50 protein-coding genes (2 of these 50 running past the window's edge) are annotated in these 57,671 nt (G+C 51.9%); 22 read left to right on the forward strand and 28 right to left on the reverse strand.

All coding sequences use genetic code 11. The features are described 5' to 3' along the window. The 3 genes from AC5JO6_RS19445 to AC5JO6_RS19455 all read left to right on the forward strand — a co-directional run. Positions 1-159: the 3' portion of a hypothetical protein gene (locus AC5JO6_RS19445; RefSeq protein WP_496082701.1), read on the forward strand. The gene continues 129 nt to the left of window position 1, outside the view; 159 of the gene's 288 nt are visible here — the last part of the coding sequence; its start codon lies off the left edge, out of view; it ends in the stop codon at positions 157-159. Positions 160-502: 343 nt separating this feature from the next. Next, the gene (locus AC5JO6_RS19450) at positions 503-2,173 is read left to right on the forward strand and encodes a diflavin flavoprotein (protein ID WP_496082813.1); all 1,671 of its coding nucleotides are present in this window, start codon (positions 503-505) and stop codon (positions 2,171-2,173) included. Between the two features lie 120 nt (positions 2,174-2,293). Then, complete coding sequence (locus AC5JO6_RS19455) at positions 2,294-2,470, forward strand: hypothetical protein (protein WP_496082702.1); 177 nt, start codon at positions 2,294-2,296, stop codon at positions 2,468-2,470. Between the two features lie 208 nt (positions 2,471-2,678). Here the strand turns inward: AC5JO6_RS19455 and AC5JO6_RS19460 are convergent, their stop codons facing one another. From AC5JO6_RS19460 to AC5JO6_RS19470, 3 genes are all read right to left on the reverse strand, one after another. Then, positions 2,679-3,566, reverse strand: a complete 888-nt coding sequence (locus AC5JO6_RS19460) for a hypothetical protein (RefSeq protein WP_496082703.1) — start codon at positions 3,564-3,566, stop codon at positions 2,679-2,681. Between the two features lie 54 nt (positions 3,567-3,620). Further along, on the reverse strand, positions 3,621-4,148 hold the full coding sequence (locus AC5JO6_RS19465; RefSeq protein WP_496082704.1) for a hypothetical protein: 528 nt from the start codon (positions 4,146-4,148) through the stop codon (positions 3,621-3,623). A gap of 365 nt (positions 4,149-4,513) precedes the next feature. Continuing rightward, positions 4,514-5,347 (reverse strand): carbonic anhydrase, encoded by an 834-nt coding sequence (locus AC5JO6_RS19470; protein ID WP_496082705.1) that lies wholly within the window; start codon positions 5,345-5,347, stop codon positions 4,514-4,516. A 441-nt stretch (positions 5,348-5,788) separates the two neighbouring features. Here AC5JO6_RS19470 and AC5JO6_RS19475 point away from each other — a divergent pair, with 441 nt between their 5' ends. After that, positions 5,789-6,319 (forward strand): peptidoglycan-binding domain-containing protein, encoded by a 531-nt coding sequence (locus AC5JO6_RS19475; RefSeq protein WP_496082706.1) that lies wholly within the window; start codon positions 5,789-5,791, stop codon positions 6,317-6,319. Between the two features lie 12 nt (positions 6,320-6,331). Further along, positions 6,332-7,153, forward strand: coding sequence for a transglutaminase family protein (locus tag AC5JO6_RS19480; RefSeq protein ID WP_496082707.1), 822 nt, complete (start codon positions 6,332-6,334; stop codon positions 7,151-7,153). Between the two features lie 303 nt (positions 7,154-7,456). Here the strand turns inward: AC5JO6_RS19480 and msrA are convergent, their stop codons facing one another. From msrA to AC5JO6_RS19495, 3 genes are all read right to left on the reverse strand, one after another. Beyond that, complete coding sequence (msrA, locus tag AC5JO6_RS19485; protein ID WP_496082708.1) at positions 7,457-8,113, reverse strand: peptide-methionine (S)-S-oxide reductase MsrA; 657 nt, start codon at positions 8,111-8,113, stop codon at positions 7,457-7,459. Between the two features lie 285 nt (positions 8,114-8,398). Continuing rightward, positions 8,399-9,253, reverse strand: a complete 855-nt coding sequence (locus AC5JO6_RS19490; RefSeq protein WP_496082709.1) for a helix-turn-helix domain-containing protein — start codon at positions 9,251-9,253, stop codon at positions 8,399-8,401. Next, positions 9,250-10,044 carry a pseudouridine synthase gene (locus AC5JO6_RS19495; protein ID WP_496082710.1) on the reverse strand — a complete coding sequence of 265 codons (795 nt, stop codon included), beginning with the start codon at positions 10,042-10,044 and terminating at the stop codon, positions 9,250-9,252. Before AC5JO6_RS19495 ends, AC5JO6_RS19490 begins: the two co-directional genes overlap by 4 nt. Before the next feature lie 336 nt (positions 10,045-10,380). Here AC5JO6_RS19495 and AC5JO6_RS19500 point away from each other — a divergent pair, with 336 nt between their 5' ends. Next, positions 10,381-12,810 carry a CHASE2 domain-containing protein gene (locus AC5JO6_RS19500; protein ID WP_496082711.1) on the forward strand — a complete coding sequence of 810 codons (2,430 nt, stop codon included), beginning with the start codon at positions 10,381-10,383 and terminating at the stop codon, positions 12,808-12,810. 165 nt (positions 12,811-12,975) lie between these two features. On the opposite strand, the gene AC5JO6_RS19505 is transcribed toward AC5JO6_RS19500, so the two are convergent. From AC5JO6_RS19505 to AC5JO6_RS19520, 4 genes are all read right to left on the reverse strand, one after another. Further along, entirely contained in the window at positions 12,976-13,566 is a 591-nt protein-coding gene (locus AC5JO6_RS19505) for a hypothetical protein (protein WP_496082712.1), read from the reverse strand. Between the two features lie 20 nt (positions 13,567-13,586). Then, positions 13,587-14,810 (reverse strand): type II secretion system F family protein, encoded by a 1,224-nt coding sequence (locus AC5JO6_RS19510; RefSeq protein ID WP_496082713.1) that lies wholly within the window; start codon positions 14,808-14,810, stop codon positions 13,587-13,589. 260 nt (positions 14,811-15,070) lie between these two features. Continuing rightward, the gene (locus AC5JO6_RS19515; RefSeq protein ID WP_496082714.1) at positions 15,071-16,183 is read right to left on the reverse strand and encodes a type IV pilus twitching motility protein PilT; all 1,113 of its coding nucleotides are present in this window, start codon (positions 16,181-16,183) and stop codon (positions 15,071-15,073) included. Positions 16,184-16,364: 181 nt separating this feature from the next. Further along, positions 16,365-18,365 (reverse strand): GspE/PulE family protein, encoded by a 2,001-nt coding sequence (locus AC5JO6_RS19520; RefSeq protein WP_496082715.1) that lies wholly within the window; start codon positions 18,363-18,365, stop codon positions 16,365-16,367. Between the two features lie 632 nt (positions 18,366-18,997). Here AC5JO6_RS19520 and grpE point away from each other — a divergent pair. The 6 genes from grpE (at position 18,998) to AC5JO6_RS19550 (ending at position 25,391) form a co-directional block, all read left to right on the forward strand. Next, the gene (gene grpE, locus AC5JO6_RS19525; RefSeq protein WP_496082716.1) at positions 18,998-19,750 is read left to right on the forward strand and encodes a nucleotide exchange factor GrpE; all 753 of its coding nucleotides are present in this window, start codon (positions 18,998-19,000) and stop codon (positions 19,748-19,750) included. Between the two features lie 154 nt (positions 19,751-19,904). Continuing rightward, the gene (dnaK, locus tag AC5JO6_RS19530) at positions 19,905-21,839 is read left to right on the forward strand and encodes a molecular chaperone DnaK (protein ID WP_496082717.1); all 1,935 of its coding nucleotides are present in this window, start codon (positions 19,905-19,907) and stop codon (positions 21,837-21,839) included. Positions 21,840-21,960: 121 nt separating this feature from the next. Beyond that, complete coding sequence (gene dnaJ, locus AC5JO6_RS19535) at positions 21,961-23,097, forward strand: molecular chaperone DnaJ (protein WP_496082718.1); 1,137 nt, start codon at positions 21,961-21,963, stop codon at positions 23,095-23,097. Next, the gene (locus AC5JO6_RS19540) at positions 23,094-23,363 is read left to right on the forward strand and encodes a sulfurtransferase TusA family protein (protein ID WP_496082719.1); all 270 of its coding nucleotides are present in this window, start codon (positions 23,094-23,096) and stop codon (positions 23,361-23,363) included. The genes dnaJ and AC5JO6_RS19540 overlap by 4 nt, the downstream gene beginning before the upstream one ends. A 55-nt stretch (positions 23,364-23,418) precedes the next feature. Continuing rightward, on the forward strand, positions 23,419-24,684 hold the full coding sequence (gene rsgA, locus AC5JO6_RS19545; RefSeq protein ID WP_496082720.1) for a small ribosomal subunit biogenesis GTPase RsgA: 1,266 nt from the start codon (positions 23,419-23,421) through the stop codon (positions 24,682-24,684). A gap of 275 nt (positions 24,685-24,959) precedes the next feature. Then, entirely contained in the window at positions 24,960-25,391 is a 432-nt protein-coding gene (locus AC5JO6_RS19550) for a peptide chain release factor 1 (protein ID WP_496082721.1), read from the forward strand. A 5-nt stretch (positions 25,392-25,396) separates the two neighbouring features. On the opposite strand, the gene AC5JO6_RS19555 is transcribed toward AC5JO6_RS19550, so the two are convergent. Continuing rightward, on the reverse strand, positions 25,397-25,672 hold the full coding sequence (locus AC5JO6_RS19555) for a hypothetical protein (RefSeq protein WP_496082722.1): 276 nt from the start codon (positions 25,670-25,672) through the stop codon (positions 25,397-25,399). A 77-nt stretch (positions 25,673-25,749) separates the two neighbouring features. Then, positions 25,750-26,967 (reverse strand): SpoIID/LytB domain-containing protein, encoded by a 1,218-nt coding sequence (locus tag AC5JO6_RS19560; RefSeq protein WP_496082723.1) that lies wholly within the window; start codon positions 26,965-26,967, stop codon positions 25,750-25,752. A 346-nt stretch (positions 26,968-27,313) separates the two neighbouring features. Between AC5JO6_RS19560 and AC5JO6_RS19565 the strand changes: the two genes are divergently transcribed. Further along, positions 27,314-28,267 carry a ribonuclease Z gene (locus AC5JO6_RS19565; RefSeq protein WP_496082724.1) on the forward strand — a complete coding sequence of 318 codons (954 nt, stop codon included), beginning with the start codon at positions 27,314-27,316 and terminating at the stop codon, positions 28,265-28,267. Between the two features lie 63 nt (positions 28,268-28,330). Here the strand turns inward: AC5JO6_RS19565 and AC5JO6_RS19570 are convergent, their stop codons facing one another. Together AC5JO6_RS19570 and cobU are read right to left on the reverse strand one after the other, a co-directional pair. Next, complete coding sequence (locus tag AC5JO6_RS19570; protein ID WP_496082725.1) at positions 28,331-28,756, reverse strand: hypothetical protein; 426 nt, start codon at positions 28,754-28,756, stop codon at positions 28,331-28,333. A 287-nt stretch (positions 28,757-29,043) separates the two neighbouring features. Continuing rightward, entirely contained in the window at positions 29,044-29,607 is a 564-nt protein-coding gene (cobU, locus tag AC5JO6_RS19575) for a bifunctional adenosylcobinamide kinase/adenosylcobinamide-phosphate guanylyltransferase (RefSeq protein ID WP_496082726.1), read from the reverse strand. A 405-nt stretch (positions 29,608-30,012) separates the two neighbouring features. On the opposite strand from cobU, the gene AC5JO6_RS19580 reads away from it, so the two are divergent. The 4 genes from AC5JO6_RS19580 (at position 30,013) to AC5JO6_RS19595 (ending at position 34,667) form a co-directional block, all read left to right on the forward strand. Then, positions 30,013-32,931, forward strand: coding sequence for a DUF4394 domain-containing protein (locus AC5JO6_RS19580; RefSeq protein ID WP_496082727.1), 2,919 nt, complete (start codon positions 30,013-30,015; stop codon positions 32,929-32,931). A 164-nt stretch (positions 32,932-33,095) separates the two neighbouring features. Beyond that, positions 33,096-33,416 carry a hypothetical protein gene (locus AC5JO6_RS19585; protein ID WP_496082728.1) on the forward strand — a complete coding sequence of 107 codons (321 nt, stop codon included), beginning with the start codon at positions 33,096-33,098 and terminating at the stop codon, positions 33,414-33,416. Then, positions 33,385-33,942 (forward strand): sigma-70 family RNA polymerase sigma factor, encoded by a 558-nt coding sequence (locus tag AC5JO6_RS19590; RefSeq protein WP_496082729.1) that lies wholly within the window; start codon positions 33,385-33,387, stop codon positions 33,940-33,942. Before AC5JO6_RS19585 ends, AC5JO6_RS19590 begins: the two co-directional genes overlap by 32 nt. Further along, the gene (locus AC5JO6_RS19595; RefSeq protein WP_496082730.1) at positions 33,939-34,667 is read left to right on the forward strand and encodes an anti-sigma factor; all 729 of its coding nucleotides are present in this window, start codon (positions 33,939-33,941) and stop codon (positions 34,665-34,667) included. The genes AC5JO6_RS19590 and AC5JO6_RS19595 overlap by 4 nt, the downstream gene beginning before the upstream one ends. Before the next feature lie 87 nt (positions 34,668-34,754). On the opposite strand, the gene AC5JO6_RS19600 is transcribed toward AC5JO6_RS19595, so the two are convergent. The 8 genes from AC5JO6_RS19600 to AC5JO6_RS19635 form a co-directional block, all read right to left on the reverse strand. Continuing rightward, positions 34,755-35,147, reverse strand: a complete 393-nt coding sequence (locus tag AC5JO6_RS19600) for a hypothetical protein (RefSeq protein ID WP_496082731.1) — start codon at positions 35,145-35,147, stop codon at positions 34,755-34,757. Positions 35,148-35,238: 91 nt separating this feature from the next. Further along, positions 35,239-36,453: a hypothetical protein gene (locus tag AC5JO6_RS19605; RefSeq protein WP_496082732.1), complete on the reverse strand. Its 1,215-nt coding sequence runs from the start codon at positions 36,451-36,453 to the stop codon at positions 35,239-35,241. Between the two features lie 270 nt (positions 36,454-36,723). Further along, positions 36,724-37,632, reverse strand: coding sequence for an AAA family ATPase (locus tag AC5JO6_RS19610; protein ID WP_496082733.1), 909 nt, complete (start codon positions 37,630-37,632; stop codon positions 36,724-36,726). Between the two features lie 272 nt (positions 37,633-37,904). After that, positions 37,905-38,888, reverse strand: a complete 984-nt coding sequence (locus AC5JO6_RS19615; protein ID WP_496082734.1) for an RNA polymerase sigma factor, RpoD/SigA family — start codon at positions 38,886-38,888, stop codon at positions 37,905-37,907. A gap of 792 nt (positions 38,889-39,680) precedes the next feature. Further along, positions 39,681-41,411: a helicase HerA domain-containing protein gene (locus AC5JO6_RS19620; RefSeq protein ID WP_496082735.1), complete on the reverse strand. Its 1,731-nt coding sequence runs from the start codon at positions 41,409-41,411 to the stop codon at positions 39,681-39,683. A 175-nt stretch (positions 41,412-41,586) separates the two neighbouring features. Next, positions 41,587-42,249, reverse strand: coding sequence for a phycobilisome degradation protein NblB (gene nblB, locus AC5JO6_RS19625; protein WP_496082736.1), 663 nt, complete (start codon positions 42,247-42,249; stop codon positions 41,587-41,589). Positions 42,250-42,456: 207 nt separating this feature from the next. Next, the gene (locus AC5JO6_RS19630) at positions 42,457-42,924 is read right to left on the reverse strand and encodes a CBS domain-containing protein (protein WP_496082737.1); all 468 of its coding nucleotides are present in this window, start codon (positions 42,922-42,924) and stop codon (positions 42,457-42,459) included. Between the two features lie 253 nt (positions 42,925-43,177). Then, entirely contained in the window at positions 43,178-46,399 is a 3,222-nt protein-coding gene (locus AC5JO6_RS19635) for a DUF1574 domain-containing protein (RefSeq protein ID WP_496082738.1), read from the reverse strand. 243 nt (positions 46,400-46,642) lie between these two features. On the opposite strand from AC5JO6_RS19635, the gene AC5JO6_RS19640 reads away from it, so the two are divergent. From AC5JO6_RS19640 to AC5JO6_RS19650, 3 genes are all read left to right on the forward strand, one after another. Next, entirely contained in the window at positions 46,643-46,882 is a 240-nt protein-coding gene (locus AC5JO6_RS19640) for a hypothetical protein (protein ID WP_496082739.1), read from the forward strand. Between the two features lie 185 nt (positions 46,883-47,067). Next, positions 47,068-50,082: a phosphoenolpyruvate carboxylase gene (ppc, locus tag AC5JO6_RS19645; RefSeq protein ID WP_496082814.1), complete on the forward strand. Its 3,015-nt coding sequence runs from the start codon at positions 47,068-47,070 to the stop codon at positions 50,080-50,082. 25 nt (positions 50,083-50,107) lie between these two features. After that, positions 50,108-50,866: a class I SAM-dependent methyltransferase gene (locus AC5JO6_RS19650; protein ID WP_496082740.1), complete on the forward strand. Its 759-nt coding sequence runs from the start codon at positions 50,108-50,110 to the stop codon at positions 50,864-50,866. Positions 50,867-51,042: 176 nt separating this feature from the next. Here the strand turns inward: AC5JO6_RS19650 and AC5JO6_RS19655 are convergent, their stop codons facing one another. The 5 genes from AC5JO6_RS19655 to AC5JO6_RS19675 all read right to left on the reverse strand — a co-directional run bounded on the left by AC5JO6_RS19655 (position 51,043) and on the right by AC5JO6_RS19675 (position 53,807). Further along, positions 51,043-51,552, reverse strand: a complete 510-nt coding sequence (locus AC5JO6_RS19655; protein ID WP_496082741.1) for a DUF456 domain-containing protein — start codon at positions 51,550-51,552, stop codon at positions 51,043-51,045. Positions 51,553-51,635: 83 nt separating this feature from the next. Continuing rightward, the gene (locus tag AC5JO6_RS19660) at positions 51,636-52,016 is read right to left on the reverse strand and encodes a clan AA aspartic protease (protein ID WP_496082742.1); all 381 of its coding nucleotides are present in this window, start codon (positions 52,014-52,016) and stop codon (positions 51,636-51,638) included. A 4-nt stretch (positions 52,017-52,020) separates the two neighbouring features. Beyond that, positions 52,021-52,287 carry a hypothetical protein gene (locus AC5JO6_RS19665; protein ID WP_496082743.1) on the reverse strand — a complete coding sequence of 89 codons (267 nt, stop codon included), beginning with the start codon at positions 52,285-52,287 and terminating at the stop codon, positions 52,021-52,023. A gap of 258 nt (positions 52,288-52,545) precedes the next feature. Continuing rightward, the gene (locus AC5JO6_RS19670) at positions 52,546-52,875 is read right to left on the reverse strand and encodes a hypothetical protein (protein WP_496082744.1); all 330 of its coding nucleotides are present in this window, start codon (positions 52,873-52,875) and stop codon (positions 52,546-52,548) included. 254 nt (positions 52,876-53,129) lie between these two features. After that, positions 53,130-53,807 carry a cofactor assembly of complex C subunit B gene (locus AC5JO6_RS19675; protein ID WP_496082745.1) on the reverse strand — a complete coding sequence of 226 codons (678 nt, stop codon included), beginning with the start codon at positions 53,805-53,807 and terminating at the stop codon, positions 53,130-53,132. A 142-nt stretch (positions 53,808-53,949) separates the two neighbouring features. On the opposite strand from AC5JO6_RS19675, the gene AC5JO6_RS19680 reads away from it, so the two are divergent. Next, positions 53,950-55,299 (forward strand): D-alanyl-D-alanine carboxypeptidase, encoded by a 1,350-nt coding sequence (locus AC5JO6_RS19680; protein ID WP_496082746.1) that lies wholly within the window; start codon positions 53,950-53,952, stop codon positions 55,297-55,299. A gap of 11 nt (positions 55,300-55,310) precedes the next feature. Here the strand turns inward: AC5JO6_RS19680 and AC5JO6_RS19685 are convergent, their stop codons facing one another. Further along, a complete protein-coding gene (locus tag AC5JO6_RS19685) occupies positions 55,311-57,008 on the reverse strand; it encodes a DUF1565 domain-containing protein (protein WP_496082747.1) in 1,698 nt (565 codons plus the stop codon). A gap of 454 nt (positions 57,009-57,462) precedes the next feature. On the opposite strand from AC5JO6_RS19685, the gene AC5JO6_RS19690 reads away from it, so the two are divergent. Beyond that, positions 57,463-57,671, forward strand: partial view of an alpha/beta hydrolase gene (locus tag AC5JO6_RS19690; protein ID WP_496082748.1) — the 5' portion only. It continues 340 nt past the right edge of the window; 209 of the gene's 549 nt are visible here — the first part of the coding sequence; its start codon is at positions 57,463-57,465; its stop codon lies off the right edge, out of view.

Below are 57,671 nucleotides of genomic sequence, written 5' to 3' on the forward strand. Positions count from 1 at the left end.
GAGCCACTTGTAATTTGTGCAACTGGTGGCTTTTTTGGAAATATTTATGAGTATCTTTCAAGTTACAAGGGACTTATTTTCTTTACCGAGTCAGAACAACCTCTAGACCTTCCCGAAGGAAGTGAGGAAATTTGGGCTGAGAGCATCTGGGTGCCGTAATTGGAGACTCAGCATGTTACTAGACTGCGCGATCGCCAATGTTTGAGCTAAATATCCCCACTAGAGTTTTTGAGTGATGCGTTAATGTTGCATCGTGGTCTAGCACATTATCAGCTCGTTTCCTTCATCCCCAACTTCTACCATGTCTTCGTCTAATCCGTTCTTCAAAGCCTTTTCTAACTTCTTTAAACCGTTTAATCCGTCCCCTGATGCCTTGCGGGAAACGGATGTGCATGAGGCGATCGCAGACGTAGAGACTGAAGCAGATGCCACGATTGACGCTGTGCCACCTGTTGTGTCTCGACCCCGCGATGTACAGGTAGCGGAAATTGGCGAGGGAACGATGGTGCTGCGATCGCGCACCTGGGATCGACTCAAATTTGAGGTGGAGTATGGGCGGCAAAAGGGCACGACAGCCAATGCCTATTTGATTCAGGCAGATAAAACGGCGCTGCTTGATCCGCCAGGCGAATCGTTTACGGAGATTTTTCTCGCTGCGTTGCAGCAACGCACGGATCTATCCCAACTCGACTATGTGATTGTGGGACATGTGAACCCCAACCGCATCGTCACGCTCAGGAAACTGCTCGCTTTGGCACCACAGGCAACGGTAATTTGCTCGAAACCAGCGGCGATCTCATTGCGTGCGGTTTGGGTAGAAGGCGACGCAGAGATCAAACCCATTCGCGGAGACGAGGTGCTTGATCTCGGTCAGGGACACGAACTTCGCTTTGTGTTTGTGCCCACACCCCGCTGGCATGATGCCCTTTGTACCTACGACCCTGCCACACGCATTCTGTTTACCGACAAATTTTTCGGTGCTCACATCTGCGATGAACCCGTACTGGATGAGAACTGGAAGCAGTTGGATGAGGATCGGCACTACTATTTTGATTGTTTACACGCCGCTCAAACTCGCCAGGTTGAGGCGGCATTAGATAAGTTTGCAACTTTTGCCAAGGTAAAACTCTATGCCCCCGGTCATGGACCAATGGTGCGCTACAGCCTTAGCCGTTTGACCTATGATTACCGCGAGTGGAGCCAACAGCAGCAAACAAAGGATCTGACGGTGGCGTTGCTCTATGCCTCTGCTTATGGCAATACGGCAGCGATCGGGCAGGCGATCGCCAAAGGCATTGCCCAAACAGGCGTAAATGTTGAGAGTGTGAACTGTGAGTTTGCCGACACTGCCGCGCTAACCAGCCTGATTGAGCAATGCGACGGGTTTATCATTGGCTCACCAACGCTGGGCGGTCATGCACCAACGCAAATTCAGACCGCTCTGGGTATTATTCTGTCTACGGCTCCAAGGACGCTTCTGGCTGGTGTGTTTGGCTCCTACGGCTGGAGTGGCGAAGCGGTTGATCAAATTGAAGAAAAGCTCAAAGACTCTGGTTATCGTCTGGGCTTTGACACACTGCGAATTAAGTTCAAGCCGACAGACGAGACGTTGCAACAGTGCGAAGCCGCAGGGACTGAGTTTGCTCAGAGCCTCCGCAAAGAAAAACGAATTCGGGCACCCTACCAAAATACGGCGGAGGTGCAAACCGATCGCACGGGACAGGCGGTTGGACGGGTGACAGGTTCGCTCTGCGTCCTCACCGCTAAACAAGACGATGCCCGACTAGGTTTCCTCACTTCCTGGGTTTCGCAGGCAAGCTTCAACCCGCCAGGGTTAACAATTGCGATCGCCAAAGCTCAGACTGCCGATCTGCTCTCGCGCACAGGCGAACCGTTTGTGCTCAATATTCTCAAGCAGGGCAAAAATCTCCGGCGACACTTTCTTAAACCACCCAGCCTGGGCGATGACCCGTTTGCGACGATCGCCACTGAGACGGCAACCAATGGCTGCCCCATACTCACCGAAGCGCTCGCTTATCTAGAATGCACTGTGCAGAACCGCATGGAATGCGGCGACCATTGGCTGCTCTATGCCGTGGTCGAGCAAGGCAAGGTATTGGACTCAGCGGGCGTAACTGCCGTTAACCACCGCAAATCAGCCCTTCAGCTTTAACGAGGAAAGGATCGCGTCAAGCGCCGACACGAAACATTCACCCAGTCGGGTGATGAGCGCAGGATGTTCTCTAAACATGCTTTGCCTTACTGTAAGGGAAGTGAGATCCGACGCATTGTGATGAAGTGGAAAATTGGACAGACGGTTGTGTGCGATCGTCACGGCACCAAGTTAGCCGACTGCTATATTCGTACGATCGACAGCAACGAGAACGCAATTATCTTTTGCCCGTCAACGAATACCGTTATTTGCGGACAGCGCCAAGCTTTAGAACAATTAGGCTGGCGCATAAAATAGCCAGAAGTAGAGACATTACAGCTAACGTCTCTACTCCGGGCGTTGCTGGATCTGGGTATGAAGCGCTTGGGTTGCCCTCACCCTAGCCCTCTCCCAAAGGGCGAGGGGACAAGCGTCTCTGCTCCCTTCTCCTTGGGGAGAAGGGTTGGGGATGAGGGCAATTCATACATGTATTCTGCAACGCCCTACTCCGAGTTGGCGATCGCGCTTAAATTTCCGCTACAGCACGCTCAATTAGACGACGAGCTAGCGTTTGGGTGCCTGTATGAGTATAGTAATTCACTGAGATGTCGAGAAACGCGCCCACGTAGTCGAGCTTATCTTTGGATACTTCAACAAACTTGGTGAGGTTGTCCAGCACATTATCTTGAGTCAGTCCACGGGACGAAACAAAGTCGCTCATCCAGCCCTTCACTGAATCAAAGCTCTGGTTGATGAACCCTAGCTTGCCAGCCGAGTCTCCACCTGGAATGAGGTCACTCACGCCTTTGAACGTCTGGTTGCTCTCCAGTTCTTTAGGCGATAGCCCTTGAATGGTGGATAGCCCTTTCAAAATAAAGTCAGGACCCAGCGGAATCAACCCATCGAAGCAAACTAAAGCTGCCATCCGCATTAAGGATTCGCCACCATAATCGCCCAGCGCTGCCAGGAAGTCGCCAATGCTGTCGCCTGGAATGCCATTGATCTGGCAGAAGGCGACCAACTCGACGACCAGCTTTACGGTTAAGTCAATGCTCTGCGCTTTCTCCGGCTTCGGAGTGAGATTGCCTAAAAAGCCGAGAAAGGAGATGTCCTGCCCCACTTTATTTGCCATGGCGGCGGCTCCCAGTGCGCCAGAGGCACTGTCTACCGTCTGGTAAAGCCAGAGAGCACGCTGATAGCCCTGAGTCTTGTCGTTGAACAGATAGACGGCGCGTTCACCGATTTGCTGCACCAACGCTTCATCCGTTTCACCAGTGACTTCACGAATGGTGTTGGTGAAGCCAGTCAGATTCTGCCACTGCCCTGGCACTGCGAAATCAAGCGATCGCAACGCCATGACGGTAACGCCACCAGTGGGTAGCCCATCAACCAATTCAAAAATGGATTTGCTCATAAGTTAAAAGTAGATTGCTTACAAAACAGTGCTTTGTGGGATGTTGATTACCGCTTATTTCTTCAGTCTTGCTAATCCAGCCAGATCAAACCGTTGCAGCCATGCCTGACGATCGGCTTTAGTAAAGGTTGGGTTACGCGATAACACTTTCACCTGATAGCGATCGGCAACCAGAACGGCGGTTTGCGTCGTACCCACATCGACGGCTGGGTAACTCGCAATTTTGGTCGTGCTCTTCTCAAACTTCTTTGTCGCGCTTATACCAGCCGTGACATCAGCCGTCGCATCCGAAATCGCCAGCATCGCCAGATCTTTGCCGCCCTTCTTCAGCTTCGCTTCGGCAAAGCCTTTTTTCTCTTGTGTGAAAACTCGCTCATACCCATCACCGGGCTTGGGAAAGAATTTATTAAAGCTGCTGCCCTGGGTTGCATTTTTAGCAACGGCAGGTTGAGCACCTTTCTGAGTACTTTCTTGCTGCGCTTGAGCGTATGGCGACGGCTCTTTAGCGCTACAGCCTGTGACCAAGAGCAATACGGACAACACGAGCGGCGCGATCGCCCTGCGCCAGTTGAAAACAGTCATGCCTCTCTCCTTGATTGTGCGATGTGTGATGAATGAAACTGGACTTCACCAAGTCTAAAACTACGCGATGTGCGACTTTCCTAAAATACCTGCCAAAACTGCCCTCACCCTAGCCCTCTCCCGATGGGAGAGGGAACCGGAACGGTCTGGAAGCCCTTCTCCCTGGGGAGAAGGGTGGGGATGAGGGCGAATTAGTTGCACATCGCGTTAAAACTCGTTTGTCCATCTCCAAAAGCAGGCAGCGAAAATGTCCTGCCATGCCTCAAGATTAGCGTGTTCTTTTCAATCGCTTCACGAACGCAGATTTTCTTCAAACTCGTTGAAAATGGCGTTGCGACAGCAGCTTGCTACAGGCGCGATCGCGCTCATCTCCCCTTCGACCCCCGGTAGATGCGCTCTGCCTGTTCAGGGGACAGCCGAAATTCTGCTGCTAACTCTTGAGCACCCTGAGGCTGAGGCTGCTGAGCCTGTCCATTCGTGCTGGCTACAGCGCCTTTAAAGCGCTGGGGTAATTCACAGGCAACGGGTGACGGAAAGCTACCCGTAGATTTTCCAGATGTTTCCTGATCGTCCCCAAAAATTTGAGGGAGCGGTACATAGTGATGGTCGGTTGCGTCATAGGCAAAGACTTCACCTGTTTCAATGTGGTAGACCCAACCGTAGATTTTAAGCCGCCCTTGATAGAGTCTGGAGTGAATGACCGGATAGGTCTGAAGGTTTTCGATCTGCGTCAAAACGTTTTCGGCGATCGTAATCTCTAGCAGTTCCTCACCTTCATACTCATCGTAGTTTTCCCTTACCAAGCGACGAGTCGCCTCAGCATGTCTCAGCCAGTCGTAGACAAGCGGCATTTCTTCTTCCAACTTACCCAGTTGTAGCAGCCCTTTCATGGCACCACAGTGAGAATGCCCACACACCACAATTTGTTCAATGCCCAGCGCATGAATAGCATACTCAACAGTGGCACCTTCACCGCCATTGGTGGCACCAAACGGTGGAATGATGTTGCCAGCGTTACGAATGACAAACAGCTCACCGGGCTTAGCCTGGGTAATGAGAGTTGGGTCAATACGGGAGTCTGAGCACGTAATGAACAAAACTCTTGGCTTCTGCTTGTGTGAAAGCTGCTCAAATAACTCTCGGTGGGTCGAGAAGTACGTTGCACGGAACTCTCGTAACCCTCTCACTAACTTTTTCATCGAACTAAGCCCTTGCTCACTTGTTGAGGTGCTGTTTGCGATCGGATTTTTGACTTCATCCTCTATCAAGGTGCAACCTCATGCAGTGAAATGGTGACAGAGTTTTGACATCATTATGAGCATCATGAAACTATCGCCAAGACTAAGAGGGGCTACACGCTTCTACAGGTCATTGGTAAAGAGCGATCGCCGCTGGTACAGCTCCATTGCCATTGCTTAAGCCAAAACCTTTAAATAGGCGTTTGGGTTAGTGCGACCCTTGCCATCATTGCATGGACTGATCGCATCACGATTGATAGCTGTCCCTTAGTCTAAACCTTTGTCGCCATTATTGCTGTCGATATAGTGAAACCTTGATAGGGTTATGAGATAAAACAAGAAACTCAAAGCGGTAAGCGACTCATTCAGCTTATCAGGAGCACAAAGCAGGAGCGATCGATCGTGGAATCTCATTCACGGGCTGAAAACACAACTACCGCTGCCGCCATCATTGGACCGACGCTACACCCGTGGACGATCAGTTCAACTGTCGCTGAGTTGCAGGAATTGTTAATTGCACATGGCTTTTCTAAGCTGCGAGTGGATGGCAATTTTGGCTACTTAACTGAGGCAGCCGTCAAAGCATTCCAACGGCAGCATGGTTTACGGATTGATGGCTGTGTTGGACCTAAAACGTGGAGAGTATTGAAAACAGCCATTCGACCTGGAAGCCGTCTGCTCAGGCGGGGACATACAGGGGCGGATGTGGCGGAATTGCAGGGACTGCTACGGGTGAATGGGTACGACATCGATCGCAACGGCATTTTTTGCCCTCAAACGCAGGCGTGTATTGTTGATTTCCAGCAACAGCACAAACTTAAAGCGGAGGGTGTGATTGATGCGGTCACTTGGGCATTGCTCCGTGGCAAACCACTCACAGGCACTCGTCAAAAACAGCGACAGTGGTTTTGGGACAATCGCAAATGGTGGTAGAGAGAGGGATTGATGCGACTAGAAGCTGGCTGTGAGCTTGTGTTTGAAGCAACAGCACTAACGCCGCTGATTTTAATGTTGCGACCTCGCAGCGGCGCGGGGCAGTGGGTTCTGCGCGAAGAGTATACGCTAGAGCCAGTGACTCCAGTGGTCGAATATACGGACAGCTACGGTAATTTGTGTCAGCGGTTAGTCGTTCCTGAAGGGCACTTCCGCGTCTACACAACTGCCTGTGTCGAGGCTGCTGCCACGATCGACGTAGAGCTGACGGCTCCGTATGTCCCCGTGCAAGATTTACCCGAAACGGTTCTGCAATTTTTGCTGCCCAGCCGCTACTGCGAAGCCGATCGTCTCGGTGCTTTAGCCAGTCAGATTGTTGGCGATTGTCCGCCAGGTTACACACAAGTCGAAGCAATTCGCCACTGGATTCACACCAATGTGACGTATCAGTATGGCACCAGTGACTCGTCTACATCAGCCGTTGATACTGCCGCCAAGAAAGTAGGCGTTTGCCGCGATTTTGCTCATTTGGGGATCGCTCTCTGCCGCAGTTTCAGTATTCCAGCACGCATGGTTGTGGGATACCTGTATCGGCTTGATCCAATGGATCTACATGCCTGGTTTGAAGCCTATGTGGGCGATCGCTGGTTTACCTTTGACGCGACGCAGGCAGAACCACGCGGTCATAGGATTGCGATCGCCTACGGACGTGATGCCGCTGATGTCGCCTTAGCCACTCAGTACGGACCGCTCACGCTCAATCAGATGCAGGTTTGGGTGAAGGCTATCCAAACTGAGCCTACTCAGCAAACCCAAGATTCTGACTCCCAGTAGTGCTCACAAAAAATAATGATCTAGTGTTGCTGATCTTAGTCTCTAGCTTGCAAGCTATTGCTGCGTCAACTCTAAAAACTAGGGTTAGTGATCTCTGAAACATCTGTCCAGCAAGCCTGACCAAAACCATCTACCCTAGAATTAAGCTGTGACGCAGCACTAGGGCGCATCATCAATTCGCTCCAAAACCTTGCGGTATCAGCCTGATCGCGCCCGTCCTAACACACCGGGCTAGGGGCTGGAACCCTTGCTGCAAGTCATGTGTAGTTGTAATTGATGACAGCCCCTAGCGATTGACCACCTCTATGCAGTCGCTACACCGATCGGGCAAGCAACGTTTGTCCCGCCTAACCCGCAATAGCCACCTGGATTCTTAGCAAGATACTGCTGATGATAGCCTTCGGCGTAATAGAACGTCGGTGCATCAATGATCTCAGTGGTGATCTCGCCGTAGCCTGAAGCATTCAACGCCTGCTGATAAGCAACACGTGACGCTTCTGCCAGCTCTCGCTGCGCGTCAGAATGCACATAAATGCCAGAACGATACTGAGTGCCTGTATCGTTGCCTTGTTTCATCCCTTGCGTTGGGTTGTGGCTTTCCCAGAAAACTTTGAGTAGCGTTTCGTAGCTGACCACTTTAGGATCAAAAACAACCTGCACGACCTCATTGTGTCCTGTCCTGCCCGAACAAACTTCCTGATAAGTCGGGTTGGGTGTGACCCCGGCTGCATAGCCAACAGCCGTGGAAAAAACGCCGTCTTGCTGCCAAAATTTACGTTCTGCACCCCAAAAACAGCCTAAGCCAAACATAGCCACCTCAGAACCATCGGGATACGGCGGTTTGAGCGGATTACCATTGACAAAGTGCTTGGCAGGAACGGGTAGAGGCTCTGTCCGTCCTGGCAACGCTTCTTCAGGAGTCGGTAGGCTGAGCTTTTTGCCCAATCCAAAGATTGCCATAAGGTTTAACTCCGATTTCTGATTAACAGTTTTACCTTTCTTTATAGTAACTTGCTGCTTGAATGGCTGCGATCGTCGGTTTACCGCCCATACGCTCGGTTTACCGTCCACGTGTAAGGGTAATTAGCAAGAAGGGCTAGAAAATGAGTCGGAAGCCATCAAAAACACCTGCAAGCCTTGAAGTCACACCTGGATGGCTGACGTGAACCTCAAAGACATGATTCTGCACACGATCATCAAAAAGCAGCTCTACAGTGCTTTGTCACATCATTGTCCCACGGCGTTCTAAAACGAATTTGAGCTTGATGCCGTTAGAGTCTCAGACGGTGATACCTGCGCTGCTTTAGCATTCGCTCCAAAGGTAACCTCTTCCACAGCACCTGGCTCTCCTAACCGCTTTGCTGCACTATCGTTCAGGCTAACCATGATCCCCCCCGCATTGCCCGCACGCAAGATGAGCTGCTTATTCGCTTCCCAAGCGCGCTGGGTACCCTCGGACAACACGCCTTCAAACTCAGTCTTGCCATCAACAACGATGCGCACCCAGGATTGCGCAGTCATCGTCACACCAATGCGGACAGACTTTTGCTGAGTGGGTAAGACGGGCGCAACGTCTGGCTGCTTGCTCGCTAGTAAAGAGGAGGCACTAGGCTGCGTGACGGTAGCGGCTTCTTTGGGTATCGGGGCGATCGTCCCAGTGTTGGTTTTATCGAGACCACTCAACTGTGGGGTTGACGAGCGGTTTAGCAGATAAGACAGCCCACTCACTGCGCTAATTACCAGCACCATATAGATCAGATAGAGATGCAATGGTCGCAACTGTGCCTGCACGGTACCTCGCCAGGAGGCTTTGGACGCTCTTAAGTCCGTTTGGGCGGGAAACGCATTCGCCAGCTCTACTCCATCGATCCCGATCGCGTCAGCATAACGGCGAATAAACCCCTGTACATAAACAGGCTCAGGCAATTGATCAATGTCTCCAGTTTCGATCGCAGCCAGCAGACGGACTGGAATCAACGTTTTTTTGGCAACTGTTTCCAGCGAAATCCGCTGCTTTTGACGAAACTGCTGCAACTGATAGCCCAGCTCTTTGAGCCTTAGCGCCTGCTCTGGGTTAATTTGAACCATTTGGTTAATCATCGGCTGTACTCCTCGCGCGTCGCAGTCTCCCTCTTTGATGGTAGGTCAAGTTGAGCGTTCAAGAAGGTAATCTCTGTATCTTTCAACGGACGATATTGACCACTTGGCAGAATCGCTGCGCCCGGAGCTTGCAGTTGAATCGTACCGATCGCCGTCCGGTGCAACTGTAGTACTGGATACCCTAACTGTTCGGCAATACGACGAATTTGGCGATTTCTGCCCTCTGTCAAAACGATCCGCAATAGTGTTTTACGATGTGGAGATTGTTCCAGCACAGTGACGTTAGTTGGTAATGTACGGCGACCAGATAACAGGACTCCTTGCCGCCATTGCTGTAACACTGACTCATCAGGGCAACCCTCAACCCAGACTTCATACGTTTTGGGGATGTGGTGTCGGGGATGGGTGAGATAAAAGGTCAAAGCTCCATCATTAGTCAGCAGGAGCGCTCCTGTAGACTCTGCATCTAAACGCCCGACTGGATGAACGCCGTGACCCTCTTTGAGGGAGTCTGGCAGCAGATCAAGCACTGTTGGACGTTGCCAGGGATCGGTACAGGTGGAAAGCACACCCGCAGGCTTGTGGAGCAAAAGATAAATTGATGTAGGGCGATCGGCGGGCTGTATGAAAACGCCATCAACGGCAATTTGATCAACAATAGGGTTTGCTTTTTGCCCAAGCTGAGCGATCGTGCCATTAAGTTGTACCCGTCCAGCCAGAATCATCTGCTCCGCTTGACGACGCGACGCAATACCCCATTGAGACAATAGCTTTTGTAACCGTTCATCCATACTCAAAGTCAGGTTGATGAAGCAAGGCAGGGGCACGGAAAGGTGTCTGACCAGCAGCGAAAGCCAAGAACTTCATCACTATACTAGGAAAAATTAAGACTAACGTGATATGAGTCTATTTTTCCTCATTCTCATTCTCATCTGTGGCAACTCAACATCCTGTCTTACGCTGTGAGTAGAATGATGAAACGTGAGTAGAGCCAACAGCCTTTTGTGCCTTAGAACTGGGAGGCTTTCTTATCCTTGGCAATCGCTTAAGATAGGTCGTAGTGAAGGTCTATCTCATACATCAGCAGTCGGGTGCGTTGATTGAAAGTTCCCTACGTAAACCTGAAGATGTCTAAGAATCTGCCGCTGCCTCAAACAGAACCGCTGACGGTTAAGACTCCTTCTACGACCAAACGCCTGACGAACACGCTGAAATCGCGCTTACACGCTCCAAAAGCGACTGGCTTTGGGCATCTTGCCGTGGGGGCAGTGGCGATCGCAGCAGCGCTACTGACTGCCAGCCAATCGAACCTGTCTCAACTGCTGGAGCGTCAGGTACAGACCCTCTTTTTTGAGTTGCGCGGTCCAGTCAAACCACCGCAAGCAGTAGTTATCCTGGCGATCGACGAAGATTCTCTTTCGCAAGGGAAGAAAGTTTATCCGATCGACCAAAAAAAATATGCGTTCTTGAAGCCCTTGCAGACTTGGCCCTGGAACCGGGCAGCCTATGCACGGGCGATCGATCAATTAATGGCGGCTGGTGCGCGATCGGTGGCGATCGATTTGATTTTTGATTCCCCCAGCAGCGACCCTGAGGGCGATCGGGCGTTGCAGCAGGCGTTACAGCGCTATGCAGGACGCGTGACCTTAGCGGCTCAATATGAGGATACAAACACCGCTCAAGGCATTCTGACGCAGCTACTGGGACCGCACGACCTGTTCCAGACCAAACCGATGTCTGTTGGCTCCATTAACTACCTCGTTGAGCCAAACAGCCGGATTCATCTACTGGGCAGTCGGTTTACGCAACAAATGGCTCAGACAAACCTCTCAAAGCCACCTCAAGAGTGGTTAATCGGTTCCCAGACTGTGATGCCATCCTTTGCAGAAGCGGCAATGCGCTCCTCTCAGCTAAGGTATCCGGCACCACGAGGCGAGAATATCTTTTTCTACGGTCCCGCTGGCACGTTTGAGCAGATAGCCTTTTGGCACGTGCTTGATCCTGGTAATTGGCAGACGCTTGCAAAACGCGGTGCGTTCAAAGACAAAATTGTGCTCGTTGGTCCCACCTTCAAGCTGTCACAAGACTTTCATGCGGCTCCTTTTTCCGGTAGCCCTTTGTATGGTCAGCTCATGTCTGGGGTAGAAGTGAATGCGAATGCGATCGCGACCCTTCTAGACAATCAATCAATTGCTGATGGCATCACTAGCGCACCACTCCAGGGAGTCTTTGTGTTCGTTGTGGTGGTGGCAGCAGGCTTCCTTCAAAGCAGGACAAAGCGTGCTTTACGGCGTTTTGCAGTAGCAATGGGTCTGATGCTGCTTTGGGGCGGCGTTACTTATATTGTCTTTACTCAGCAGCGGCTGATCCTACCTGCCGCTGTACCAATGAGCGCGATCGCGCTTAGTGGAACTGCCTACCTCTTTCTTGGCATTGCCAGCGAAAAATTCAAGCTGCGCCGTACGATCAAAGACTATGCAGGTTCACCGCTGATTCAAGAAATCATTAGTAAAAGTGAGCAAGATGATCTAAAAGATCTGCTGCCGGAATACCGGGAGCAAGAGATGTTTGGGAAGAAGCTGATGGGGCGCTACACCATTAGAAAAGTGCTTGGCTCTGGTGGTTTCGGCGAAACGTATATCGCTGAAGATACTCAGCGACCGGGTAACCCAGCCTGTGTTGTCAAGCAGCTTCGCCCCAACAGTAATAACCCTAAATTGTTTCAACTGGCGCGGCGCTTGTTTCAGCAAGAGGCAGAAACGCTCGAAAAACTGGGCAAACACAAGCAAATTCCGCAATTGCTGGCGTATTTTGAGGAAGATCAAGAATTTTACCTGGTTCAAGAGTTTATTCCAGGGCAACCGCTGAGTAGTGAATTATCGCTAGGCAAGCAGGTGCCTGAATTTAGAGTGGTAGCGATCGTGCAAGAATTGCTGACAATTCTGGAGTTTGTCCATAGTCATCATGTCATCCACCGAGATATCAAACCGAACAACGTTATCCGCCGTCGCTCTGATGGCAAACTCGTCCTGATCGACTTTGGAGCTGTCAAAGAAATCAGCCAGTTGACGGAAGACGATCGGCGCACTGGCTTTACCGTTGGCATTGGCACTCAGGGCTATATGCCTAACGAACAGTGTGCGGGTAATCCCCGTTTTAATAGTGATGTTTATGCGGTTGGCATGACAGGCATTCAAGCGCTGACTGGCTTGTCGCCCAATCAACTCACTCAGGATAAAAACACGGGTGAGATTCCCTGGAGACACCGAGCGCAGGTCAGTTATGCGTTTGCAGAAGTGCTCAGCAAAATGGTGCGCTATGACTTTAGGAAACGTTACCAGTCTGCTACGGAGGCGCTACAGGCGCTGCAAAATTTAGGGAACGTTGCTTTTACGCCAGCCATCCTAGACATTGATGAGTCGCCGCAGCTTGATGCTGATGTTGATTCACCGATCGCAGCATCCACTCAACCTTGGCCCAAAACCTTTGGTGATCTCAATGCTTATCTACCCACTACGGAGGCTGCGCCTGATCACGACACGCAATCCGATCGCTAGTCAAGCTGTCTAAGCCTAGGCAGTGTTTTAAAACTCCTAATTGCTTTGTTACCGAGAACTTCTGCCCCCTCAATCCCCCAATTCTGGGGGACTTTGAAGCTGGTTTGTAAGCCCCCAAGTTTGGGGGTTGGGGGCTTTCGAGGGTTTTAAAACACGCCCTAGCCGTTAGGAGCCAGCATCATCGACAGACACAACCTCAACGGTTGGTTCGATCGTCTCTTCCACGGCAATGTCGCAGGCTTGCTGCACCACAAACGGCAGAAAGGCACCTTTTAGCCCACGTTTTATGCGCTCTGGTGTCTCTTCAAACACTACAAACAAGGGGTAAGTGTTGTCAGCCCCTTCGCTCAGAATATGCTTGTAGCGCAATGGCAGATCCCACTCATAGCCACGACTGAGCACAACCTGTGTTTGTCGCCATCGACTGAGCAAATCAGAGAAGTCTTCTCCGGGTCGGTGGATAAAGACGAAAACCTCGACACCAGTTTTAATCTTCCATTCTGGATCGCACATCAGAATCGCCAGATCGCATGGTAAACACAGCGCTTCAGTACCTGTGCCACCCGATCCGCTGGGAGAGGCGGCATGACGAAACTTGACGATCGGCAGCGGAATCGTAATCAAGCTCTCATCGGGACGACGCATACTGGGAAGCAGTTCCAGGTAAGGGCGATACTGCTTGAGTAGGGCGATCGCCCCTAGCGCATCACAACACTCAGCCAAAACTGCTTCGTAGTGAGTTCGGTTAATAGACATACGTTCGCTGACGATCGGGCTTAACCCAGTTTCTCAAACACCGCAAACATTGGCAGATACATCGACAGCAGAATCGAACCCACCATACCGCCCAGGAAGAGGATCATAATCGGCTCCATGATGCTGGTTAGCGCCTTCACCGCTTGCTCCACCTCGTCCTCATAAAAATCCGCCACCTTCATGAGCATCTGATCGATTTCACCTGTTTCTTCACCAATGCTAATCATCTGAATCGCCATCAGTGGGAAAACCTGCTCTCGCTGGAGCGCAATGCTAATCATGCCACCTGTTTGAATCTCGCGTCGTGCTTCATCAACCGCATTGGCAATGATTTGATTGCCCGCTGTATCACGCACAATCTCCAAACACGTCAGAATCGGCACACCCGATCGCGTTAACGAACCAAACGTACGGCAAAAGCGGGCAGTCGCCGTCTTCTGAATCAAATCGCCGAAGAGAGGCACTTTCAAGGAAAGGCGATCGATCGTCTCGCGCCCGACCCGTGTTTTGTAGTACTGATTGTAGGCAAAAATACATGCAGGAATAATGATGAACAGAATGAGTACCTTGGGGCTGCGGAGAAACTCACTAATGCCCATCATTGCCCGCGTAAACAGCGGCAACTCGACCCCAATATCCTCAAAAATGTTCGCAAACACAGGCAGCAGAAACACCGTCATCGCTACAAAAATGATTGTCGCCAGCACGCCTACCACAACGGGATAAGAGAGTGCCGCCTTAATCTGGTTCTGTAAGCGGGCGACATCTTCCAGCAGTTTTGCCAAACGATTTAGTACTTCATCCAGCACCCCGCCCACTTTGCCTGCTTGAATCATGGCGACATACAGGTTATCAAAACAGCTCGGATGCTTGCGCATCGCATCGGAAAGGTTCATCCCCTGCTGGACATCAGAGCTGATTTCCAACAGCGCTGCTTTGAATTTGGGGTTGGTGCATTGCTCAGATAACACACCAAGCCCTCTAACCATTGCCACACCAGCACTTACTAGCACAGCAAACTGTCGTGAGAACACAGCCTTATCTTTGACCGTCACCTTTGCCATCGACGTTTGAAGCTTCTTCATGTCGAAGTTCAAAGACAGCCCTTCGTCCTGTTTCAGGTCTTGAATAAAGAGACCCCGTTCACGCAGGGCAGTACGGGCATCGCTAATAGTTTCGGCAACGATTTTTTCTTTCTTGGCGTTCCCTTTTACATCTTGAACACGAGCAACGAAGGTAGGCATGGTGGGTACCAGAATGGAAGAAGGAGTGAACCGAGAAGCCCTACGAACTTCTAACACACAGATAGCATGTTGGAAGTTTTGAAAGATGAGATGACGGTGAGCGTCTTTTTTACTCTTGCCAATCAAACGCTAACCGTTGGTCAACCAATCAGCTGTGATCATTGCAGATTGGTAACGCGATCGATCTCTAATGCAACAGAGGATACTCGATTGTACTGCCGCTAAGAAGATGTCAACCAATCCAACGACAGAAAAACCGTCTAGCGCTTGACCGCACCTGCAGTCGCTGCACCCGCAGTCGCTCCGCCAATGAGCCGCTGAATTTCATCGGGGCGGGATGTTTTCGACATCGCGGCTTCAAAGGAAATCAGACCCGCTTTGTACTGATCAGCAAGCACCTTTTCTAGAGTTTGCATACCGAGCTTGCCACCCGTTTGAATCGCTGAGTAGATCTGAGCCGTTTTGCCTTCTCGAATCAGGTTAGAGATGGCAGGCGTGATGATCATAATTTCCTGTGCCATTACTCGCCCATATTCGCCTGGTTTGGGGTTCTTCTTGGGTACGAGGGTTTGGCTAAAGACCGCGACTAGCGAGTTGGACAACTGGACTCTTACCTGGGTCTGCCGCTCGGAGGGAAACACGTCGATCATCCGGTCAACAGTTTGAGAGGCTGAACTGGTATGCAGGGTACCAAAGACCAGGTGTCCCGTTTCAGCCGCAGAGATGGCGAGGGAGATCGTTTCCAGGTCGCGCATCTCACCCACAAGTACGATGTCAGGATCTTCACGCAGAGCGGCTTTGAGCGCGTTGGCAAAACTTTTGGTGTCTTCACCCAACTGCCGCTGGTGTACCAGACTTTTGATGGGTTCGTAGACAAATTCGATCGGGTCTTCGATCGTCAAAATATGTTCGGCACGGGTGCGATTGATCAGGTCGATCATAGCAGCCAGGGTTGTGGTTTTACCTGAACCAGTCGGTCCAGTCACCAGAATCAGTCCTCTGGGCTTCTCGGTCATATCGCGGACGACATCGGGCAGACCGAGTTTCTCAAAGTTAGGGATTTTGGAGCTGAGTGCTCTGAGGCAAGCGGCGTAGGTGCCCCGGTCTTTGTAGACGTTGACACGGAAGCGGGCTAAGCCTCGTACGCCATAGGAGCAGTCAAGCTCCCAGTTTTGCTCCAGGTTTTTACGCTGCGTGTTGTTGAGCATACTGAAGATCAGTCGCTGACATTCTTCAGCGGTGAGTGACTGGTCGCCGATCGGCTGCAAGTGACCGCTGATGCGAAAGTAAGGGGGCAGACCAGCGGTTAAGTGCAGGTCGGAGCCGCCCATTTCAATCAACTGCTCCATCAGGTCTTCAATCATCAACTCCATGAGGCTTGCTCCTTTGAGGAATGGTTAGCGATTTGCCGATCGTGTGTGGTTGGTTAGGACGCGATCGCTCATTCAAGCAGTGCAAACAACTAGCAATCTAGTCTACCCATTCATTGTGCTTGAACCGTCAAGATTAAAGCGATCGGTTTTCGGTTACCATCAGCCAGAACGCAGCGGCGGCTTAATCCTGGAAGCGTGGGGTCATGCAGTAAGGGCAATCGATCCACTCTTGCTTGAGATCGGCGCTACAGATGCGGCAACTCAACGAGGTTTTGCGCTTGGCTCTCAGTTCAGATTCTAAACCGGTGTCTGTAAAGGTAACGCGCTCAACTTCTTCAAGCGTGGTTTGACCAGTACGCACCAGGTTCAGGCTATACGCTAACAGCGTTTGCATACCTTCTTCTACCGCAATTTCTTTGATCGACTCGGTGGGAGCGCCCTGTGCAATCAAATTTTGCAGGCGTTCAGTCACGCGCATTACCTCATAGACACCGCAGCGTCCTTTGTAACCAGCGCCCCCACACTTTGCACACAGTTCCTTTTTCGATCGCGCTTCCTGAATCTCATTGGGCTGTAGCGTATTAGCCTTGTACAGGGTCAACTCACCATCGCGGGAAGCCGATAAACCAAAGCGTGCCAACTCTTCTCTGGAAGGCGTATAGGCTGTACAGCATTCACTGCAAACGCGTCGCATCAAGCGTTGCGCGACGACACCCAGCAGCGCACCGGAAACCATGAACGGTTCCACGCCCATTTCATCCAGACGAGCGATCGCCCCTGCGGCATCGTTGGTATGAAGAGTTGTCAGTACCAGGTGTCCCGTAAGGGCAGCTTCGATAGCGGTCTTAGCTGTTTCACGGTCACGGGTTTCACCCACCAGAATCACATCTGGATCTTGACGCAGAAAGGCTCTCAGGATGGCGGCGAAGTCCATACCTTTCTCGCGGATCACCTGTACCTGAGTTAAACCGGGCAGCGAGTACTCAATGGGATCTTCGGCTGTGCTGATATTGACCCCTGGATCATTCCGCTCAGCCAGCGCCGAGTAGAGCGTCGTTGTTTTACCAGACCCGGTTGGACCCGTTACCAAAATCAAACCGAAGGGTCGCCGTACCATATCTTGTACGATTTGGAGCGATTCTGGATCGGTGATTAGTTTGTCTAACCCTAGCTGTGTAGCAGAGTTGTCCAGAATCCGCAGCACGACCTTTTCACCATAGCGACTGGGTAGCGTGTTGACCCGAAAATCGACTTTGCGACCGTCATAGATGCGCCGAATCCGTCCGTCTTGGGGTGCTCGACGCTCGGCAATATCAAGTTGAGCAATAATTTTGAAGCGAGCCGTCACCGATGGAATGATCTTTTTAGGAAACGGTTCGGGGAAGGGTTCTCGCAAGACTCCATCTTTGCGAAACCGTACGCGCAGAAATTCTTCTTGCGGCTCAATGTGAATGTCAGAAACACCTTCTTGCAAGGCTCTAATCATAATCTTGTTGACGAGGGCAATAACGGGTGCAGCTTCTGCGTCAGCAACATCAAGGTTGGCATCGTTGTCTTCGGGCGCATCTTGCAAATCGAGATAGCCCAGCCCTTCAAGATCTTTGTTGACATCAACTTTTGACTGGTCTTCAAGCTGCTTCTCGCGCTTCTCTTTTTCGTCCAGGTACTGATTGATCAGGCGGCGATAATCTTCTACCGTAATCACGAGCCGCTGGAGCGCCAACCCTTGAGGACGCAATCGACGGTTCAGGTCATCCTGTGCTTGTAGATTATCTGGATCGACCATGGCAACCAGCACAAAGGGCGGCTGGTTATCGCTTTTGGAGAGAGGAACAAGACTGTAGCGGCGACAGAGGTCGATCGGAATGAGTGTATCAATCAACTCACTGACTTGAGTGCTTGTAATCTGGCTGACTTCGGGATCAAGTGATTCAACACCATAAAGAATCTTCAACTCAAAGAGCTGCTGCTTTTTGTACTGACGAAGCAGATCAGGCGGCAGCTGTTGCCCTGTGAGGGACTCCAATACGTCGATCAGCGCTCTACCAGACTTGCGGCTTTCGATGAGAGCCTGCTGCATCTGAGAGTTGTTGACATAGCCAGACTGAACTAGCTTGTTGCCAAACGGAGAGAAGTTATTCTGGACGACGAGCGCACGACGTTGAGAAGAGGAGTTAGTCATAGCGGGTTGAAGAGGGTCTTCTGGTTTACTGAAATATGCCCAAAAAGCTACAAGAAATCGCTAAGTAATACTTGCTTTCGACAAAAATTGCTCGATAAAGCAGACTAAGCACAGCTTCACCTGGCGTGATTAAGTTCAACACAATCAAGTTCAATCTGATCGAGCTACAACCTATGCAAGTTGAAATGAGTGTCGTGCAGTCAGTAATCAGCCATTAGCATAAGACGATGAGCGATAAACTTCACTCATGATGATTCCATCAAAATTGTGCCTTTTAGCTTCCGACACGTAATGTCAGCGATCGCTTACATAGGCAAGTTTTATCTCGCTAAGTCTTAGCGAGATGGCTCAGCTTAACCTTTACTGTTCCAAATCATAGCCCCTACGGCTCAGTTCGTCAGACGTTTGGATCAGTTTGTTCACTCAAGCGGCTGCATAACGACCAGTAGTGCGTTCGGCTAGCTTTATGCTCGGTAGGAGCTTACGTCATCCTGCGGCGCGGCATGATGTCAGGAGCGATCGCAGGTTTAGCTAAGCGCTAGTGATGGATTCTCGCCGTCGCTTCATTCTCAAAACGTATAGGATAAATCTGGTAGCCAACAAGCAGTCTTGAGGATTGGGATGAAAGCGCGATGATTGACGAAGAAAATCAGTATGAGAACGTACAAAGTTCAGCATCTGGCTCCTCAGAGAGTCCTTTGAACGCAGCGGATGCTGCTTCGCTAGAGGGTGGCTTTGCCGGAGAGCCAACGATCGATGTACCATCAGCGGCTCCCTTGAGTGATAGCGAGGGGACAATGCCCTTTACCGACGTGCCAGAAGTCGTTGTTGATCAAGCACCAGGAATAGCTGATCCGGTGGCGGTACTGGCAGAAAAGGACAATGAGATTAAACTTCTCAAGTCTCAGCTAGAAGAACGTTCCAACCAGTGTGTGCGGATTGCGGCTGACTTTGACAACTACCGCAAACGCACTCAACGAGAACGTGAGGACTTAGAACTGCAAGTAAAGTGCTCGACCATCAACGAGCTATTACCCGTGGTGGATAACTTTGAGCGGGCACGATCGCACATTAAGCCTCAAACGGAGCAAGAAACAACGATTCACAAAAGTTATCAGAGCGTTTACAAGCAATTGGTTGATTGTTTGAAACGCATTGGCGTTGCACCCATGCGCTCTGAGGGCAAAGAGTTTGACCCCAGCCTGCATGAAGCGGTCATGCGGCAGCCAACGGACGAACACCCCGAAGGTACGGTTATGGAGGAACTGGTGCGTGGCTATCTACTCGGCGATCGCGTGCTTCGCCATGCACTGGTAAAAGTTGCTGCTGCCCCAGAGCCCGTGATAACCTCGGAGGAGGCTGATCAGAGCGGTGCAGAAAACTAATTTTGCCGGATACGTTTAATTCCAAAGCTAATTTGGGAATGCTTGGAAGCAGAACCGTTGAGCGGTGTAACCACTGTAAGACATCGTTGCTCAGCAACGTTCATCGATAATCTAAGCATCGAAACTCACTTCACGTATTTTACCGCCACTTGCTATGGGAAAAGTCATTGGTATCGACCTGGGCACGACAAATAGCTGCGTTGCTGTCCTAGAGGGTGGTCAACCGATCGTCATCTCCAACTCGGAGGGTGGACGCACGACTCCAAGCATGGTTGGCTTTGGCAAAGTCGGCGATCGTCTTGTGGGGCAATTAGCGAAGCGGCAAGCAGTCACCAACGCCGAAAACACCGTCTTCAGCATTAAACGCTTCATTGGTCGTCGTTGGGACGATACCGAAATGGAGCGATCGCGGGTTCCCTATGTCTGCGTCAAAGGCAAAGACGATACTGTCGATGTGCAGATTCGCGGACGCAACTTCACGCCCCAAGAAGTGTCAGCAATGGTGCTGCAAAAGCTTAAGCAGGATGCCGAAAATTACCTGGGTGAACCTGTACAGCAAGCCGTTATCACCGTGCCTGCTTACTTTAGCGATGCCCAAAGACAGGCAACCAAAGATGCAGGCACAATCGCTGGACTGGAAGTACTACGGATTATCAACGAGCCTACCGCAGCGGCACTTGCCTATGGCATGGAAAAGCAGGATCAAGACCAGTGCATTCTGGTGTTTGACCTCGGCGGCGGTACCTTTGATGTCTCCATTCTTCAGATGGGCGATGGAGTGTTTGAAGTCAAAGCAACCTCTGGCAACAACCACTTAGGCGGTGATGACTTTGACGACTGCATTGTGCGCTGGATGATTACGAGCTTCAAAGACCAGGAAGGCATCGATCTGTCGATCGATAAAATGGCGCTCCAACGGTTGCGAGAAGCGGCTGAGAAAGCAAAGATCGAGCTTTCTGGTACGCTCACAACTTCGATTAATCTGCCGTTCATTACAGCGGATGACACCGGACCCAAGCATCTGGAAATGGAGCTTAACCGCTCAACGTTTGAAGAGTTAGTCAGCCATCTGGTCGAAGGCACCATTAAACCGACTGAACAGGCACTCAAAGATTCCGATTTGACCATCACCGACATCGATCGCATCCTCTTAGTCGGCGGCTCGACTCGCATTCCTGCTGTGCAAGACGCGATTCGCAAGTACTTCAACAACAAGGCACCCGATCGATCGGTGAACCCTGATGAAGCGGTAGCATTGGGTGCAGCAATTCAGGGTGGTGTGCTGGGTGGTGAAGTCAAAGACTTGCTGCTGCTCGACGTAACGCCGCTCTCGCTGGGTATCGAAACGCTAGGTGAAGTCTTCACAAAAATTATCGAGCGTAACACCACCATTCCAACCAGTAAGACTCAAGTTTTTTCAACGGCAACGGATGGTCAAACCTCTGTCGAAATCCACGCCCTTCAAGGCGAACGAGCCATGGCAAAGGATAACAAGAGTCTGGGTAAGTTCCAGCTCAACGGCATTCCGCCTGCGCCTCGTGGGGTGCCGCAAATCGAAGTCTCGTTTGACATCGACGCAAACGGCATTCTCAAAGTCTCTGCCCGTGACAAGGGCACGGGGCGCGAACAAAGCGTTTCAACCACTAATACAGGTGGTCTTAGCCCCAGTGAAATTGAACGGATACGCCTTGATGCAGAAGTCTTCGCGGAGGAAGATGAGCGCCGCAAGAAGCTGGTGGCGTTGAAGAATCAGGCAGACAGCTTGTTCTACAGCTACGAGACGACTCTTCGAGACAACGATGAGTTCATTGCGGACGACCTCAAGGTGCAGGCGTTGGAGAAAGTGACGGAGTTGAAAGCTGCTGCCGCCGATCCGACGATCGCGCCAGAAACGTTCAGACAACGCCTGGATACGCTCCAAGAAACGCTGCTGGCGATCGGTGCCTCCGTCTACCAGCGTGCCAACGAAGTGCCTAGCGATGAAGCAACCACACAGTTTCATCCATCAAATGGGTCGCTTGATCCAGACGACGACTACAACTTTGAAAACGATGCTACCGTCACAGCAGATTACGAGGCTGTAGATTAGTTAAGGTATAGGAGTGGTCGGTAGAGAGTCGCGGTAGAGGGTGAGCGTCCGAAACCAAACCTCCAGACCCAGAACTCAGCCCCCAGCTCTAAACATCCTTTTACCCTCCCAGCAGTACTCTATGGCTCGTGACTATTACGAAATCCTCGGCGTGTCGCGCGACGCTGACAAAGAGGACATTAAACAGGCGTATCGGCGTTTAGCACGTCGATATCATCCTGACGTGAACAAAGAAGACGGAGCCGAAGAGCGCTTCAAGGAGATCAATCGCGCCTACGAAGTGCTTTCAGAACCCGAAATGCGTGCCCGCTACAACCAATTTGGGGAAGCTGGTGTCGGCTCAGCGGCTGGAGGCGGCTTCCAGGACTTTGGCGATATGGGCGGGTTTGCCGATATTTTTGAGAGTTTCTTCAGTGGGTTTTCTGGCGGTGGTGCTCCTGGTCAAACAGGACGACGACGTAGCGGTCCCATGCGAGGCGACGATTTGCGTCTTGACCTGAAGCTAGAGTTTCGTGAGGCTATTTTTGGAGGTGAGCGTGAGATTCGCATCAATCACCTGGAAACCTGCACGACTTGTAGCGGCACAGGTGCAAAACCTGGTACACGCCCCCGCACCTGTTCTACCTGTAGCGGTGCAGGACAGGTACGCCGTGCCACTCGTACCCCTTTCGGCAGTTTTACACAAGTCTCTGTTTGCCCAACCTGTGCTGGTAGTGGGCAAGTTGTAGAGGAAAAATGCGAGGTGTGTAGCGGTAACGGTCAGCGTCAAGAAACGAAGAAGCTGAAGATCAATGTTCCGGCTGGGGTGGATAATGGCACTCGCTTACGCGTTTCCAACGAAGGCGATGCGGGACAACGTAGTGGACCTCCTGGCGACCTTTATGTTTATCTCTTCGTCAATGAAGACCCAGAATTTCAGCGCGAAGGGGTTAATATTCTTTCGGAACTCAAGATCAGCTATGTGCAGGCGATTTTAGGCTCTCGCGTGGAGGTCAATACCGTTGATAACGAACCTCAGGAACTGTTGATTCCACCAGGAACGCAGTCGGGTAAGGTTCTAACGCTGGAAGGTAAGGGTGTGCCAAAGCTGGGAAATCCGGTGAGTCGCGGCGATTATCTCATTACGATTTCGATCGACATTCCCACAAAGATCTCGGTAGAAGAGCGGGAGCTGCTGGAGAAATTGGCGAAACTACGGGGCGATCGCATTGGCAAGAGTGGGATTGAAGGGTTCTTTGGCAAGGTGTTTGGTACATGAACTCAGCGCAATCCTTGTCTGCAACTCCTGATGCTCAACTGGATTTGCGCGGTACGCCCTGCCCGATCAACTTTGTACGTACCAAACTCAAGCTTGACCAGATGCCTCCTGGAGCCCTTTTAGAAGTTTGGCTCGATCCCGGCGAACCGATCGAGCAGGTGCCTGATAGTTTAACGATGGAAGGTTACGGCATTGAGCAGATTGAAGACCGCTCCGGCTTCTTTGCGATCAAGATTCGGCGACCTGTCCTGGAATGTGAATCTTGAGTAAGGCACGTTGTCGCAACGCAAACTTTCCCAAACGAGCCATGAGTGTTGAGCTATGAGTTCTCACTTGAACGACCCTCTCAACACTCAAAATACGACTGAGGTTGGAAAGTCTGCATCGTCTGCGCCACTTTGGGGCATGGTTGTGGCGGTGCAGGCAAATTATTATCATGTGAAGCTTGATTCTGGTCAGCGGTCAGCGGTCAGCAGTCAGCGGTCAGCGGTCAGCAGTGAGCAGTCAGCGGTCAGCAGTCAGCGGTCAGCGGTCAGCGGTCAGCGGTCAGCGGGTGACCAAGATGCTGCTGTGGAGCGAACTGAGAGCTGTAACCTGCAAGCTGCAAACTTACAAGTGCTGCTCTGTACTCGTCGATCGCGCCTGAAGAAAATTGGGCAGCGGGTTATGGTGGGCGATCGTGTTGAGGTTGTAGAACCGGATTGGGTCAGTGGGCGGGGGGCAATCGCGCAGGTTCTACCACGTCAATCAGAGTTGGATCGTCCCCCTGTTGCTAATGCAGACCAATTGCTGCTAGTGTTTGCGATGGTTGAGCCGACTCTAGATCCGCATCAACTGAGTCATTTTTTAATTAAAGCGGAGACGACGGAGCTACAGGTTTGTCTTTGCTTGAATAAGAGCGACCTTGCGACGGCTGATGAACGCGACCATTGGTACGATCGCTTGCAGCAGTGGGGCTATGCACCCATCTTAATTAGCGTGCATCAGGCGACCGGATTGACTGCTCTGGATGCTCAGCTTCGTCACCGCGTCACGATCGTTTCGGGTCCTTCAGGTGTCGGCAAGTCGAGCTTGATCAATCGGCTGATACCCAGCTCTGATTTGAGGGTTGCGTCTGTTTCTGGCAAGCTTGGGCGTGGACGACACACAACACGACACGTAGAGCTGTTTGAGCTGCCAACGGGCGGTTTGCTGGCAGATACGCCTGGGTTCAACCAACCGGATTTGGACTGTGCGCCGGAGGATCTGGCAACCTATTTCCCGGAAGCTCGATCGCGGCTGGCAGTAGCGAGTTGCCAGTTCAGCGATTGCCTGCACCGGGATGAGCCTAATTGCGTAGTGCGGGGTGACTGGGAGCGCTATGAGCATTATTTGCATTTTCTGGCAGCGGCGATCGCCCGCCAAGACGCATTGAATAAGCTCGGTGATAGTGAGTCAACTATGAAGCGCAAGAGCGATCGAGATGGCGAACAGTACGAACCCAAGCTAGAAACGAAAAAATATCGTCGTCCGTCACGTCGTGTCCAGCAGCAAACGCTACAGAACATGCGATATGACTTGAAGGATGCTTCGCTGGATGGGGATTGAAGAGAGGAGGAAAGATAAAGGATTAGGACTTACGTGGGTTTAGATCCCCGACTTCTGATGAAAACTTAGCCATCAAAGCCTGCGCCCTTATAGAAGTCGGGGATCTTTGCGTAAGTCTAAAGGATAAAGGGTGCTGATTGATTGGCTCTGTTCGCCTGGGTTGAAGTGAAGCTAGAATCGCGTTACTAGCACTTGAAAATTAAGTCGCATTGACCGCTGTAGGTTATTTAATCCACCCAAGCGCAGACTGAGAGCGTTTCAGTGATGTTCGTTTTATGAGAAAACCATTTGCTCGGCTGAAGTTTTTGCCCTGGCGATCGCTGTTTCAAGCAGCGTTTTTTGCCGTGTTGCTGCTGGCGTTGCCGATCGATCTTTTGCTGCGGCTTGCGGTTCGCTATGGTAATCAGTCACCTGTGCTTGAGAGCCTTCTCACAGTGCTGCTCTCACCATTGCCATCCCTGGTGCTGAGCTTAGGCATTCCGGTTGGACTAGGCGCATTAGCCGTTTATGTTTTGGAGCGTGTCGATCGCTCCAGCATCACCACAGGCAGCTTGTGGGGTTTAGTGCTGTGCGTTGTGCTTGTACTCTTGCTGGAGCAGTGGCTGATTTCTGGGTCGCCTGGATTTAGTATGACTGAGCTAGTACTGATTACAGTGGGTGTCTTTTGGAAAGGGCGACCGTACTGGCGCTCCTACAGTCGATGGTAGTGTGTTCAGGACGGTGACGAGTCTGAGGGATCAACGGCAGTAACCAACCGTTCCAAAACATCGGTCAGACGATCGAGCCGTTTGAGCGATTCATTTTGCGTCTCTATCAGCGTTTGTACGGCATCAGTGAGCGCAAAAACCTGATAGCCCTGCTGTTGTACCTGATCTGCCAATGTGTCCACGCGTTGCGATAGCCGATCGACGGTTTCGATCGTCGTCAGCATGGCTTCGCCGATTTGTAGCACAATTGACTCTAATTCTGGGCGATCTTGAGCGTCCACAGTCCACAAACCTTGAGGTTGAGAAGCGTTGTATGTAGTGGTTTGACAGAAGCAACCGATCGCTTTGAAACACTACCTTACTTGACCTGAATCTTTGCCAGCGATGTGTTCTGGTAGTAGTGCAGCAAAATTTGCTGATAGTTATTGCCAACCTGCGCCAAGTTGTAAGCACCCCACTGGCTCAAGCCTAGTCCATGACCAAATCCGCGCCCAACCACCTGAAAGGTACTGGGGGAAGTCTGAGCTTTTTCTTTACTTGCTTCTAGCACAGGCTGAGGAACAATGCTAAAAAGCGTACTTCTCAGATTCAGGGCTGTCTGAAGGGCTTCACCACTGACAGTTTTGCGACCTTTATCCCCCACGACTTGCATTGACTTGATGCGTCCGCATCGAGTCTTGTCGACAACCTGAAAAGACACGATGTTCCCCACTCCAGGGATGCGCTTGCTCAAGGCGCTGCGGGAGAACGCTTCTCCCCACTGAGCCACGGGCGAAACTTCGTTAAAGCCTTCCTGTACCGATCGCAGATAAGGGACTGGATTTGACCACACATCCTCAGAATTTTCGGTACAACCGCCAGCCGATGAATGAAAGGCAGCTTCAATGATTTGACCACTGGAAATTAGCACTTGCTCGGCTGTAGCGTTAACCGCTGCTTGAGTGCCAGTTGATTCATCCCGTATGCCTCGGTAGACTTGTGAGGCGGTGGTGTCTACCACGTCATAAATGCCATTCAGAGATTTCTGGCGATGAAACAGCGCATAGGAACGGGCAGCAACTGCCTGTGCTTTGAGGGCTTCTGGGGGCCAGTTGCCGTTCATTTCGCCACCCAGAACGCTGTAAAGATACTGTTCTAGATCGACGTAATTGATTGCTGTGAGTCCACTTTTGCTGGGGACAACGAGTGTGCGTCCACGATACCAGCGATCGCCAATGTAGACATAACCGCCATCCGTTGGTTCGACCCAAAGTTGCCCCGACTGCCAGCGATCGAGGCTCACGCTGCCCTGCTTTGGTTGGGCAATGAAGGCATTCATCGGTGCAATTTCACCCAATGGACGACCGCTGCCATCACGCACGATCGCCTTTGTTGAACTACCCACGGCTACCTGACTCACGCCTTCGTCGATCGCTACCCGCAGTTCCAACGCGGCTGCGGCAGGACGACCAACAACGCTTTCTATTACAGAAAAGGCTGCTATCCAGATGAAAATGCCTAACCACCAACTGCGTCCGTTTGAATGCTTCAGTGCTCTCAGTTGAGCCAGCGAAAGGGGGAAGCGTTCCAATGACATGTTCTAGAAGTCTCCTCACAGGTTTAAGCGCTTAAAGGTGATCGTTAGCGCAAGGGTAATGCACAACTCAAATTGCATTAAGTCAACGAGGCTTAATATAAGTCAAATTGCTTTAGATAGAGTCAGCCATTCTGGTGCAGATGTTCCCAACGTACGCCAGATGTACCGTTGTAAAGGAAGCGATACAGCGTTTGCCCTTTGTATCTTGTGTTTTCAGCGTTTGTAACATTTGTTAAAGCAGATCGATTAAAGCCGATCTGTGACTCCCTTGTCTCTGGCAAGCCCTTATTTCCTTCGCCTATGTCAGTATAGGTTCAGGAAGGAAATCCGTTTGGATGACTAAGTTTTGCAGATTACATTTCTTGGAACCAGTTCTGGTGTGCCGACGCGATCGCGGAATGTTTCTGGTGTGGCATTGCGCTTGCCTCAGCGGGCTGAATTCTGGCTATTTGACTGCGGTGAAGGTACACAGCATCAGCTTTTACGCAGTGACATTAAAAGCAGTCAACTGACCCGCATCTTTGTCACCCATATGCACGGGGATCACATCTTTGGGTTGATGGGCTTGCTGGCAAGCTGTGGGATGGCGGGCAATGTGCAGCGCGTCGATATCTACGGTCCGCCTGACCTGGATGAATACCTCAAAGCCTGTCGGCGCTACTCGCAAACGCATTTCTCGTACCCCATCAAAGTGCATACGGTGCGTCCCGGCGTGATTTATGAAGACAGCGAGTTCACGGTGAGCTGTGGCTTGCTCAAGCATCGTGTGCCCGCTTATGGCTATCGGATTGCTGAGCGCGATCGTCCTGGGCATTTTGATGTCAAACGAGCCGCGTCACTCGGTATTCCGTCGGGTCCGCTCTACGGCAAGCTGAAGCGCGGTGAGAGCATCACGCTGCCCGATGGACGACCAATCGACGGGACTGATCTTTGCGGTCCAACAGAAATTGGGCGCAAGCTGGCGTACTGCACTGATACGGTTTACTGCGATACATCGGTTGAACTGGCTCAAGATGCCGATGTGCTCATTCACGAAGCCACCTTTGCCCACCAAGATGCTGAAATGGCGTATCAACGGCTGCATTCTACCTCAACGATGGCAGCGCAAGTGGCGTTAACAGCGCAAGCGAAACGGCTAATCATGACGCATTTTAGTCCGCGTTACGCACCCGGCAATGAAATCGAACTGAGAGATCTGTTGGCAGAGGCTCGTGCCATTTTCCCAGCAACAGAGATGGCTTCAGATTTCTGGACTTACGAGATCCCTCGCAGGCAAGCGGCAGCATTAACGGCTGTTTAAAGGGATGGTTGCGATCGAGTCATACACTCTCGAACCGTTATGTGCGGTCTAAGAACACCCGCTTCACGGTTGACGATCGCTTTTGCGGAGACGATCGCGGACTTTCTCCATCACTGCCTGACTGCTAATCGGCGATCGCGGTTGTGGTAGCTCAGTATTAGGCCAGCCTGGTAAATCGATACAGGGGCACTCCAAATCTGCAACACCCTGTATTTTCACAGGCACGGGCATGGCACAGCGAGAGCAGGGATCGACTTCCCAGGCAGGGCTTAGAAGTTCCGCGATCGTTTGATTCGTGCCTTCCAGGTAGCAATCGCCTGCTGCGGCTGAGCGCACTTGCTGCCAGCAGTCCTCAAACTCCTGACTGTAGCGATCGCCCTGGATCACCGGACGAGGCTGCAAGAAAGCCTCACCACCGCGAACGGCAAGACGCTTGCCCAACTGGAACCAGTAGGCGAGATACTCTCTAACGTGTTGTTCAGATGCCATAGCGCTAAAACAAAGGGCGAAAACTGCCCTGCGATAATTGAATTAGTATCTACTCTCCTTATGGCGCTTCTGTGGTTAACAGGTCTCTTGCCAAAGGCGGAGTTTGCACACGGATTGCGGCTGATCGTTCCATGCTAGTCCTTGTAGGTTGGCTTTCAGTGGGCGTAAATCTGTAACTATGCTTAAGTTCTCGCTGCTGTGGGAGGGAAATAAGCACGGAGGAACCGCAGAGACGCAGAGACGCGGAGGCAGCACTCGGACTGCAAACCTTTGCACTCGACGCTCTTTTAGGTCTCTACGCCTGCGTCTTTTAGCGGTACGCCTAGTGTGCTCAGATTGAGAACATGTCCGCCAGTGACGAGGTAAACGGGATGAGCGATCGCCCCAATGTGCCGTGTGAGGGTACCGAGGCGATCGCGGAACAAGCGTCCAACGGGATAGGCGGGCACTACGCCCCAGCCTGTTTCTTCTGCCACAAAAATGATGTCGCTGGTGACATGATGCAAGGTTTCTAAGAGGGTCTCTAGCGTTTTGTTCCAGGCAGTATCGTCTTGCTCTAAAAGGTTTGCTAGCCAGGTGCCCAAGGAGTCTACTAAGAGACAACTGCCTGACGGCGCGGTTTGAATGGTTTCTGCTAACGCGATCGGAACCGTCAGTGTTTGCCAGGTAGAAGGACGACGCTGGCAATGTTGCTCAATGCGGGTTTGCCATTCACGATCGCTCGGCTCGACCTGAGCGGTTGCCACATAAAACACAGGTTTGCCAGAACGCCCTGCCAATGCCTCAGCCCATTCACTCTTACCCGATCGCGCCGGACCTGTCACCAGTATGAGCTGATGGTCAGAAGCCATTGCAGTCACTCCTTGATCTACTGATTGACTGAGTTCTCAACCTGCTCACCTCCGATCGACTGTCTTAGCCAAGATGTTCAAACTTTTTTACCTGGTGCATCCATTCAGCCATGTGGTGAGTAGTGTTCTCTAGCAACGTCAGGAACCGTTACCCGTTCCACGCTGCGTATCAGGCGCTCAAGGTTGGGCAGCGATCGCCGCTATTCAACTCTGCAACGCTCTGTACGTTAGCGCTGCTTTGCCGTGGGTGTTGACTGACGCTACCTAACTGTCTGATGAAGCGATCGATCGATCAGCCGTAGCAGACAGCCTACCCGTTTCGATCAGTGATGACCCTACTAAATGATGAGCCGCAGTTCATAAAAGTCTACCTGTAAACAAAACACAACCAGAGGAGCAATTGACGTGGCAAGTATCCTAGGCACCCCCAATAGCGATCTTCTTCGTGGCACCGATGCCAGCGATCTCTTAGCGGGTGGTGATGGCAATGATGCCCTGTTTGGTGGCGCAAGTAGCGATGCCCTTTTGGGCGGTGCAGGCAATGATGTGCTGGATGGCGATGGCGATCTGGGGTTGGTGGCATTAACAAAAGAGGGGAATACCCTGGTTGCGTTTGACCCCACCCGCCCGGAGCAAACAACGACGACCAGTGTGACGGGCATTGATGGCAACCTGATTGGCATTGATGTGCGTTCAGCCAACGGGCTGCTCTACGGTATTACAGATACAAACAAGCTTTATACGATCGACTTCACAACCGGAGCCGCTACCTTTGTCAGCACCCTCTCAGCGCCTTTTAACGGTGGCGCACAGTCCGGTGTAGATTTTAACCCCGCTGCCGATCGCCTGCGTTTAGTGGGCAGCAACGACCAAAACTTCCGCCTCAATGTCGATACAGGTGCGCTGGCTGACTTTGATGCCGTAACACCGGGCGTGCAACCCGACGGCAACTTAGCCTATTTAGCAAGCGACGTTAACGCTGGCACAGACCCAAACATTACAGCAGCAGCTTACATCAATGCCTTCCCTGGCGCACCGACACCCACAGGCGTGACACCGCCAACGCGCACCACACAACTTTTTGGCATCGACTCCAATCTGGATGTGCTGGTGCTGCAAAACCCGCCCAACGATGGTGGACTCCAAACGATCGGTTCCCTGGGTGTTGATTTTGGTCGCACAGGCGGCTTCGACATCTTCTCACCCCAAAGCGGACAGAATACTTCATATGCCACATCTGGTTCGACGCTGTATACCGTTGATCTCGCAACAGGTAAAGCAACCGTTGCAGGCACGATCGGCGATGGCTCCCTTGATATCCTTGGTTTAGCCGCGCTGACGCTAACACCAGGTACCAGCGGCGATGACGTGCTAAATGGTGAAGCGGGTGATGACGTGCTGAGAGGCGGGGCGGGCAACGACCTGCTCAACAGCGGCAGCGGCAACGATAGTCTGGCTGGCGGCGCTGGTACCGATGCTCTCTACGGCGGTGCTGGTAACGATACGCTTCTGGGTGGTGACGGCAATGATGTACTCAACAGCGATGCTGATTTGCGTGTCTTTGGCTTGACGGACAGCAACACCCTGGTTTCGCTTGACCTTAGTGGTGCCGGACAACCAACTACGATCGCTGTCACTGGCATCGACGGCAATCTCATCGGTATCGACGTGCGGTCTGCCAATGGCTTGCTGTACGGTGCCACCGACACTAACAAGGTCTACACGATCGACTTTGCTACGGGTGCAGCCACTTTCGTCAGCACACTCTCAACCCCTTTTAATGCGGGTCAGCAGTCTGGGTTTGACTTTAACCCTGCCGCCGATCGCCTCCGTTTAGTAGGCAGCAACGACCAAAACTTCCGCATCAACGTCGATACAGGCGCACTGGCTGACTTTGATGCCGTAACACCGGGCGTTCAACCCGACGGCAACTTAGCGTATGTAGTGGGCGATGTTAACTTTGGCGTAAATCCCAATATCACAGCGGCAGCGTATACTAATGCCTTTCCTGGCTTGCCCACACCTACAGGCGTGACACCGCCGACGCGCACCACACAACTTTTTGGCATCGACTCCAACCTGGATGTGCTGGTGCTGCAAAACCCACCCAATGATGGCGGACTCCAGACGATCGGCTCCCTGGGCATTGACTTTAACGCGACAGGCGGCTTTGACATCTTCTCGCCCCAAAGCGGGACAAACGTTGCCATTGCTTCGTCGAACTCGACGCTGTACAGCATTGACTTGACGACGGGCAAAGCTACCACCATTGGCGCGATCGACGGCTCCTTTGACCTGATCGGTCTGGCAGCAGCAGCCGTCAGCGATCCCACCACCAGCGGCAATGACACGCTCAACGGCGGTTTGGGCAATGACACCTTCCGGGCGGGTGCAGGCAGCGATACGCTCACAGGCGGCGGCGGACAAGACACCTTTGCCATTCGTCTGGGCGATGGCACTGATACAATCACCGACTTCGGTGGTGTTGGTCGCAATACCAATCCCTCTGCGGCAGTGGTGGCAGAAACGGACGTGTTGCAATTTCAGGGTGCGGGGTTAGTTGCCAGAAATCTCCTGCTCACGCAAACCGGGGCTGACTTGAACTTGACGTTTGCAGGCGCTGCCAATACACAGGTAACGCTCAAAGACTTTGCGCTAGAGAATCTAGATAACCTGCAACAAGCGACTGGAGCCGCTGTTAACTTGAGCAACATCCTGTTTGACGGGCAGGCATTAGGGCAGGACAGCTTTGATGTCTTTAACGCTGATTCGGTGATGACCAATCTGTTTAACCGCAATACAGTGACGTTTCTCAATGACCTCGACAACACCGTCTTTGGATTTGACGACTCCGATGATGTGATCAATGGTCAGGGTGGCAACGACACCATCTACGGCTGCAGCGGCAACGACTTGCTACGAGGCGGCGCTGGCAATGACCGTCTCTTCGGTGGGTTGGGTGCCGATCGCTTTACCTTCGATACCGGAGTCGCGTTTGACAGCGCGGCACTGGGCGTAGACACGATCGTGGACTTCAGACCAACCGAGAGTGACACGATCGTGCTGAGCAAGCAGACGTTTACAGCGCTCACAACGCCAGCAGGCAGTACACTTACAGGCGATGACTTCGCGGTCATCAATGATGCGGTCAACGGTGCCACATTAGCAGCCGCCAGCATCGCACGTATTGTGTTCAACGAAGCAACAGGCGACCTGTTCTATAACCAGGACAGCACAACGGCTGGCTTTGGCTCTGGCGGACGGTTCGCCACTCTGGCAGCAGGAGGCACATCCCCGTCTGCTAGCAGTTTCCTGACTGCTTAATGACCATCGTTACTCTGAACGACTGAGCAACACGATCGGGTAAAGTAAAGTCGCTTTACCCGATCATCCGTAGATCCCCGACTTCTCAATCAGGTTTAGCCAATCACAACTATGCCTGCACAAAGAAGTCGGGGATCTGGCAGAAGTCATCGCTTTATACATTCATGCCCAACGTTCGTGTAATCGATCAGCAATGTGATGTGATCCACGAGCAATCGATCGCGATCGTCAAGCAATGTGATGCCCCACAACAGCAATGTGACGCATTGCAGAAGGATGTTAAGAAAGCGCAAAAGCAATGTGATAAGCAACAGAAGCAAGATGGTACGATGCAGCCCAATGCGTGGCTAAACCATGCCATAGTTTTAGGGTTGTCTGACAGTGCGATCGTCTGGCAGTGCGATCGTCCCTTCACTTCTCACTGCTTTCTACCGTCGATGTTCGAGCTGTTTGATGGATCAATCACCTTCGCCTCCTACCTTTGACTATGAGTCTGCCCTTTTAGCCTGTGCTCAGGGCGATCGGGCGGCGCTTCAGCAAATCTATGCACGCGAAGCCAGTCAATTGCTTGGCGTTGCCCTACGCATTGTGCGACGGCATGATCTTGCTGATGAGGTGCTGCAAGATGCCTTTTTGCAAATCTGGCAAAAGGCAACCACGTTTAACCCCAGTCGTGGTTCCGCACGTGGTTGGATCTTTAGCATCGTACGGTATCGTGCACTGGATGCTTTGCGGAAAGCCTCCCGCGAGATCGCTGTGGATGAGACGCTCATCGTCAATCGATCGCCCGCCACAGCAGATATGCTAGACAACCTCTCACGGCTGGCAGAAACCAAAGAGTTGCAAACCTGCCTTGAACAATTAGAACAACCAAAACGGCAAAGTATCCTGTTGGCTTACATGGATGGGTACACTCACATACAAATCGCAGCGCAGCTTGAGGTGCCACTAGGCACCGTAAAGTCGTGGATTCGGCGGGGGCTACTGACGCTGCGGGAGTGTTTGCAATGACCGTACAGGATTGGGATTTGCAAGACCAGAACGAACTATGGGGCTTAGCGGGTGAGTATGTGTTGGGCGTACTCACAACTGAAGAAACTGCCGCGATCGAGCGCCTGATGGCAACTAACCAGGAACTACGAGCAGCCGTTCACTACTGGGAAGACCGACTGCTAGGTATGACGGCAATGGTAGAACCCATCACACCTTCACCGTCACTGTGGAGCCAAATTGAACGCCGTCTTCCCGCACCGGAGCCTGCTTCAGCACAGGTCGCACCGCTACGCCGTCCGCCCTTTTGGGAAACGCTCAACTTTTGGCGCTTGACGACTGCGATCGGCGCTGCTGCCTCCATCATCCTTGCCGTGACAGCCTTCTCCAGGTCTGCCAACCAAGCGCCCACCTATGCCGTCGTGCTACAGTCGCCCGATGACAAAAGCCCGGGCTGGATTGTACAGGGCGATCGCTCAGGCAAGCTGCAAGTCATTCCCCTCGCCAAACCCGTCGTTGCGCCCGATCGCTCACTCCAGCTTTGGACGAAACAAGAAACAGCCAAAAAACCAACCTCTCTGGGGCTAGTGCCCAGCGATCGGACGGTGCAAATTCCTGCCGATCGACTCCCTGGTCTGGAAGCAGGGCAACTCTTTGAAGTGACGCTAGAACCAGCGAACGGTTCACCGCTCGATCGTCCCACCGGCAAAATTCTCTTTATCGGGCGCATTGCAGCGGTGCAGTAAGCAAATAGAGCAGTATCCAAGGCAGAAGCTGCACACAGACGTAGAACTGACACGCTTAAAGCTAGCCGCAGAAGGACCAATTAAGCCCTAGTGAAGATTGAATCGATAGCCAGCATACTGTTCGCCTTCATAAAGAATGACGAGAAACGTCTGCGGTTCAAACTCTAGCAGGTAGGCTTCCCGTTGAGCCGTTGCCCCAGCGCGAACTTGAAGATCGGCGAGCTTGCAGTACGGGTCTTTGAGAATTTCCTGTACTCGCTGCTTTTTGCCCCCCTCTGGTACGGTCAGCAACCGCGCTAGCTGCTGCTTGGACAACTTTGACTGAGACTGCACAACTTCCTGGCACGGTTCGCCCGAATTCTTTTTGCTCAAAAAAGACGGCAAGCTGTGCAAATCTAGCAAAAGCCCAACCGCCAGCAGTACAGCGCCACCAGCCAATAATTGTTTTGAAATCAGTGGTTCAGGCTTCGGGTATTCCATCTATTCTCCTTATACATCGATCGGGTCTGAGCAAGGACAACGGCGTAGTACTCTGTCGCCATCACGATCGCGGTGCGAGGGCAGGTGGTTACTAACCAAGTCTTCCCCCTAATAGCAATCCCAGCATGACGAGAAACAGCCGATAGATCGAAACAAACCCTGCTCTCGGCACAAACACTGCCAGGTAAACAGCAAGAGCAGCAGGTGCAAACATCAGCAGCGCAAAAAAGGGGGAGAGCGCTGGCACCATTGCCAGCAAAAACCTTGCTCCCACTCGTATTGCTGCTGCAAGCACAATCCACAGCACAGCATCGCCAACCTTATCAAACGGTTTCTGTGGCATTTGAAGCAACTGCCGTAGCTGTAAACCGTACCGCCGTATAGGTGAGAGACTCGGCTGGGAGGTGCGCGATCGTATTGCTCGGCGCGGTTCATGATGAGTCGAGGCTGCGATCGTGGGTTGCAGGTGTTCTCGACCGACATCACGACTCGCCAGATAGCGGAGTGCCTGGGCAGTTTCAGTTGCTTCCTGCTGTGCTTTCTGGTTCACCCCTGGTGGTTGCTGGCTTACCGACGATCGCGTGTTTGCTCCATAGCGATAAGTGTCAGCCGCAAAGGCTTCGGCACTAGAGGCAGACGGGGAGAACGTTTCAGAGGTAGATTGATCCAACGGCTGCGATCGATCGGCACTCATGCTGGGCGTTGTTGCGTTATCGTGTGGTGTCGCTTCTCCCAGGACAATGGCTGTCTCTAGTTCTGCCAGCAACTGCTTGATCCGTTCTGCCTGTGCTTCTAAGGCTGCGGTATCGTCATCCTGTGCTGGCATCGGCAAAACCTCTCGTTGGGGCGATCGTGACGGTTGCTTGCTACCCTTTGCGGTTTTCTTTTTCGCTGCTGAGGCATCACCGCTGGTTGGATCGATCGATGGCTCAGTTTGTGCCTTTTTCCGCTTGCGCTCAGCCAGCAGTTGGTTAATCCGTTCTGCCTGAGCTTCCAGCCGTTTTAACTCATCAATGTAGGGCTGCTGGTGCCCATCGCGCATCTGCCGGAACGGAAAGGCTTTCTGGCTTGCCGTTGCAGGCTTCTGCTTGGCAGCACCTTGCTTCCGCTTGGCTGTGGAGCGCTGCGTTGGTAACGGGTCAGACGCGCTTTCTTGTCCTTGACGATTGGGCATTTCTACTACATTTGCCTCGCCCTGTCGTTGCCCATCATCAGCGTATTCAAACTCTGGATAGGGCTGCTCGGCAAGGTTCCGATCGGTTTGTAACGATCGCATTTTCCTAAAACGTGTTTGAAGTTCGTCCATGGTTGGGGATAACCAGCTAATCCAGCAAAAAGTCTCTTAGCAGGTGCAACCAAGAGGTACTTTTATCGACAATAGTACAATGGTACTACAGAAGGATGATTAGTGGCAACAATTTTTGCGGCACAAGGAATGTGCGATGAACCTAGCCCAGCCAGAAACCCGCTTTCTCTACCAGTATGAGGGATGAAATCTGTCGGTTGCGCTCAGAAATCGGGTTTCTGAGAAAACGTGCAACAGTCTTTGGAGGATCTCCAGTGTCTAGGGAATCGTTTAAGGAATAGGAATGTCGTTCAGTAGCCGATCGACGATCGCCCGTGCTTTCCGTCCACCTGTGGGGATCATGCGATGAGCCAATACATGCGGTGCGAGAAACTTCACATCGTCAGGGATGGCATAATCACGATCGTCTAAAAACGCCAGCGCCTGGACTGCTCGGTGTAGCGCCACGGTGCCTCTGGGACTGACACCTAACGTCACATCCTCATCATGCCGCGTTGCCCGCACTAAATTGAGCATGTATTGCTGTAGCGATTGTTCGACCTTGACATTGGCACACAGTTTTTGCAGCGCCTGGATGTCAGCGATCGATAAACAGGGCTGCAATGCATCAGCGCTCACTCTGGTTTGCAGGCGTTGTAGCATTTGTAGTTCTTCCGCTTCCGTTGGATAGCCCAACGAGAGCGATAGCATGAAGCGATCCATTTGCGCTTCCGGTAGCGGAAAAGTGCCCTGGTATTCCACAGGGTTCTGAGTCGCAATCACAAAAAACGGCTGCGGCACCTGGCGTGAAACACCATCTACCGTGACCTGGTGTTCTTCCATCACTTCTAGCAGTGCCGCCTGAGTACGTGGCGTGGCGCGGTTGATTTCGTCAGCCAGCAAAATATTGGCAAACACGGGACCGGGCAAAAACTCAAAAGTGCCGTGGCTGGGGTTCCAGATGTTTGTGCCTGTGACATCGCTGGGCAACAGATCTGGCGTGCATTGAATGCGCTGAAATTTCCCGTCGATCGATCGCGCTAAGGCTTTCGCCAGTAGGGTTTTGCCAACACCCGGCACATCTTCCAGGAGGGTATGTCCCCCTGAAATTAACGCGACTAGCACTAGCTGGATCGCGTCATGCTTACCCACGATCGCGTGTCCTAGATTTGCCGTCAGTGTTTGAATGCGTTCTCTCATGCTAGTGCAGATTCCAAGAGTACAGGCAGAACGGTCTTAGTGTGCCCAGTGAATGGTGTTAAGCGACCGTTCGCTACATTTGCCCATCACCGGGTTGGCTTTCAGCAATCATAAGACTTATGCACCTGGTAAAGATCTATTCACGTTTTGGATCAACTGCGATCGCAAGACGAGCCTGATTACTAATGGCGCTTGGGGGAAGCGATCGCCAAAAAATAAGGATAAGCCGTATAAAACTGCTTATCCCTACGTTCGTGACCTTAGAACACTGGCTAACTGGCGAGATACTCGCGCACATTTGCCTTGCGGCGACGCAGATGGTCGAGCGCTTGTCGCTCCAGTTGACGCACCCGTTCGCGGCTGAGGCTAAGCCGTTCGCCGACTTTAGCGAGAGACAGCTCGTTGCCGTCTTCCAAGCCATAGCGAAGGGCAATCACCTGGCGTTGCTGTGATGTCAGGTCAGCCATGAGCGTCTCTAAATCCTGACGCAGTGATTCTTGCGCCATGTAAGTTTCAGGCGAAGGACCGTCATCTTCTAGCAGGTCTTGCAATTCGGTGTCTTGGTTATCACCCACGCGCAGATCTAGAGAAACAGGCTGACGCGCGATCGTCAGATACTCCCGAATTTGAGCGGGTTCTAGCTCCAGAGCAACGCCAATCTCAGCCGCCGTAGCACTGCGACCAAATTGCTGTGCTAGTTCGCGCTGCACTTTCTTGATCTTGTTGAGCTTTTCGGTGATGTGGATGGGCAAGCGAATAGTACGTGCCTGTTGCGCGATCGCTCGTGTGATTGCCTGTCGAATCCACCAGTACGCATACGTCGAGAACTTGTAGCCGCGCATGGGATCAAACTTCTCAACGCCTCGCTCTAGACCCATCGTGCCTTCTTGAATAAGATCCAGGAACTCCAGATTGCGCTTCTGGTATTTTTTAGCGATCGACACGACCAAGCGCAGGTTCGCCTCGATCATTTTTTGCTTCGCTCGCTGACCGCGCTGCATCACCTCTTTGAGCACTTCTTCACTCATACCAGCGTGGTCGGCTAGTTCTTTCGCGCTCGGTTCATGGTCAAGCGTCTGTGCCAGCGCCTCTTTTTGGTCATGCAGTGCCATCATCTGCTGTACCTGCTTGCCATAGATAATTTCTTGTTCATGTGTCAGCATCGGTACACGACCAATTTCGTGCAGGTAGGTACGAACCATATCTGCCGTAAAAGTGGGCTTCGTCGTTTTAGATTTGGTGTTGGCAGTAGCCATGGATGCGTACAACTCCGTAGACAAAAGGACAGGGAACTATGACTGAAGCGAAACTAGCGCCCTAAGCAAAGTTAGCTAGGACAACGGTAGAGACAAGAGTCTTGCACCAGGACGACTCTCTCAGGCATAGAGTCGCGCCCCTGACCATGCAGCCTCTTGGCTTTAGACGTTTGATTCCTAATAGAGGATCACAGCACCCTCAAAGTGCTTCAGGTGTATCGAAACAACTGGTTAGGAGACGATTGGTTACAAGGAAGGGTTGGTTAGAAGCAAGAGCACTCAATAGCTAGACAGTGACGACTAATACGAATAAGTGAGACAGCAACTGAAGCAATAATACGGAGTCATTATGAGTTTGTATTTGATTGTAGCCTATATTATAGACGCAAGCAAATCCCTTTAGTTTCGCCCTGTAGTATGACCCGACCGGGTGAAGAGTGAGGCTTAGGCAGCATACGAAAACTCCAAATGTTTTAAGGTTTCAGAGACGGTCGAGTCAAAACGGTCAGTTGCTGTACCTCGTCTTGCTTCATACCCTATATTGACTTGATTGTTTGCTTCTGAACAGTCCTGGACAAGAGGGATAACCGAACGGTGTATCGCTTCCCAACAGGCGATCGAGCGTTTTTAAGCGACCACTTCTGTAAGGTTTACGTCTGTGCTTCACGAGTGGATGCATTGGCTTTGCCAGTCTAGGAAATGATCTTAGAAAATGGTTGCTACCGCTCTGTGTCAGATGTAACGCGATCGTGTGTCATACGCCATGTTCTCAGATGGGATGGCTGCTTTTGCTTAAAAACCCAAATCAGCTTTCGCTGCTTCAGCCGCCTTGAAGACTACAGAGGCTGGCAGTTCCTCCCAGACAGGTTCGCTAATTTCGGCGTAGAACGTTTCATCGTAAGGACGCGTTTTGACCACAACAGGCATCGGAATCGCGTGACCCAAAATGAGTGCCTGTTGCTTCGAGTCCAACTTTGCCAGCACCGATCGCAGGCTTTGTGCGCCTGAAACACCTGTAAAAATGGCATCAATGTCTTTTTCGTCATTCAGCAGGGCGGTAATACGAGTCCCAATCTGAGACATGACTTCATTATCAATACCGGATGGGCGTTGATCGACGACTAAAAGGGTGACGAAATACTTTCGCATTTCACGGGCGATCGTGCCAAAAATGGTCTGCCCTACAGTTGAAGGATCAAGAAACCGATGTGCTTCTTCAATCGTGATGACTAATTGGCGAGGGCGATCGCTCACCTTTTTAGTTTGCAAAAACTGTTCGGCTTTCCGCACATAGGCATGGTGAATCCGACGCGCAATCACATTCGTTGCCAGCATGTAAGACAGTAGATTAGACTGTGACCCAAATTCAACGACAACGTGCTTGCCTGCCTCGATCGACTCCAGAATTTGACCGACGTAGTTGTGTGGGCAGGTTTGGCGAATGTACTTCAACTCATCCAGGCGATTCAGCTTCCGTTGCAGTGCCATGATGGAAGACTTACTGCCCATCTTGGTTTCGCAAAACTCCTGAATTTCGCCATTGCTCATTGCTAACAGACGGCTGATCCAGGCTTTGCCAAACTCGTTGCGGAGAATAATCGCGTTTTCCAGGCTTGCCTCCGATAGGTTCAGTTCGCCTCGTACCAGCATCAAATCTTCCGCGTCGATCTGGTCGAAGCTGATGTAAAGCTCTTGAGCGTCTCGCACACCACGCCGCTTCGTCGAATCGGGGTCAAGCGTGTAAATTTGCACCTGACCGGGAAACAGTTGCCTCAACCCCTTCACTGTGCTGAACTGCTTGCCTTCTCGTGCTGCCTCCCAGCCGTATTCCGAGTGCATATCAAAAATGAGATTGACGGCTGCCTGTTTGCGAATGATGCCGGATAGGAGTAACCGTGTGAGAAACGATTTCCCTGTACCCGATTTGCCAAACACGCCGTTGCTGCGTTCGACAAAGCGATCGAGGTCGATGCAAACAGGCACCGCCATGTCGATCGGCTGCCCGATCGCAAAATTCCGCCGACTGGGATCATCCTCCCACCCAAACACTGCCCGAAAGTCTCGCTCACTGGCATCATAAACCTGACTGAAGTGACCCGGAATCGTCTTGACGGGAAGCAGCTCGATATCCGCACTGGTTTGAACGGTGTAAGAAGCAGCGCTTTTAGCTTTCAGCTTTCGGCTATCAGTCCCACTGCTGAGCGCTGAGCGCTGACCGCTGACCGCTTCCCCCGGCGTAAACATCAGCATGGGCGTTAAAGCAATGGTGCCAAACGTACCAGTGCCAGCAAGAACTTCTTGCAAAAAGCTGTTGGGGTCGGGGGGGTTTGCCAAAATGCGAGGGCTACCCGTGCCCAGAGAAACATCCGTAAGCATACAGAAGAAGCGCGATCGCATCCCCTGCACGACCAGAAACTTTCCCACACGCATCTCTTCCACAAACACATCGGGATGTAAGCGGACTTCTAGCCCCTGGCTAAGGGAACCCTGAACGACAGAACCGAGTGGTTGCTCCAGAGTCATTCACTACCCCATTTCTCACTGCTCAAACCTTGCTGCTGGAACGATGCTTACGGCAGTCGTACTGGCAACGCAACGTTACAGTTCTGGCTTAAAGCAGATGTACTACTTAGTAAAAGTGTACCATCTTGCCCAAAGTATGCAAACAGGATCGAAAGCATTGACATTTTGAGCTGCGTCAGCCGCCCTTTAAAACGTTAAGGGCTTCTTGGGCGACCTGTTCTGTATCATCTTGAGCCAGAGTTTCCAGGGTTGAGCGGGCGATCGTTCCTTGCATGTGAGCGAGTGCCTGAACAACCCGATAGCGGATTTGCCAATCGGGATTGGTCGCAAAAGGAATGAGCAACTGAATGGCGCGATCGTCGCCCAATTCTCCCAACGAGCCGATCGCGGCTGTTTGCATCAGTTCGTTATCAGACTGCAACGCTTCTTCTAGCAGTGCAAAGGCTCGTTGATCGCCCAATTCACCCAATGTCGCTACAATGCTGAACTTGACTAACCACTCAGAGGTGGTGTGGTAAAGCTGTTGCAGTTCATCAAAAACCTCAGTGAGCTTGAGCGCACCTGCCGAATCTGCCGCTGCTGCCTGCACATCTGGATCATCATCATGCAGGCGATCGCGCAAGAGCGTCGTCACGTGAGGCAAATCCTGCTGCCCCAGAGTGGCTAGCTGGCTCACAGCCGCATATCGCACTCGTGGATTAGTGTCTTGCATCGCAATCTGAATCAGTTCAAAGCCGATTGCAGGTGCCAACTGTCTAATCTGGTTGACTGCCCGCAGGCGATCGCCAAAATCCGACGACTCTAACAATGTGCCAACTGATTCAGGGGTGATGCTCATAGCTAATGGTGAGGAGTAAGGGGTGAAGAGTAAAAGGGTACGGAGTGAGAAGCTAGCGTTGCTGGCTCTCGCCTCGCTTGTGGAGTCAGCAACGTTAGGACAATGAGAAGGAGCTAGAAAGCGTCAAAAGAAGTCTGAAGTCAGGAGACTGAGCAGTCAGGAGTCAGAATTAACTCTCCTCACTCCTCACCCCTCACGCCTCTCTCCTTAGCCTTCCTGCTCCGCTGCCATCGCTCGAATCACGTCACCACGGGTGAGAATACCAACTACTTGCCCGTCTCTATCAAGTACTGGCAGACGGTGGATTTTGTGCTCATGAAGGATTTGAGCGGCTTCTCGCAGCGGTTTTTCAGGCGTGATGGTAATTGGCTTTTGGCTCATGGCTTCTTTGACGGTTTGACCCAGTGCCTTATGCAGGTCGCGTTCGTATTGTCCGGGATTTTCCAGATAAATGACGCTGTCTAGCAGCATGATGTAAGGCGGCTGTGTGACTCCAGTTTCACGCCACATCAGGTCAGTTTCAGAAATGACCCCAACAAGCTTGCCCGCATCATCGACTACTGGGAGACCACTGATTTTTCGCTCGGCGATCGTCCGAATGACATCGGTAAGAGGTGTATCGGGCGTTACCGTCAGTGGGTCACGGGTCATCACTTCTGCAACAGTCTTTGGCATACGAGTCTGGAATCCCTGTAGCGTTTCTGTCTTCATTGTAGGGAACTGTGAAGAACAACCCGCACCGATTCATAGGATGTTACAGACTGCGGGCAAAAGCGATCAGCGGTCAGCCATCAGCTTAGAAGGAGTGAAGAGAGGAGGTAAGGGGCGAGGAGGTAAGGAGATTTTTGAATAGGCGTTGCAGCACACTAAAGAGGTTTGAGTTATTGCTGACCGCTGACCGCTGACGGCTGACCGCTCTTCCACCCTCTTAACGTCGCGCTTGGCTCCAGGGAATCATCACATCTCCCGCCAGTTGACGAGAGACTGCATACGCGCCGTAGCGGTTGAGATGGCTCGGATCAGAAAAATAATTGGGTTGTACTAGCGCTTGATTCAGGTCACGATAGACGAAACCCAATTGAGTTGCAAGCTGTAGCATGTGTTGTTGAAAAGCCTCTTCGTGCCGCTTTCGAGTGGGGTCGAGGTAAGCCTTTGTTAGGGGCAAATTAACGAAGATGAGTGGGATTTGGTGCGTTTGACTAAACTGAGCCAGGTTGGTCAATGCTTGTGTTTGGGTGCCTTCAAGGGTAAAAGAGTCGTAGTCCGAGTCGTAATCACCGTTCACCCTTGAGTATTTTTGATAGTACGTTGCGGGATTGAACTGATTCGATAAGGGTAAAAAGCCATCAACATCGATCGCGCTCTGTCCTTCGGCAAGTACAGAGTCTGGGTCATTAGCAGCAGCAGCGCCCGGACTGGTGACATCGCTGAGGTTATGAGACGCGATCGCGCTACCAGAGAGTACTGTAAAAGGGCTTTGAGGCAATAGGCTAACTAGCCCATCACGTAAGAAGACTCTTAGATGCTCACGCTGAGCATAGAGCGCAGACAGTGATCCTAGCTGTCGATTGAGTTCCTGGTTGACTGTTTGATAACCGCCCGATAGAGACGTGGGTGGTTCCTCAGTGACAGAGGCGGTTGCGGCAGGCTCGGTCTGTTTGGCACCATCAGTCACTTGAGCCACTGCGGTGCCTGGAATCGGTGGGTTGCCCGCTGCTAAAGCCTTGTAGCCGTCAGATGCAGTAATGCCATTGTAGGTGAGGTCTGCGCGACCGCTGTTAAACGCGCGAGCACCATCTGCCCACAGAATGAGTTTGGGTCGTTTCTCTGATGGTAAAAGCTGCCGTATGACCATATCTACCACTTGAGCTGTGGCACCGTTGACACCAAAATTAAAGATTTTTGTACCTGTGTATCCCTGTTCCGCCAAAGCTTTTTCTAGCGCGATCGGGTCAACACCACGCAATGCCCGCGAACTACCAACGACCAGCACGTCAGGAGCGCCATACTCTTTGAGATAGCTCTGATAAAGGGCGAGTTTCTCATCAAACTGACGACTGTTAAACGTGGGATATGCCTCGGAACCTTTGGTCAGCCCAACTGCCTTAGGGCGAAGTAGTGAAGCAGGCAGCGTCGTCTCTGATGGCTCTGAAACACTAGCGCCTTCTGTTGCATTCAGGGATGGTCTACCAGTCTGGGTAAAGCCAGAGGCATTGAAAACAGAGTTGTCGCCGGACTTATTTGGCTTCAGAGAGAGTGTGGGTGTCGGTGAGCCTGCTTGAGCGGAAGGCACGATTATCGGTGATGGTTTGGCTGCAATCGGCGTTGGTGGAGTGGGCTGCAACCAGCGGCTGAGCAACCAATCTGACTGAACCACGAGCAGTACGCCGATCGCACTCCAAACGGCAGCTACTTTCAAACCCCGCTGGAATGTCAGCTCTGTGAGGCTGTGCGAGTAGGTCAGATTAGGGCTGTGAGTCGAGTCTAGAGGCACAAAGAGCTGCGACCAGAGGAGCGATCGCTGTATGCGCTGGATGGCGCTTTCAACGAAGGTGTTGAGAAACGACTGTGACGCTTCTGACTGCTCTGTCCGAAGGGCGAGGGCACCGGGCGGCGAGAGCAAATCACCCACATACGCATCAGAGACTGCAAATTCAGGGGATGCTTCAGGCACCAGACGATCGCGGGGGCTGAAATCTACGCCATAGCTCCAGAGTGGTTGCTTTTGACCGGATCGACGACCATAGACGCGAACACCCGCGATCGTGGGGATTTGCAACGGCTTCAAAAAACGCGCGATCGCAGTACCCATCTGATTTTGTGACGGACAGGTGGGTGCTTCGCCCATGATGTGCAACAAGTCTGCCTTTTGCCGGACTTGTACCCGCATGCCACCCGTTTCTAATGTGCGATCGAGATTGGGATTGAGCAGCCGCGTCAGCAGAAACGCGATCGCGTCTAAATTTCCTTGTTGAGCGAGGTCGAGAGTCGATGGCGGCTGAGGATCGGCAGACAGATCAAGCCAATGTACCCAGACGGGGGCAGGTGTCGTCGTGGCACTTAAAAGGTCAGTGCTGTCTTGATGGGCAAAGCCATAGATGGTAGCAGCCCGAATACCCTGCGGCGAAAGGGTTTCTAGCAGTGGCACGATCGCGGCGATCGTTGCCAGCTTAGCAGGCGTTGCAGAGTGGGTGCCTCGACACGTTAAATGCAATGTCGATTCCTTGAGGAGGGCAACGGTTTGCACCTCAGGTAGCAGCACGCGATTGAGCAAGCGTGTAATTGCCTGTACGTCACCCCAGCGTGCCCAAGCCTTGAGAATGTCATTGGGCGGCGTTAAGTCAACGCGCAGCACCCATTCTGACCTCGTTTCACCAGTAACCTGACCAAAAACGATCGCATCCTGAAACCCGTTGAGTTCTAGTGCTCGTAGGCGTTGCGCGATCGGTTCGGCAAACAGCAATGGGTCGGGACTGTAGGCAGATTCACAGGCGATCAGGAGGCGTTGGGGGAGTGGGGGAGTGGGGAGTGGGGAGTGGGGAGTGGGAGGAGTGGGTGTGGGGTGTGGGGTGTGGGGTGTGGGGACTGCTTGAAGAGGCTTTTGGGGTTTTTCGAGCTTGACGCGAACGGCAACGCCTAGAGTGCTGAAGGCATCGCTCAAATGGCGCGCGATCGCGTTGGGTTGCCCCTGACGCGCGGCACTCAGTAGGGGTACTTCAATGTTACATTCCTGAGGGGTTGATCCAGCCGCCTCTGAGAGTCTCTGCGGTGTTATGGGCGCTCGTAATTGCTGCGACTCTGAGCGATCGTTTGCATGAGGCGTAAACGATTCTGTCCACTCAGGCTGAGAATGGGGCGATCGCCGCCCGTAGGCAATAACCCTGTAAACTGGAGGAGACTGGGGCGGTAGCAATGTCGTCAGCGCCTCAGCAGAGAGTGTCTCTGTCAACTGCGGCAAGATGAGCGCACGATCCGGGCAAGGCGTTCCTTCAAACAAAAGATGAAGGTTATTGCCACGCAGCTTACTTTTCACGTGCATCTGTGGCACCGCTATCTGCTGGTGAATCCAGTCATTCAGCGAGATGCTGCTCGCTCCCAGAGGGCGTTTTGCACGAGCGGAGAGAGAATTGTATCCATGTACATCCAGCATGAGCACCTTAACAATTGCAATTTATCCAGTGCGGTTAATCCAAAATCAAGCTTTAAGTGCTGTCATTTTGCCCCATACAGATAACATATAGCCAGAGATCTGGCACAGTTTCTCTCTAAAGCCCTGGTTCAAATTGTGCCCTCCTGCGATCGCCTGAACGTTGCCTTACCATAACAGTCTGGCTGACCGGGGGACTTCGTACACAACAGACGCATCAGTAACAAACTTTACGAGCTTTTGATTATGCCACCGTTTGAACAATCTGCACCTCAAGCACCGAATACGAAGCCATTGGTTGCCCCAGAGCTTTTGCTGAGCCTTGCGACTGCCCCTTTACTGGTGGCTCTGGTGGGCGGCAAAGTATTCACAGAAGCCGTGCGCGAACTGGGTGTACTGAGTGAAGAACTCTTTCGCGGCGATCGCCTCCCTGTGCTTAATCCCAACAATGCTCGATCGAATCCGGACGACAGCGCCTCCGGTTAGCGTCATTTAACTCAATAACTGAGCCGCAGAAAATAATTTGGTGCCCCTGAAACCAAAAACTGAGGATTACCCCATAGAATTATTGAAAGATCTTTGCAAAGAGCAGCCCCATGAGTTCGACAAGACCTTCATCAGATGATAAATCGGGCTTGAGTACGGCAACCGGGTCTAGACTATCCGAGACAATGCCTGTGACATCATCTGATCTCTTTTTGCGACATCGGCTCAAAATCATTGAAGACCTGTGGGCGTTTGTGCTCCAGCAGGAGTGCGGTCAAGAGCTGGTTGATCTGCTCAATCAGTTGCGCGACCTCTGTTCACCAGAAGGACAAGCGCCCAGCTTTCTCGAATCAGAAGTACTGAAAGTGGTCGAACGGCTGGATCTCAACGAGGCAATCCGTGCCGCGCGCGCCTTTGCTCTTTACTTCCAGTTGATCAATATTGTCGAACAGCACTACGAGCAGCGCGACCAGCAACAGCAGTATCGGGCATCCCGCGATACGGCATCGTCTGTCGCGGTGGAACAGAGCGCTACGATCGCGGGCTATCCCGGCTCAGACGGCGAGTCATCCACGCCGACGGGCAGGCTTGAAGCCGACCTGTTAGAAAAAAGCCTGCAAGACCCAGAAGCACGTAAGGAAATGGGTTCGTTTCACTGGCTCTTTCCTAAACTTCACAGTCTCAACGTACCGCCCCAGCACGTTCAAAACTTAATTAATCAGCTTGACATTCGGCTGGTCTTTACCGCACACCCGACTGAAATTGTCCGGCATACGATTCGTGACAAACAGCGTCGCATCGCCCGCATTCTGCGCCAGCTTGACCAGGTGGAAGATCGGCTCAATGCCCAGGGACTGCCTGCGGCATCGTGGGAAGCCGAGGTTTTACGAGAGCAACTCACTGAAGAAATTCGCCTGTGGTGGCGCACCGATGAACTGCATCAATTTAAACCGACCGTGCTGGATGAAGTCGATTACACGCTCCATTACTTTCAGGAAGTGCTGTTTGATGCCATTCCACAGCTCCATCAACGCTTTAAACAGGCGCTCAACGCGTCCTTTCCGTCGATGCAGCCACCGAGCAACAACTTCTGTAAGTTTGGCTCCTGGGTGGGTTCCGATCGCGATGGCAACCCCTCTGTCACACCGCAAATCACCTGGCAAACAGCTTGCTACCAGCGGGGCATGGTGCTGGAAAAATACATTCAGTCCGTCCATCGCCTGAAAGATCTGCTGAGTTTGTCGCTGCACTGGAGCGATGTGGTGCCCGACTTACTGGAATCGCTGGAGCAAGATCAGCTTCAAATGCCCGATATTTACGATCAATTGGCGATTCGCTATCGGCAAGAACCGTATCGCCTGAAGCTGTCCTACATTCAGAAGCGGCTGGAGAATACGCGCGATCGCAATGGCAAAGTCAACAACAGCGACTGCCTGCGCGGTGATGAACCAGACTGCAATCCCAACACCATCTACAGCTCTGGCGCAGCCTTTCTGTCAGAACTGCGGCTCATCGAGCGGAGTCTGACTGAAACAGGGTTAAGCTGCCGTGATTTGGAAACATTGATTTGCCAAGTCGAGATCTATGGCTTTACCCTGGCGCATTTAGATGTGCGTCAGGAAAGCACGTCTCACTCCGACACCATCAACGAAATTGCCGATTATCTGCAACTCCTCGCGAAATCCTACAATGAGCTGACCGAATATGAGCGAACGCTGTGGCTGACCACCGAGCTACAAACCCGCCGACCGCTGATCCCCACCGAACTGAATTTTTCAGCTAAAACGCGTGAAGTGGTAGAAACTTTTCGTATGGTACGGCGGCTTCAGCAGGAGTTTGGGACTGAGGTCTGCAACACCTACGTCATCAGCATGAGCCACGAGGTCAGCGACCTGCTGGAAGTGCTGCTGTTAGCGAAAGAAGCGGGACTCTATGATCCAGCCACTGGTACGAGTGCCCTTCACGTCGTACCGCTGTTTGAAACGGTAGAAGACTTGCAGAAAGCGCCCTCCGTCTTAAAGCACCTGTTTGAACTTCCCCTCTACCGAGCCGCGCTGGCAGGTGGGTATGCCCAACTCGACGAACCAGCGCCCGCATTGCTCCAGGAAGTCATGCTGGGCTACTCAGATAGCAATAAAGACTCTGGCTTCCTGAGCAGCAGTTGGGAGATCCACAAGGCACAACAAGCACTGCAAACGATCGCCGAAAGCTATGGTGTCGCGCTGCGGATCTTTCATGGGCGGGGTGGCTCTGTCGGACGAGGTGGTGGACCTGCCTATGAAGCAATCCTGGCGCAGCCCGGTCGCAGTGTGAACGGGCGGATCAAAATTACGGAGCAGGGTGAGGTGCTGGCATCCAAGTACTCGCTGCCTGAGTTGGCACTTTATAACCTGGAAACGGTGACGACGGCTGTGATTCAGGGGAGCTTGCTACGCACAGGGTTTGACGACATCCAACCCTGGCACGAAATTATGGAAGAACTGGCGGCACGATCGCGCGCTCATTACCGCGCCCTGATCTATGAGCAACCAGACTTTCTGGATTTCTTTTTGCAGGTAACGCCGATTGAAGAAATCAGCCAGCTCCAAATTAGCTCTCGTCCTGCCCGTCGGGGTGGTGGCAAGCGCGATCTCAGTGGCTTACGGGCAATCCCCTGGGTGTTTAGCTGGACACAGAGCCGTTTTCTGCTGCCTGCCTGGTATGGGTTGGGCACCGCTCTCCGCGACTTTTTAACCGAACATCCCGAAGAGCATCTGAAGCTACTCCGCTATTTCTACTTCAAATGGCCCTTCTTCAAAATGGCGATTTCCAAAGCAGAGATGACGCTCTCCAAAGTCGATCTGCAAATTGCGGGACACTATGTTCACGAACTCGCCAAACCCGAAGACAAAGAACGCCTGGAGCCAGTCTACGAACAAATTTCAAATGAGTACTATCTAACTCGTGAGATGGTGCTGACCATCACAGGGCACAAGCGGCTGCTTGATGGCGATCCCGATTTGCAGCGATCGGTGCAGTTGCGAAACGGCACGATCGTTCCTCTCGGCTTTTTGCAGGTGTCGCTCCTCAAAAGGCTGCGGCAGCACAACACTGAGGCGGTTACAGGCGTTGTGCGATCGCGCTACAGCAAAGGCGAACTGCTGCGTGGTGCTCTGCTAACGATTAACGGCATCGCCGCTGGCATGAGAAACACAGGCTAATTTGAGCACGTTCAATCACAAGTCTATGACTCGTTGGCTTCGCTGGTGGCGCATCGTTTTGAGCGTGACAGTTTGCTTTGCATTCTTGCTGGCAGGCTGTCAGGTGTTGCCTGCAACCCCGATTGCTTCAACCGCTCCCGATGCTGTCTATCAGCAGCGATCGCCCAGCAGCGATGGCATCGGCAAAGTCTACATGGGCAGAGAAATTGCTCAAGTCATGGGGCATCTCGGCGCTGGTTGGCTAGAGCGTCCCAGTCGAGAACGAGAGGAGCAACCCCAAACGCTGATCAAAGCCCTCGCTCTCAAGCCAACGCATGTCGTCGCTGATATTGGAGCAGGAACAGGCTACTTCAGTTTCCGCATGAGTCCATTGGTGCCGCAAGGAACGGTGCTGGCAGTCGATGTGCAGCCTGAAATGCTGGAGATAGTCGAAGGCATCAAGCAAGAGAAGAAGGTCAATAACGTAAAGACTGTCCTTGGCAGCATCACAAACCCGAATTTGAAGGATGACTCGATCGACCTGGCATTAATGGTCGATGCGTATCATGAGTTTGATCATCCCAGGGAAATGATGCAGGCGATCGTGCAGGCACTCAAGCCAAGCGGACGGGTTGTACTTGTGGAATATCGCGGTGAGAATCCCCTCATTCCCATCAAAGCGCTTCACAAAATGACGCAGCGACAGGTTCGTAAGGAAATGGCAGTTGTCGGTCTAACCTGGCTCGAAACCAAGGAAACTTTACCGCAGCAGCACATTCTAATCTTTGGGAAGCAAGGTGTTTAAGCAGACGGCTATCAGCAATTAGCGGTCAGCGGTCAGCAATTAGCGGTCAGCAATTAGCGGTCAGCGGTCAGCGGTCAGCAATGATTATTTTAAAAGTTTTGAGTTTTGAGGCTGGCTTTCTACTCGATGACTCCTACTCCCTGGTGACAACTGATAGCTGATAGCCATCAAAGCCTCTAATTGACCTGTGGGAAGGTTGTCCATAAGAAGATACCAACCGTTGCGATCGCTAGCACGCCTTGAATCAAATTACCTACCAGTGAACCAACGACAATCCCCAGCGCTGCTTTTGCCGCCAGCTTCAAATCCCGGCGGTAAATAAATTCGCCCACGATCGCGCCCAAAATCGGTCCAACTAGAATGCCCAACAGCGGACCACCGATCGGTAAGGCAGGCAGCAGTCCTAAAATGCCGACCACCAGACCGACAATGGCACCGATCTGTCCCCATTTGCTGGCTCCCGCTTTCTTCGCACCGTAATAGGTCGCCAAAAAATCGACCCCAATGCCAGCCAGCAGAAACACGATCGCAACCGCTAGAGGAATCGTGACGCTACTAAAGCCGTTAACTAAGCCCCAAATGAAGATGGCGATCGCAATCAAGCTAATGCCCGGTATCGCAGGCACAACGGCACCGATGATGCCAACGACCATAACGGCGACGACGAGCCAGTAAAGAGTGAGCATGGGGAGTAGGGAGTAGGGAGTGGGGAGGAGATGCAGGGGGCAGGGGACGTGCGATCGGACTGGATTATGTCAATCGTTGTCGATTAACTCAAGCTGCTCAATGACTGGATGATGACCGTGCCACCCTCTATGGCATCAAGCTGGACTCGATAGCCATAGAGCAAACTCATACCAACCAAAGGTTCTGTCTCGGATTCGTTGATATCGATGCGTCGAACTTCTCCGTCCCAAAGGACTACGCCACGATAGACATCAAAAATACAAGTGCTTCCATCTCCTAATGTTCCCGCTTCCCGTCTGTATGCCTGTAAGTTGAGGCTGTTAAGTATGGGCAACGGCAGAGTCAGAAAACCCGTGAACCCTGTATCAATGACGGCATCAATCACTTGCCTTTGTGAATTTGCATTGCCTACGACCAGCCGGATTGTCGCCTCACAGTTTTGATCAACAATTCCATGCATCATAAACTTACAGCAAACGACCAACACCAAAGCGATGAACCCCCTTGTGTCCAATCCGAACACACCAGATTTGAGCATCTGGGTGGCGTTCAAGTAACCAATCGGAGGCAGTCATCGTATCATCGGCAAGCTCAAAAGCGCCTGTTTCAATGTCGATCGCCACAATTTTGCCATGATTGCCAACCTCAACTTGAGGACGTATCTGGGTTGTGTAGAGTTCATTCCCGCGTCGAGCAAATTCTTCTTTGCTATAACGAAGTGGCTGCATCGTCATCGGCGCGACCTCGATGTAACGTTATGCCCCTAGTTTAGCTTGGACAGTCGATCGCTGGCTCCAGAGCTTGTATTGGGTTTCAGGATGTTCTACTCAGCTACCGTTCTAACGCTATAGCTGGTTGATAAGTTTACCTGCCAAGTCTTCCGCAAAGGATAGTTTGTTTATGACAGTTTGAACATCATCTGAGTCGAAGGAACGACTAAATGTGTTGGTCTTACTCGAAACCAAGAAATACAGCCCTATATCTTTACAGGTTCAAAATAGGAAATGTGATTTTTTACTAGAAACAGTCACTGATAAAGTATCACTAACATCGCTGCGCAAGACAAAGTCTTCTGAAAATTCTCCTGAATACTTCTCTTGTTCTAAGAGTTTCATTCTCTGGTGAGCTTTTTTAAGGTCGTTCACTAGCTTAGGAACTCTGGAACTAGATATGGCAGCTACTCCAGGCTTATATCTTCCATCATGACCCGGAACAAAGAAGCGAATGTACCACTTACTCCTCTGTGCAGTATCACGATAAGCAATCAATGACGCTTGAATGTTTGGTAATCCCAGATCTTGCTCAAGTTGTCTAGGGTTCATAGTAGAAATTCAGCACAGTTATCTACATTGTTCCCAATTTGAGCCTTGAAACAGATGTCTTCAAAGCACTAACCAATCAGGTTGAGCGGCGACATAACACTTGTTGGACTGAAAGCTTCGGGTTTATCGCTCCATCTCAGGATATTGTCTGGAACGTTTGAGGTTAATTCTCACTTTCAGACCGCCCCATCGAAATTTTCTAAATCATAATTTTTTTTCCAGATCGCCCCTCTCATCCGTTCACCACAGCGCCTTTACGTTCTAGGATCGATGCCCGACAGCATACAAGGCATACATTCCATTAGCGTATTTTCGAGCTTATCTGCGATCGCGCCAATCCATTTCTCATCCTGGCGAGTGTAGCTGCGGGGCGCATTGGCTGCCAGAATCATCGCTCCTCGTTTACCTAGAGGTTGACAGATGACCCCTTGGGTATTTTCAGGTAGGTAGTCAAACTCGATGCGTCCAGGATAGACGTAGAGCGCGACGAGATAAACGGGTGCTTGTTTGTCTAACACGCGCTGTAGGATGGGACCGATCGTGATTTCCCGCTTAGTTGCTAAAATGCCGCGTCGCAGCAAGATGTTGCCGTCGTACCAAACGATGAGCGATCGCGTCACGGTATTGGTCAACAGCAGATGAGATGCCCAGGCAAGCTCGGTTTTGAGTGCATCCGGCAGATCTGGATCAAGCTCAAAGCCTTCTTCGCCAATCAGGTCAACCCGCTCAGGGGTACGAGGCTGCACCTGTTGCCAGAGCAAACCCGTTAGAATCAGAACGGCGCTGACAATGACACCGAGTGCATCCGATCGCGACTGAGCATTGGTCAGATCCGGCGTGAGTAATCGGTTTGCCAGTAACAAGCAGCCAGCCAGTCCACCGACGGCGATCGGCAGCAATCTCAAAACCTGATTTTGATCGGATTTAGTCATCCCATTACGCTAAAAGCCTTTATATTCATTCTATTTGGAACCCATCCAAAAACCTGTGGTCGTGCCACACTGTCTTGGACTAGAACGGTTTTGAAAGTGGTTTTCGCACTCTAGTTTTATTGGCACCGTTGGGAGGCAGGGATTGCTGGAATTATTTAGCTCTGGATTAGTGTCGCTGTGGCTCAACATGGCAGGGGTATCCCGTCCTGCGGCAAGCAGCGGCAATGCAATCAGTGCGTTGTGGCAGGATACGCCCTGGATGATACTGCCTGGTACGCCCGATACCGCGACGCAAACGACGCTTCAGAAGTATTTAGACGATCTCACCCGCAAAGGTCTGGCTACGAATTTGCAAGGCGTTTGGCTCCAGTCGGGTGTCCAATTTTTGGCGAGCAATCAGGGGACAACGCCACTTCCTGCTGCCTCGTTGACCAAAGTGGCAACGTCCTTAGCCGCTCTAGAAGCCTGGGGACCCGATTACCAGTTTGAGACGCTCGTTAGTGCCACAGGTCCCATCCAGAACGGTGTGCTGGATGGCGATCTGGTGGTTCAGGGTGGTGGTGATCCTTTGCTGGTATGGGAAGAAGCGATCGCCGTTGGTAACGAACTCAACCGTCTCGGCGTGACAAAAGTCGCTGGCAATCTGGTGCTAACGGGCAATTTTTTGATGAACTTTGAAACGCAGCCAGAAAAAGCAGGCGCGTTGCTCAAGCAGGCGTTGAATGCGAACAGTTGGTCTGGTGAAGTCGCTGATCAATATCAAAAGTTGCCAACTGGAACCCCACGTCCACAGGTGGCGATCGCGGGTGATGTGCAGGTTGTGCGCTACGGCGCAGATTTGCTGCCCAAACAAATTCTGCTCCTGCGACATCGCTCGTTGCCGCTGTCACACATTCTCAAGCTGATGAATATTTACAGCAACAATGTCATTGCGGAGTCCCTGGCAAATTCGCTCGGAGGAGCCGCTGTCGTTGCTCAGCAGGCAGCGATCGCGGCAGATGTCCCTCAAGACGAAATTCGGCTGAAAAATGGCTCTGGCTTGGGTACAGAGAACCAGATTTCCCCCAGAGCTGTCTGTGCCATGTTTGCCACCATGCAGCGCTATTTGCAGTTCCGCAACCGGACGATCGCCGACCTGTTTCCGATCTCTGGCGTCGATGGTGGCACGATCGACTATCGCAAAATTCCTCAGGATGCAGTGGTGAAAACAGGCACGCTCAACGATGTCAGCGCTCTGGCAGGCGTATTGCCCACCCGCGATCGTGGCTTTGTGTGGTTTGTCATGATCAACCGGGGCACTGATCTTGACGATTTGCGCGATCGACAAGATCAACTCCTGCAAGCATTGGTCAAGCAATGGGGCAGCGTTGCAACCAGACCACTGGCATTGTCTCCCAACGGTACGCAATCGACTGCCAATCGTCTTGGTGCTGGCGATCGCACAGATGCGGTGCGATCGGCGGTAGACATCAACACCTACTCAAACAACTAAACACTTAGCTTTTAGGGAGCCAGAACGATATAGGGAGAGGCGATCGCATCCGCTTTCCCCGCGTTCACCATTGCCTGATAAACAAATGCCGCTACGTCTGCCCGTGTTGCTGTTTGAGTCGGATTCAGTTGACCTACAGTGGGATAATTGACAACAATTTTGCGCTGAGTGGCAGCAGCAACGCTGGTCGTTGCCCAGGAGGGAATTTGTGCCGCATCCTGATACCGAGACAGAATGCTGGTGCTGCCAGCCTTAAAATTCAATCCGTTTGAGAGGGCAACCAGCGCTTCCACTCTAGGAATGGACTGGTTAGGGCGAAAAGCTCCGTTGGGATAGCCGCGCATAAAGCCGCCCCTGGCTGCTGATTGAATCGCGGTATAACCCCAGAAACGGCTGTTGATATCCTTAAATTGAGTGGCTTTTTGTTTGGCAGATGGCGTAAACGCTTTGTTGATAATGGCGGCAAACTGTACCCGTGTCACAGGGTCATTTGGACGAAACGTGCCTCCAGGGAAACCACTGATGATATTTCGCTTTGCCAGAGCGCCAATGTATCCCTGTGCCCAATGCCCCTGCACATCAGCAAACTGACTAGAACCACTGGGCGCATTTGAGGGTGCAACGAATGCCACACGACCGGCAATTTTTCGGGTGTCGATCGTATTACCAACTGAATAGAGCGTATTACTGGTGGTGTTATTGAGATCGTATTGACGATTGTTGCGAATGACATTATTACCCGCACTATCCGCAGTGCCGAGATCTGGTTGAGCGTTAGTGGTGACGACAATGCCATCCCGTTTATTGTTTTCGATCGTGTTATTCCGCAAAATAGGACGAGCAGCGTCATTGATGTAGAGTCCATCGGTGTTCTCAATAATCCGATTGCCTGCAATTCTAGGTGTAGCGTTACCAGCAACCGCCAAACCAAAGCCCGTGTTTTGAAACACGTTACCGCTGATGTCTCCTTTGGCACGGTTGGCAACCGAAATACCATTGCCACCATTCTGAGTAAACACGCTATTTGAGATCACCGGGTTTCCTGTACCGGTGATAAAAATGCCTTCCCGATTGTTGCGGTTAAACGTGCAGTCGGTAATTTTAGGATTAACGGACTCGACCCAAATGCCCGTGCCGCGTGTATTTGGATTAGTAAACGAAACGCCCCGAATTTCGGTATCTTTGCTTGCTTGAAGGGTCACATTCTGACGTGCAAAGGTTGGGCTAATGAGATTGCCCCCGCCGATAATCGCTACCGTTTGTCCCTTTTCAGACTCTTCACCCCGTAGCGTTACTCCCGGTGGCACGTTGAGCGGAAAGACCTCGCCAGACGACTCTGTGTAGCTGCCCCGTGCTAGCTGTACGTATGTTCCTGGTGTTGCTTGCCGGAGGGCATAGGCGATCGTGCGGTAAGGATTGCTTTCACTACCCCCACCAGACGCGTCGTTACCAGATGCAGGATTGACGTAAATGAGTGTTGCCGAAAGCGGTGTCTGAGCCATGACAAAAGGCAGCTTCACCTGCGAAAAGGCGGCTGGAGTAGCCATTCCCATCACTTGACTGCCAAGCAGCAGCAGCATTAATCCGATGCGAAGCCTAAAGTCGTTCGTTGAACAGCATCGTGCTGTTGGTTTCTTAGTACAGTCTTGTTTCTGTGGTGCACGGCTGTTGCGTGTTAACCGATCGAGCTTAAACTGCTGGTCAGACATATGTGTGCGCCGATGACGAAGGGTAAAGCGAGGAAGCAAAAAACAAACTGAAGCTAAATTCATTTTGCTAGAAGGCGAGCGAACAAAACCTACTGTAGAACTCGCTATCGTTACCTGAGCTAACCATAGAGCCAACATTGTAAAACCGTGACAAGCGTTTGATGACTAAGGTTCTCATTCATACCATTTCACTAAACTGTGGCTACACAGGCAAGCTTCGGCTGGCGGTCAGCGGTCAGCGGTCAGCGTCAAAAACGACTCTGTAGGGCGAGTTTACAGAATTGGTACAATCGACACCTGGCTTGCCATTGGTTTTAGAAAAAGCTGTGCTGTGCGATCGGAAGCGCTCTTGCAATAGGAGTCGAGTATGCCTCGTGTTAGATGAGTCACTATAGGGAAACGAATATCATCTGGATATCGTCAAGGCGATTAGTTGTTTCCAGCGATGACTTCTATGCGTTTTTCACATTTACCACTCCGTTACATCGGGCTGTTAGCTGTCAGCCTCGGTACTGTGCTTTACAGCACGGCTAGCCTAGCAGCCGAAAAAGTGGTCTTGAAGTATGGCATCTTTCAAGAATCGATCTCCGTCGCCGAACTATCCAGCTTTGCGGAAACAGGCGACCCATCGCCGACGCTGGCAGCCTATATGAAGCTGGCGAA

It is taken from the genome of Tildeniella sp. (assembly GCF_059505325.1).

Bases quoted from the DNA above. Each gene is read 5' to 3' on its own strand.
- AC5JO6_RS19450 (WP_496082813.1), top strand. From the start codon at position 503: ATGGTGCTGCGATCGCGCACCTGGGATCGACTCAAATTTGAGGTGGAG.
- AC5JO6_RS19455 (WP_496082702.1), top strand. From the start codon at position 2,294: ATGAAGTGGAAAATTGGACAGACGGTTGTGTGCGATCGTCACGGCACC.
- AC5JO6_RS19460 (WP_496082703.1), bottom strand. From the start codon at position 3,566: ATGAGCAAATCCATTTTTGAATTGGTTGATGGGCTACCCACTGGTGGC.
- AC5JO6_RS19465 (WP_496082704.1), bottom strand. From the start codon at position 4,148: ATGACTGTTTTCAACTGGCGCAGGGCGATCGCGCCGCTCGTGTTGTCC.
- AC5JO6_RS19470 (WP_496082705.1), bottom strand. From the start codon at position 5,347: ATGAAAAAGTTAGTGAGAGGGTTACGAGAGTTCCGTGCAACGTACTTC.
- AC5JO6_RS19480 (WP_496082707.1), top strand. From the start codon at position 6,332: ATGCGACTAGAAGCTGGCTGTGAGCTTGTGTTTGAAGCAACAGCACTA.
- msrA (WP_496082708.1), bottom strand. From the start codon at position 8,113: ATGGCAATCTTTGGATTGGGCAAAAAGCTCAGCCTACCGACTCCTGAA.
- AC5JO6_RS19490 (WP_496082709.1), bottom strand. From the start codon at position 9,253: ATGATTAACCAAATGGTTCAAATTAACCCAGAGCAGGCGCTAAGGCTC.
- AC5JO6_RS19495 (WP_496082710.1), bottom strand. From the start codon at position 10,044: ATGGATGAACGGTTACAAAAGCTATTGTCTCAATGGGGTATTGCGTCG.
- AC5JO6_RS19500 (WP_496082711.1), top strand. From the start codon at position 10,381: ATGTCTAAGAATCTGCCGCTGCCTCAAACAGAACCGCTGACGGTTAAG.
- AC5JO6_RS19505 (WP_496082712.1), bottom strand. From the start codon at position 13,566: ATGTCTATTAACCGAACTCACTACGAAGCAGTTTTGGCTGAGTGTTGT.
- AC5JO6_RS19510 (WP_496082713.1), bottom strand. From the start codon at position 14,810: ATGCCTACCTTCGTTGCTCGTGTTCAAGATGTAAAAGGGAACGCCAAG.
- AC5JO6_RS19515 (WP_496082714.1), bottom strand. From the start codon at position 16,183: ATGGAGTTGATGATTGAAGACCTGATGGAGCAGTTGATTGAAATGGGC.
- AC5JO6_RS19520 (WP_496082715.1), bottom strand. From the start codon at position 18,365: ATGACTAACTCCTCTTCTCAACGTCGTGCGCTCGTCGTCCAGAATAAC.
- grpE (WP_496082716.1), top strand. From the start codon at position 18,998: ATGATTGACGAAGAAAATCAGTATGAGAACGTACAAAGTTCAGCATCT.
- dnaK (WP_496082717.1), top strand. From the start codon at position 19,905: ATGGGAAAAGTCATTGGTATCGACCTGGGCACGACAAATAGCTGCGTT.
- dnaJ (WP_496082718.1), top strand. From the start codon at position 21,961: ATGGCTCGTGACTATTACGAAATCCTCGGCGTGTCGCGCGACGCTGAC.
- AC5JO6_RS19540 (WP_496082719.1), top strand. From the start codon at position 23,094: ATGAACTCAGCGCAATCCTTGTCTGCAACTCCTGATGCTCAACTGGAT.
- rsgA (WP_496082720.1), top strand. From the start codon at position 23,419: ATGAGTTCTCACTTGAACGACCCTCTCAACACTCAAAATACGACTGAG.
- AC5JO6_RS19550 (WP_496082721.1), top strand. From the start codon at position 24,960: ATGAGAAAACCATTTGCTCGGCTGAAGTTTTTGCCCTGGCGATCGCTG.
- AC5JO6_RS19560 (WP_496082723.1), bottom strand. From the start codon at position 26,967: ATGTCATTGGAACGCTTCCCCCTTTCGCTGGCTCAACTGAGAGCACTG.
- AC5JO6_RS19570 (WP_496082725.1), bottom strand. From the start codon at position 28,756: ATGGCATCTGAACAACACGTTAGAGAGTATCTCGCCTACTGGTTCCAG.
- cobU (WP_496082726.1), bottom strand. From the start codon at position 29,607: ATGGCTTCTGACCATCAGCTCATACTGGTGACAGGTCCGGCGCGATCG.
- AC5JO6_RS19585 (WP_496082728.1), top strand. From the start codon at position 33,096: ATGCCCAACGTTCGTGTAATCGATCAGCAATGTGATGTGATCCACGAG.
- AC5JO6_RS19590 (WP_496082729.1), top strand. From the start codon at position 33,385: ATGGATCAATCACCTTCGCCTCCTACCTTTGACTATGAGTCTGCCCTT.
- AC5JO6_RS19595 (WP_496082730.1), top strand. From the start codon at position 33,939: ATGACCGTACAGGATTGGGATTTGCAAGACCAGAACGAACTATGGGGC.
- AC5JO6_RS19600 (WP_496082731.1), bottom strand. From the start codon at position 35,147: ATGGAATACCCGAAGCCTGAACCACTGATTTCAAAACAATTATTGGCT.
- AC5JO6_RS19605 (WP_496082732.1), bottom strand. From the start codon at position 36,453: ATGGACGAACTTCAAACACGTTTTAGGAAAATGCGATCGTTACAAACC.
- AC5JO6_RS19610 (WP_496082733.1), bottom strand. From the start codon at position 37,632: ATGAGAGAACGCATTCAAACACTGACGGCAAATCTAGGACACGCGATC.
- AC5JO6_RS19615 (WP_496082734.1), bottom strand. From the start codon at position 38,888: ATGGCTACTGCCAACACCAAATCTAAAACGACGAAGCCCACTTTTACG.
- AC5JO6_RS19620 (WP_496082735.1), bottom strand. From the start codon at position 41,411: ATGACTCTGGAGCAACCACTCGGTTCTGTCGTTCAGGGTTCCCTTAGC.
- nblB (WP_496082736.1), bottom strand. From the start codon at position 42,249: ATGAGCATCACCCCTGAATCAGTTGGCACATTGTTAGAGTCGTCGGAT.
- AC5JO6_RS19630 (WP_496082737.1), bottom strand. From the start codon at position 42,924: ATGCCAAAGACTGTTGCAGAAGTGATGACCCGTGACCCACTGACGGTA.
- AC5JO6_RS19635 (WP_496082738.1), bottom strand. From the start codon at position 46,399: ATGCTGGATGTACATGGATACAATTCTCTCTCCGCTCGTGCAAAACGC.
- AC5JO6_RS19640 (WP_496082739.1), top strand. From the start codon at position 46,643: ATGCCACCGTTTGAACAATCTGCACCTCAAGCACCGAATACGAAGCCA.
- ppc (WP_496082814.1), top strand. From the start codon at position 47,068: ATGCCTGTGACATCATCTGATCTCTTTTTGCGACATCGGCTCAAAATC.
- AC5JO6_RS19650 (WP_496082740.1), top strand. From the start codon at position 50,108: ATGACTCGTTGGCTTCGCTGGTGGCGCATCGTTTTGAGCGTGACAGTT.
- AC5JO6_RS19655 (WP_496082741.1), bottom strand. From the start codon at position 51,552: ATGCTCACTCTTTACTGGCTCGTCGTCGCCGTTATGGTCGTTGGCATC.
- AC5JO6_RS19660 (WP_496082742.1), bottom strand. From the start codon at position 52,016: ATGATGCATGGAATTGTTGATCAAAACTGTGAGGCGACAATCCGGCTG.
- AC5JO6_RS19665 (WP_496082743.1), bottom strand. From the start codon at position 52,287: ATGACGATGCAGCCACTTCGTTATAGCAAAGAAGAATTTGCTCGACGC.
- AC5JO6_RS19670 (WP_496082744.1), bottom strand. From the start codon at position 52,875: ATGAACCCTAGACAACTTGAGCAAGATCTGGGATTACCAAACATTCAA.
- AC5JO6_RS19675 (WP_496082745.1), bottom strand. From the start codon at position 53,807: ATGACTAAATCCGATCAAAATCAGGTTTTGAGATTGCTGCCGATCGCC.
- AC5JO6_RS19685 (WP_496082747.1), bottom strand. From the start codon at position 57,008: ATGTCTGACCAGCAGTTTAAGCTCGATCGGTTAACACGCAACAGCCGT.